The following is a 56,686-nucleotide window of genomic DNA, read 5'->3' on the forward strand; positions in this document are numbered from 1 at the left end:
GTGCGGTCTCCGCACCCGGCGCTCACCCGCGCGGAACCGGGGCCGTCCCTTGCAAACAGCCGCCCCGGCACCGTGAGGGGCGCCGGGGCGGCTGTAAGGGTATGGTCGCTTGCGCGTCAGCCGACGACCTTCTTGAGGGCGTCGCCCAGTGCGTCGGCCTCGTCCGGGGTCAGCTCGACGACGAGCCGACCGCCGCCTTCGAGCGGAACGCGCATGACGATGCCCCGCCCCTCCTTGGTCACCTCGAGCGGGCCATCACCCGTCCGCGGCTTCATGGCCGCCATGCTCGTTCCCCTTCCTGAAACCCAGCTCAACCGTCTCAGCCGACGGCCCACGAAGGGCACCCGCGGTCCCTTTTTCAGGCAGGACACACCGCACCGGCATCGAACACATTGCTTCCAGGCCATTATCCCGCATCCCGCGACCCGATGACCAACATCGGTCGGCATCGCTTGGGCAACGCGCGCGAGCAAAACCACTCAATTCGGCGATGTGGCTGCGATACTGCGCCGCCGCACCACGCCGGCCGGAACGAAAACGACTGTGAATTGTTAGACGCAGGTCACATGGCGGCCGCCGTCCAGGGCCGGTGATCTCCGTCATGCTGTGTGCAGACAAGGTGCGTACCGGCCGGTACGCGCCGAGCCGCCGACACGGAGGGGATACGCCATGGCCGACACCGTGCTCTACGAGGTGAGCGACGGACTCGCGACGATCACGCTGAACCGCCCCGAGGCGATGAACGCGCTGAACGTCGCGACGAAGGTCGCCCTCCGGGACGCGGTCAGGTCCGCCGCCGACGACGACGCCGTACGGGCCGTGCTGCTGACCGCCGCCGGTGACCGGGCGTTCTGCGTCGGGCAGGACCTCAAGGAGCACATCGGGCTGCTCGCCGCCGACCGGGAGAGCGGTTCGGGCCAGACCATGAGCACCGTGCGCGAGCACTACAACCCGATCGTCGAGGCGCTGGCCTCCGCGCCGAAGCCGGTGGTCGCCGCGGTGAACGGCGTCGCGGCGGGGGCGGGCTTCGGCTTCGCGCTCGCGGCCGACTACCGGATCGTGGCGGACACCGCGTCCTTCAACACCTCCTTCGCCGGGGTCGCGCTGACCGCGGACTCCGGGATCTCCTGGACGCTGCCGCGGGTGATCGGCCCGAGCCGGGCGATGGACCTGCTGCTCTTCCCGCGCAGCATCTCCGCGCAGGAGGCGCACGAGCTGGGCATCGTCAACCGGCTGGTCCCGGCCGCCGAGCTGCGCGCGGAGGCCGAGAAGGTGGCGCGCGGCCTGGCCGAGGGGCCGACGGTGGCGTACGCGGCGCTGAAGGAGTCGGTGGCCTACGGCCTGTCCCACTCCCTGCCAGAGACGCTGCGCAAGGAGGACGAGCTGCAGAGCCGGGCGGGCTCCTCCGAGGACCACGCGATCGCCGTCCAGGCCTTCGTCAACAAGGAGAAGCCGAAGTACCTGGGCCGGTGAGCACCCGGGGCTCCCGGTGACGCGGCAGCGACGCCGGCTGCGTTGCCGGGGCGCCCCGGCGGGCGTCCCCGGCGATGCCTCAGCGGGCGTCCCGGGCCGCGCAGTCGGCCAGGTGGTCGTTGACCAGGCCGCAGGCCTGCATCAGGGCGTAGGCCGTGGTCGGGCCGACGAAGCGCAGGCCGCGCTTCTTCAGGGCCTTGGACAGGGCTGTCGACTCCGGGGTGACCGCGGGGACGTCGGCCAGGGTCCGCGGGGCCGGCCGGCCCGCCGGGTCGGGGGCGTGGGACCAGATCAGCTCGTCCAGCTCGCCGGGGGCCCAGTCGGCCAGGACGCGGGCGTTGGCCAGGGTCGCGTCGATCTTGGCGCGGTTGCGGATGATGCCCGGGTCGGCGAGCAGCCGGGCGCGGTCCTCCTCGGTGAACTCCGCGACCGTGGCGATCTTGAAGTCGGCGAAGGCGGCGCGGAAGCCGGGGCGGCGCCGCAGGATGGTGATCCAGGACAGGCCGGACTGGAAGGCCTCCAGGCTGAGCCGCTCGAACAGGGCGTCGTCGCCGTGGACCGGGCGGCCCCACTCCTCGTCGTGGTACGTGAGGTAGTCCGGGGCGGACAGGGCCCAGGGGCAGCGCGGGGCGCCGTCCGGGCCGACGGGCGGGGCGGTGTCGCTCATGGCCGCTCGTTCTCCTCGTCGCGCGGGGTCCGCTTCTCCAGGGAGGCTCGGGCCGCGGCGGCGCGGGCACCGGCCAGCGCGGACTCCAGGTCGGCGATCCGTGCGTCCCGCTCGGCGAGTTCGGCGCCGAGGCGGCCGAGGGCGTCGTCCACGTCGGCCATGCGGTAGCCGCGGGCGGCGAGCGGGAAGCGGAGACGCTCCACGTCGGCGCGGCTGACCGGCCGGTCCGGGGGCAGGGAGTCCTGGAGGCGCTCCGGCGGCGCGTCGGGCAGCGGGGCCTTCTCGCCGCCGCCGACCACGGCGAGGGTCACCGCGGCGACCACGACGGCGAGCGCGACGACCAGGAACAAGAACATCACCATCGCGGGATCCCCCAGGGCGAATGGTCGGACGGAAACGGACGGACAGGTCTGACGGATCCCGCGGGTCCGGCAGGTCCGGCGGGCCGCCGGACGGGCCGGTGCCGGATGCAGGATCCGGTTGTGTGCGTCCGATCGTGCCATGCGAGTCTGACAGTCCGCGGCGCAGGCCGGAACGGACGAGGAGAGGCGCAGGGGATGCTCAGGCTGGGCAAGCGGGAATTCGGGCCGCACGAACCGGTGATCATGGCGATCGTGAACCGCACCCCGGACTCCTTCTACGACCAGGGGGCGACGTTCCTCGACGAGCCGGCGCTGGCGCGGGTGGAGCAGGCCGTGGCGGAGGGCGCCGCGATCATCGACATCGGCGGGGTGAAGGCCGGGCCCGGTGAGGAGGTCACCGCCGAGGAGGAGGCACGGCGGACGGTGGGCTTCGTCCGGGAGGTGCGGCGGCGGTTCCCGGACGTGGTGATCAGTGTGGACACCTGGCGGCACGAGGTCGGCGAGGCGGTGTGCGAGGCCGGGGCGGATCTGCTGAACGACGCCTGGGGCGGGGTCGATCCGCGGCTCGCGGAGGTGGCCGCGCGGTACGGCGTGGGGCTGGTGTGCACCCATGCCGGTGGGGCGGAGCCTCGGACGCGCCCGCACCGGGTGGTCTACGACGACGTCATGGCGGACATCCTCGAGGTGACCGTGGGGCTGGCGGAGCGGGCGGTGTCGCTGGGGGTGCCGCGGGAGTCCGTGCTGATCGATCCGGGGCACGACTTCGGCAAGAACACGCGGCACAGCCTGGAGGCGACGCGGCGGCTCGGGGAGATGGTGGCCACGGGGTGGCCGGTGCTGGTGTCTCTGTCCAACAAGGACTTCGTGGGTGAGACCCTGGACAAGCCGGTGAAGGAGCGGGTGCTGGGGACACTGGCGACGACGGCCGTGTCGGCGTGGCTGGGGGCGCAGGTCTACCGGGTTCACGAGGTCGCCGAAACGCGCCAGGTCCTCGACATGGTCGCCTCCATCGCGGGCCACCGCCCCCCTGCGGTCGCCCGCCGCGGCCTGGGGTGAGGAGGTCCCCTTCGCCCCGCCCGGGCGCAGGGACTTCGCCCCCGGACCCCACCAGGGGCTTCGCCCTCGCATCCCACCAGGAACTTCGCCCCCGGATCCCGCCCGGTGCCCGGCCCGACACCCGGTCCCAGTGCCGTGAGGCAGGCTCGCCTCCCGACCGGCAGGAGGGGTGACGGGTGGGCGGGAGAGCGGGAAAAGGGGAGGTCAGCGGCCTGCTTCCTTGGAGACCAGGGCCACTGCTTCCTCCACGTCGTCGGTGACGTGGAAGAGGAGGAGGTCGTGGTCGGCCGCCTTGCCCTGGGCGATGACCGTGTCGCGGAGCCAGTCGACGAGGCCGCCCCAGTAGCTCGTGCCGAAGAGGACGATGGGGAAGCGGGTGACCTTCTGGGTCTGGACGAGCGTGAGCGCCTCGAACAGTTCGTCGAGCGTGCCCAGGCCTCCGGGGAGGACCACAAAGCCCTGGGCGTACTTCACGAACATCATCTTGCGGACGAAGAAGTAGCGGAAGTTCAGCCCGATGTCGACGTACGGGTTCAGTCCCTGCTCGAAGGGCAGCTCGATACCGAGGCCGACCGAGATGCCCCGGGCCTCGCACGCCCCCCTGTTCGCGGCCTCCATGACGCCGGGGCCGCCGCCGGTGATCACCGCGAACCCGGCCTCCACCAGCCCGCGGCCCAGCCGCACCCCCGCCTCGTACTCCGGCGAGTCCACCGGCGTGCGCGCCGACCCGAAGACGCTGATCGCGGGCGGAAGTTCGGCCAGTGTGCCGAAGCCCTCGATGAACTCCGACTGGATGCGCAGCACGCGCCAGGGATCGGTGTGCACCCAGTCGGTGGGCGCACGCTCGTCCAGCAGCCGCTGGTCGGTGGTGCTGGCCTGCACCTGGTCGCGCCGGCGCAGCACCGGGCCCAGGCGCCGTTCCTTCGGCAGCTGCTTCTTCCCGCGGGAGTTACCCGTCGCCATGTGCGCTCCCTCCGTCGTGCCTTCGTACCGTCCTCAGCGTAGATCTACGCGGGTTACGTACGAGGGACGTCAGCATGTCCGCACGGCGCCGGGATAAACATCCCCGGTCCGCGGGCGTCTCAGGAGGTCAGCCAGGCCCTCAGCCGCTCCTCCCCCGCGAGGATCTTCGCCGTGTCGACCCGCTCGTCCCGCTTGTGCGCCAAGTGCGGGTTGCCGGGGCCGTAGTTGACCGCCGGGATGCCCAGCGCGGAGAAGCGGGAGACGTCGGTCCAGCCGTACTTGGGCTGGGGGGTGCCGCCCACCGCCTCGATGAAGGCCGCGGCGGCCGGGTGGGACAGCCCGGGCAGCGCGCCGCCGCTGTGGTCGTCGACGACGAACTCGGTCACTCCGCAGCCGGCGAAGACCTCCCGCACATGCTCCACGGCCTCCTCGGGAGTACGGTCCGGCGCGTAGCGGAAGTTGACCGTCACCACGCACTCGTCGGGGATGACGTTGCCGGCCACGCCGCCGGAGATGGCGACCGCGTTGAGGCCCTCCCGGTACTGCAGCCCGTCGATCACCGGGTTGCGGGGCTCGTAGGCGGCGAGACGGGCCAGGATCGGGGCGGCGGCGTGGATGGCGTTGGAGCCCATCCAGGAGCGTGCGGAGTGGGCGCGTTCACCGCTGGTCCTGAGCAGGACCCGGAGCGTGCCCTGGCAGCCGCCCTCCACCTGCCCGTCGGAGGGTTCCAGGAGCACCGCGAAGTCGCCCTCCAGCCACTCGGGGTGGGCCTCGGAGACGTGCTTGAGGCCGTTGAGGTGCGCGGCGACCTCCTCGTTGTCGTAGAAGACGAACGTCAGGTCGCGGTTGGGGGCCGGGACGGTGGCCGCGATCCGCAGCTGGAGGGCGACGCCCGCCTTCATGTCGCAGGTGCCGCAGCCCCACAGCACCCCGTCCTCGTCCAGCCGGGAGGGCACGTTGTCCGCGATGGGGACGGTGTCGATGTGGCCGGCGAGGATCACCCGCTCCTCGCGCCCGAGGCCGGTGCGGGCCACGACGTTGTTGCCGTACCGGTCGACGGTGAGGTGCGGCAGCGCGCGCAACGCGTTCTCGATGGCGTCGGCGAGCGGCTTCTCGGTGCCGCTGACGGAGGGGAAGTCGACCAGCTGCGCGGTCAGGCGGGCGGCGTCCAGCGTGAGGTCAAGCGGGGTGTCGGCCATGCCGTCGACCCTAACCCGCCGGGTGCCGGCCCACTGTCCACACCCGGCTCGGCGGCCCCCGTACTCTCCAGTACCTTGTACGCGTGCCGAAGTCGTCCCTTCCCTCCAAGCGTCGCGGCCGCCTGTTCCGCTTCGGGGCGGCCTTCGTGGTGCTGCTCGCGGTCGCCGGCTATCTGGTGGTGCAGTACATCACCGGGGGCACGGGGGCGCCGGGCTGCAAGGTGGTCTCCGCCGAGGGCGACGGAGCGACCTACGAGTTCACGCCCGAGCAGGCGGTGAACGCGGCGACGATCACGGCCGTGGGGACCTCGCGGGAGCTGCCCGAGCGGGCCGTGACGATCGCGCTGGCGACCGCCCTGCAGGAGTCGGCGCTGCGCAACATCGACTACGGCGACCGGGACTCTCTCGGCCTGTTCCAGCAGCGTCCCTCGCAGGGCTGGGGCACGCCGGAGGAGATCATGGATCCGGCGTACGCGGCCGGGAAGTTCTACGACCACCTGGTGAAGGTGCCGGGCTACACACGGCTGCCGCTGACCGTCGCCGCGCAGAAGGTGCAGCGCAGCGGGTATCCGCAGGCCTACGCCAAGCACGAGCCGGACGCCGCGCTGCTGGCCGCCGCCCTCACCGGCCGCTCGGGAGCCACCCTGACCTGCGAGGGCCGTCCCGCGGCGACCCGGGCGGCGGGCGCGGACGCGGTGCGGGCAGCGCTGGTGCGGGACTTCGGCCGGGACGTGCTGGACACGGCCGGCGCCGAGGTGGACGGCGACGGGAAGCCGTCGCCCGCGACGAGCGCCCCGGCGGGCTCCGGGCCGGGCACGGTGACGCTTCCGGTCACCGCCGAGAAGGGCACCGGCGGACAAAGCCCGCGCGCCCGGGGCTGGCAGCTGGCCCACTGGGCCGTGGCCAACGCCTCGGAGCTGCACATCAAGCGGGTGACCTACGCGGGCCGTGAATGGGTCGCAGGGAACACCGACAGCCGGTGGCGGCCGATCGACGGGAAGCACGACGGGAAGAACTCGGCGGACGCCTCCGGCGGCGCCGGGGCGGTCCGGATAACGACCGCGCAGTAGTACGGCGGCTCACTCCCAGGGGTTGTCGGGCGCGCTCCCGGCTGACGGGGTGCGCAGGTTTTCGTGTCCTTGTGCGCCACTGCCGCGGACCCCTTGCAAACAGGCGGCCGAAGCGATTCCGCAGCCGCTTCGGGAAGGCGCCCTTTGCCCGCCTTTATCCACAACCGATAATGCGACGCATTGCCAACTCTTTACGTCGCTGCGCCGCAACCTTCCCGGTCTTCGAGCGGTATTCACTGCGTCCGCGCCCCGAGATCAACAGCCAGTCGATCAACTCATGGGCGGCTTCGGACACTTCACCGTTCTCTCCCGTCGAAGGAGCACCATGTCCCTCCCCCTGACCCGTCGGATCGCCCGTGCCGCGCTGCTCGTCGCTGCGGGAGCGGCTGCCGGGGTCGGTGCGGCCGGTTCCGCCAGCGCGGCGCCTCAGCTGCCGGCCAACCCGAACCTCGGCGGGCTGACCGCCCTGGACGGGGCGAACGTCGGCAGCACCGTGGACGGCGCGGCGCAGAGCGTCACGGAGACCGCGGGTGACACCGGTGGCAAGGCGGTCAAGAAGGCGGTGCCGGCCGCGGGCAAGGCCGGTGGCAAGGCCGTGAAGAAGACGGCGCCGGTGGCGCAGAAGGCCGCCGGGGACACCGCCGGTTCCGCCGGGGAGATCCTCGGCGACACCGCCGGTTCGGCCGCGAAGGGCGGTGCGCTGGGGACCGGCTCGCTGGCGAAGGGCAACGACCTGACCAAGGGCAGCGGTGTGTCCACGAAGAACCTGCCGGTCAAGGGCCTGCCGGTCGGCTGAGTCACGGGGACTCCGGTCCCGCGAGAGCCGCAGATCCACGCGATCCAGCAGGGTCCGCGAGGTCCGTGACGACCGCGAGGTTCCCCACGGAAGGGGCCCGGGGTGTTCTCCCCGGGCCCCTTCCTTCTGCCCGTTCGTCCGGCTGATCGCCGGAGCGACAGCGTGACCGTGAACCGGGCTCGTACGTCGTCGCGATGGCGTCAGCGCAGGCGCGCGACCGCCGCCTCGACCCGTTCGTCCGCGGCCGTGATCGCGACCCGGACGAACCGCTCGCCCGCAGGACCGTAGAAGTCTCCCGGAGCGACCAGGATGCCCAGGCCGGCCAGGTGGGCGACCGTGTCCCAGCAGGACTCCTCGCGGGTGGCCCACAGGTAGAGGCCGGCCTCGCTGTGCTCGATGCGGAAGCCGTGGCCGACCAGGGCCTCGCGCAGGGCCGCACGCCGTGCCGCGTAGCGCTCGCGCTGGGTGTGGACGTGGGTGTCGTCGCCGAGGGCGGCGATCATCGCCGCCTGGGTCGGCGCCGGGGTCATCATGCCGCCGTGCTTGCGGATCTGGAGCAGCGGACCGAGCACCGCCGGGTCGCCCACCAGGAACGCCGCGCGGTAACCGGCGAGGTTGGACCGCTTGGACAGGGAGTGCACGGAGACGATGCCGTCGAAGGAGCCGCCGTTGACGTCCGGGTGCAGCACCGAGACCGGGTCGGTCTCCCAGCCCAGCTCCAGGTAGCACTCGTCGGAGAAGACCAGGACGCCGTGCTCGCGCGCCCAGGCGACGATCCTGGTCAGCTCCTCCTTGGTCAGCACCCGGCCCGTGGGGTTGGACGGCGAGTTGAGCCAGAGCAGCTTCAGGTTCGCCGGGTCCAGCTCCGTGGGGTCGTCGTACGCCTCGTGGCCGGCGCGGGCGAGGCGGGCGCCGACCTCGTACGTCGGGTAGGCCAGGCGCGGGTATGCCACCTTGTCGCCGGGGCCGAGGCCCAGCTGGGTGGGGAGCCAGGCGACGAGTTCCTTGGAGCCGACGACCGGCAGAACGTGCCGGTGGGTGACCTCGCGGGCGCCGAGCCGGCTCTCCGCCCAGCGGGTGATGGCGTCCCGCAGCTCGGGGGTGCCCCACACCGTGGGGTAGCCGGGAGAGTCCGCAGCGGCGATCAGGGCCTTCTGCACGGGCTCGGGCACCGGGTCGACCGGGGTGCCGACGGACAGGTCGACGATGCCGTCGGGGTGCGCGGCGGCCGTCTTCTTGTAGGGCTCCAGCTTGTCCCAGGGGAAGGTGGGCAGCCGGTCGGAGACTGCGGACACGGGTGCTGACTCTCTTTCTGCTTCGGCGCCCGGCTCGGCGACACCTGCGTGGGGCAGACGCCTGTCCCCCGGCAGGTGCCCGCCCCGGCGGGCGTCCGGCTTCCCGAACGCCTCGGTCCCGCGCGGCGGTCTGGGGCCGTACGGGACCGAGGCGGCAGGTCTGCGGCCGGGCCGCTGGTGGCCGGCTCGGGCTCAGGCCTGCGGCGGAAGCGCGGCGATCAGCGGGTGGTCCCGCTCGATCAGACCCAGCTTGCTGGCGCCACCCGGCGAGCCGAGCTCGTCGAAGAACTCGACGTTCGCCTTGTAGTAGTCCTTCCACTCCTCCGGAGTGTCGTCCTCGTAGAAGATCGCCTCGACCGGGCAGACCGGCTCACAGGCCCCGCAGTCGACGCATTCGTCCGGGTGGATGTACAAGGACCGCTGGCCCTCGTAGATGCAGTCGACCGGGCACTCCTCGATGCACGCCTTGTCCTTGACGTCTACACAAGGCTGCGCGATGACGTAGGTCACGCTGTCGTTCCTCCTCGATAGGGCGCTGGCGGGCCACCTCTAGGCTCCGCCGCCTGGCGCGCGGGAGCGCGGCGTCGTCGATGCCCGCCCCTAGTATCTCCGTTCCTGGGCATGATCCGAACAGGAGGGGTGCACCGACCTGTGGAAATCTCGGCCGGCGGGCGTCTCGAGGTCCGTATCACCGCTGCTGACGTGGGGAAACGGGTCTCCGTACGGAGCTTGACCGAACATGGTCACTCGGGTGAGAAGTTCACCGACACGGTCGGCGTTCTCACATCATGGGACCACGGTGTGCTGCGTATCACACGAAAGAACGGAGAGAGCGTCCGCATCGCGGAGACCTCGCTGGTCGCGGGCAAGGTGGTGCCGTCCGCACCGGCGCGGCGCAGAGGGCCCGCGGCGTCCTGGGAGGAGCTGACGCGGGTCGCGGCGCGGGCCTGGCCGCCGGTGGAGAGCGAGCGGCTCGGCGAGTGGGAGCTGCGCGCCGCCCAGGGCTTCACCCGCCGGGCGAACTCGGTGCTGCCGCTCGGCGACCCCGGCAGGCCGCTGGACGCGGCGCTGGAAAAGGTACGGCACTGGTACGCCGAGCGCGGGCTGCCCGCGTATGTGCAGACCGCGACCGGCGCCGAGGGCGCGCAGGAGCTGCTGTGTGCGGAGCTGGAGCGGCGGGGCTGGGTGCGCGAGGTGACCGCCGAGGTGTGGGTGGCCGCGCCGGCGCCCGTCGCCGACGCGACCGCGGAGCCCTCCGGGGTGGTCCTCTCCCGCGAGGCGGACGAGGCGTGGCTGGCACGGTACCGGCGCAAGGGGGTGAGCGAGGTGGCGCTGCGGGTGCTGACGGGCGGGCCGTCGGTGTGGTTCGCGACCGTGCCGGGGGACGCCGGGGCGCCGCCGGCCGCCATCGGGCGGTGCGTGGTCGACGGGCGGTGGGCCGGATTCGCGGCGGTCGAGGTGGACCCGGACCGCAGGCGGCAGGGGCTCGCGACCGCGGTCATGGCCGCGCTGGCCCGGCAGGCCATGGCCGAGGGCGCGTCGGCGGCCTGGCTGCAGGTCGAGCAGGACAACGTGGCGGCGCGGGCGATGTACGCGCGGATGGGCTTCGCGCCGCATCACGCGTACCACCATTACCGCCAGCCCCGGAATGGCTCGGATTCGCCCATGGAATCAGCGGCTCCGGCCGGTAGCGGATCATCGTGACCGGGCACCAACGGGGCATGCGGACCCCTCACCCTCCACCGCCCGAACGCTCCGCCGAACTGCGGCGGCGGTTCGCCGAGGAAGCCCGCTGCGAGCGGCCCGGCCTGTCCGCACTGTGCCTGCTGATCGGGGCGGAGGCGGACGGCAAGCTGGACGAGTCCGGCATGGACGCCGCCGAGATCGAGCTGGACGAGCTGGCCGGACAACTCCCCTACCGGCCGGGCACGCCCCGGGCGTGGGCCGAGGCGCTGCGCGATCTGCTGGGCGAGCGGTACGGCTTTCACGGCACCCCGGGCGACTACCGGCGGCTCGAGTCCTCGCTGCTGCACGAGGTGCTGCGGCGCAGACGGGGGCTGCCGATCCTGCTGTCCGTGGTGTGGATGGAGGTCGCCCGCAGGGCCGGGGCGCCGGTGTACGGGGTCGCGCTGCCCGGACACTTCGTCGTCGGCTTCGGGGAGGCGGAGCAGCAGGTGCTGGCCGATCCCTTCGACGGCGGCCGGGTGCTGACCGGGGCGGACGCGGAGCTGCTGGTGGTGGGCGCGACCGGCTCCCCGCTGGACCCGTCGATGCTGCGCCCCGCGGATCCGCTGGAGGTCGTCCTGCGGATCCTCAACAACGTGCGGGCCTGGGCCGCGGCCCGCCCGGAGCGCTCGGACGTGGCGCTCTGGGCGGTGGACCTCTCCCTGCTTCTCCCCTCGCACCCGGCACGGCTGCGCTACGAGCGGGCGCAGGTGCTGGTACGCCGCGGCCAGTTCCTGGAAGGAGCCGACGAGTTGGAGGCCTACGCCGACGTGGTCGCCACGGTGGACGAGGCAGCCGCCGTCCGCATCCAGGCCCAGGCCCAGGCGGCCCGGGCGATGCTGAACTGACCGCCCTCCGGGCGGTGCCGGCCTCTGTGACCTCACGGTCCGCGGAGCCCTCCGGGCCCGCGGACCCGCCGGCCCGGACCGCCATGGCCCGGTGGCCCCTCGGCCCGGGCGCCCGTGGCCCGGTGACACCGCCGGGCAGGCCCCCGTGGCCCGGTGGCCCCGCCGGGCCGGGAACCTGCGGCCCGTGGAGCGCTGCGACCGCGGCTGCGACTGCGACCCGGCCTTCCGCCTCGCAGCTCCCTCCGTCGCGGCGAGCCCCGGCCGTGCCCCGCCGGGCAGGATGCGGCGCCCCGCGCACCCACCGCGGGGCAGCCCCGCGGCTCACGGAGCCCGCCGGTCCGCCGCCCCCTCCGTCCCCGCGACGAGACCGTCCGGCGCGAACCGTCCGACGCGAGGCATTCCCCCGGCCCGCGCACCCCCGCTTCGCGAAGATCATTCCGGCCCGGGGGTCTGCCGCCCTGGGCTACAGCCAGCCCTTGTCGCGGGCGATGCGGGCGGCCTCTGTGCGGTTTCTTGCGGCGAGCTTCTGGATGGCTGTGGAGAGGTAGTTGCGCACCGTGCCCTGGGAGAGGTGGAGGGCGGTGGCGAGTTCGGCGTTGGTGGCGCCGTGCTCGGCGGCGCGGAGCACCTCGCGTTCGCGGTCGGTGAGCGGGTTGGCGCCCTCCGCCAGTGCCGCCGCCGCGAGGGCCGGGTCGATCACCCGCTCGCCCGCCAGCACCGTGCGCACCGCCTCGGCGAGCTGGGCGGCCGGGGCGTCCTTGACCAGGAAGGCGTCGGCGCCCGCCTCCATGGCGCTGCGCAGGTAGCCGGGACGGCCGAAGGTGGTGAGCACGACGAGCTTCACGCCGGGCAGCTCGCGGTGGAGTTCGGCCGCCGCCTCGATGCCGGTGGCGCCGGGCATCTCGATGTCCAGCAGAGCCACGTCCACGCCGTGCTCGCGGGCCGCGGCCAGCACCTCGTCGCCACGGGCGGCCTGGGCGACGACCTCGATGTCCGGCTCGAGATCGAGCAGCGCGGCCAGGGCCTCACGGACCATCGACTGGTCCTCCGCGAGCAGGACCTTGATCGTTCGGCTCATGCCGGGGATCCTACGTCCGCCCGCGCGCCCGCCGGCACACGGGCGACCAGCCGGAAGCCGCTGCCGCAGGGGCCCGCCTCCAGGGTGCCGCCGGCCGTGTGCAGGCGCTCGGCCAGGCCGGTCAGGCCGTTGCCGTGGCCCTCGCCGCTGCCGCCCGTGCCGTCGTCCTCGACGGAGAGTTCGAGCACCTGGCCGCCGGGGGTGCGGCGGCGCAGCAGTTCGACCGTGCAGCGGCGGGCGCCGCTGTGGCGGACCACGTTGGTGACCGCCTCGCGCAGCGCCCAGGCCAGTGCGGTCTCGATGTCCTCGGGGATGCCGGTCAGGTCGGGTTCGCCGGGCAGTTCGGCGGCCACCTCGGCGGCGGCCAGGGCCAGCCGGGCACCGGCCAGTTCGTCGGCCAGGCGGGGGCGCCGGTAGCCGGCCACGGCCTCGCGCACGTCGACCAGGGCCTGGCGGCTGACCTGCTCGATGTCGGCGACCTGCCGCGCTGCCTGCTCGGGCTGGTCGGGCAGCATCCGCCCGGCCAGCTCGCTCTTGAGGGTGATCAGCGACAGGGAGTGCCCGAGCAGGTCGTGCAGGTCGCGGGCGAGGCGCAGCCGCTCCTCGTTGGCGGCGAGCCGGGCGACGGTGGCCCGTGCCTCGCGCAGTGCGATGGTGGTGCGCACCAGCTCACGTACGCCGGTCATGGCGAAGCCGCCGAGCAGCGCGGGGACGAGCAGGGCGCCCAGGAATGCGCGCCCGTCCGGCACCACGAGGGCGAGCCCCGCCATGAGCGCCGAGGCGGCCGGGATCGTCCAGCGGGCCAGCCGCACCGGCAGGGCGGCCCCGGAGGCGATGGCCACGTACACGAACAGCACCAGCCACTCCCGGCCCAGGCCCAGGGCCAGGGCGGCGGACTCGGCGGCGAGGCATGCCAGCGAGCCGAGCGCCAGGCCGTTGCGCTCGCTGCGGCCGGTGCGGAAGACCAGCAGCAGGTACCAGACGACGAACACCGCGAGCCCGATCGAACCCAGCACCCGGGCGAGCACGCCGTGGCCCCCGTCCAGGAGGTCGGTGACGGGGGCGCTCAGATAGACGAGCCAGATCCCGGTCCAGAGGATTTTGACGATCCACTGTCTGCGGTTCTCGGGGCGCCGGCCCATGGCGGCGCCGCCGAGGCCGTCCGGACTTGTCGTTGCGGTGGTCATGCCGGACATGGTCACCCGGGCGGGGGTCCGAGGGGCAGTGCACCCGGTCCGCCGAGACGGGTGACGGATGTCATGCCCGGCCGCACATCGCCGCCGGCCGGGCATGAGCCGCCCGGCCGGCGTGCCCCGGACCGGTCAGTTGGGGTCGGTGTCGATGACCGCCACCCGGTCCGTCCTGCTCGTGAGGGCCTCGCGCAGGGCGCCGTAGACGTCCTGGGGCGTGACCGGCGTCTTCTCCCCGTTGGCGCGCGTGATCAGCACGCCGTCGAAGGCACCGCCGTACAGCTTCTTCAGGGCGTTGAGGTCCGGCTTGTCGACCAGCTTGCCGTCGACCGCGGTCACCCTGAGGAACTTCCACAGGGACTTCTCCGGGCTCATCGGCACCGAGTGCGCCGGGTCCGTCTGCACGGTCACGTTGGCCGACATGGCCGGCTCGGCGAACTCCTTCATCATCCGGTCGACCTCGGCCTTGGACACCGTCGGCTGCCGGACGGTGGTGGGGACGGCCACCGGGGCGGAGGAGCCGGTCTCCACCTGGGTGCGGAAGGCCTTCTCCACCGCGGCGGTCGACCGGCCGACGTCGATGCCCTGGCCTGCCTTGCCGTAGACCGGGATCGCCTTGCCGGAGACGAACTTGATGGTGCCCTCGGTCATCGACCCGGCGCCGCCCGCCACGTCCTCGAGCGCGGCCTGCAGCTTCTCCTCGTCGACCGGGATGACCGGGTCCACCTCCCGCTTCTGGCCGAAGAGGGAGCCGATCACGGAGACCGGGTTGTAGTCGCTGCCCGCGGCGTCCTCGACGGTGGCGTCGGTGTCGAGCTGGAGACCGGCCTTGTCCGGCTGCAGTTCGACGGTCTTGCCGGCGACCTGCAGCTCGAGCGGCTTGTCGAGCCGTTCGGCGAGGGCGTCGTTGAGCTTCTTGACGGCCTCGTCGCGGGTGCCGCCGCCGATGTCCACGCCGAGGACGGTGGTGCCCTTGGGGACGTCGGAGTGGTTCATCAGCAGTCCTGCGCCGTAGGCGACGCCGACCAGCGCGACGAGACCGCCTCCGGCCAGGACGAGCTTGTTGCGCCCCTTCTTCTTGGGCGCCTGCGCGGAGTTCGCGGAGGGCGGGGAGACCGGCTCGGGCAGCCTGGGCTGCGTGTTCGGTCCCGGTCCCGGGGCCGGGGCGCCGCCACCGGGGCCGGGGGCGCGGCCGAAGTCCGCCTCGGGCGAGACGACCGGGATGCCGCTGGTGACGGTGTGCCCGGAGACGTTGTCGTGGCGGGGGTAGCCGGGAGTGCCCTCCGGAGCGGGAGGCTGCGGGGTGAGGATCGCGGTGTCGTCGCCGAGTCCGGCCGCGGGGCCGCCCGAGGTCTCGGAGGCGCCGGAGCTCGGCTCGGCGTAGCCGGCCGCGGGGACGGCCGGGCCCTTGCCGGTGACCGGGCCGGTCGTCGGTCCGGCGGGCGCGGTGGGTCCGGCGGGGCCCCGACCGCTCTGGCCGGGCCGGTCGCCTCCGGGCCGGTCGGTGAAGTACGGCAGGTCGTCGCGCCGGGGCTCGCGGCCACCGCGCGGGCCGGAGCCGAGCGCCTCGGTGACGTCGAAGGAACCGGTGCCGCCGCCGTGCCCGGGGGCCACCGGGCCGCCGGTCGCGCCGGGAAGCCCGGATCCGGGTGCGGAACCGTTCGTGCCGCCGGGGCGTGCGGTGCCGGGCACGCTCATCGCGCCGACGACCCCACCGGGACGTCCGCCGCCCCCCGCGGGCCCGGCACCGGAGGAACCGGCAGAAGGCGCACCGGAACCGGACGGACCACGCGATCCGCCCGGACCGCCCGGAGCGCTCGAACCGGATGAACCGCCCGGCATGCTCGTGCCGTTGGCCGGGGTGGCGCCCGAACCGCCCTTGGACTGCGGGGGCTTGCGGGGCGCGAACCAGTCGCTGGTGGTCTTTTCCTCGGCGGGCTGCTGCGCGGCGGGCGCGGAGGCGGAGGCGGACGGCTCCGTGGGCCGCGCGGCCTGCCCCGCGGCCTGACCGCCCGTACCGGGCCCGCCGGACCGCGCGGCACGGTCGCCGCCCGCGGTCTTCCGGCCGCTGCCGTCGGAGGTGCCGGTGCCGGGCGCGGAGCCCTGGGCGGCGCCGGCCTTGCTCTTGGCGTCCGAGACGGGCTTGCGCACGACGACGGGCGGGATGGGCCGCGATCCGGGGATGTTGATGCGGACCCGCGTCGTCAGCGTGGTCTCGGTCTTGCGGTCCTCCGAGCGCGCGGCCTCGTCGCCGCCCGCGCCGGTGCCCGCCTCCGGAACCGTCGGCGTCCCGTAGGGCGGGGTGCCCGACGGGTATGCGGCTCCGCCGCGCCCGCTGGGCCCGGAGGACGGAGTGTCAGTTTCACGACTCAAGGCAGGTTCTCCCGGTTGGCTCCGCCGCCCGTCACGACCTCACGGTGGGGGGTCCCCCCGGCTCGGGCGAGGCCGAGGGCTTGGGGGAGGCTCGGCGGCGCGCACCACCATACTGTCCGCGTCCCGCGCGTTTCCCAGGACCGCTGGGGAAACCCACACCGGACCCGCACCCTCGTCACCCGGCGAACCGGTACGTCACTTGCCAAGTCGGGCAGAACCGCCACCAGGTCGCTCACCCGGCGAAAGGGTGGCGCAGATCACAGCCAGAGCGATGCCGCCGAGCAGGAAGAGATACGAGCCGCTGCTCGCGGCGAACAGGAAGTCACCCTCCGGGCGGCTGGTGGTGAGCAGGATGACGGCGAGCGTCCAGCCGCCCCCCGCGGCAGCGGCGGCGGCGCGGCTGCGCAGAGCGCGGGCCGCCCCCAGGCACAGGCCGGCCTCGGCGGCGAGAGCGAGCAGCAGGCCGCCCGGGAACCAGCCCGGCTGCACCAGCGCCCCGGCCGCCCCGACGACGGCGCCGAGCACGAACAGCCCCAGATACGCGGCGATCCGCCCGGCGGACGGGGGGCGCAGCGGCTGGGCGAGCAGGGGTCCGTTGCCGTCGCTCATGGCGTCGCTCCGATCCCGGCGAACAGGTCGCTCTCCCTGATGTCGGACGGACGCCCCCGTACCAACTCGTAGTACTCGGTGGTGAACAGGGGCTGGGCGAGCTCGTTGGAGAGGGCGAAGTACGGCTCGTGCACGGTGATCTGGGTGGCGTGGGCGCGCATCGCGGCGGCCTTGGCCGCGGCGGCGGGCCCGGTGCCCTCGACGGCGGCGGTGATGCGCTGGTCGTCGACGACGCCGGGCACGTCGTCGACGGTGGCCGCCTTCTCGAAGGGCAGGCGGGGCAGGTCCTCCCTGAGCCGGTCGAAGGCCTGCTCGGCGACGGAGCGGGGGACCCGGTTCCAGTAGACCTTGGCGACGGGGCAGCCGGCCTCCTCGGCCAGTCCGACGGCCCGCATGGCGACGCGGTGGGTCTGGATGTGGTCGGGATGCCCGTATCCGCCGTTGTCGTCGTAGGTGACCAGCACCTGGGGCCGCACCTCGCGGATCACCTCGAGGAGCAGCCCGGCCGCCTGGTCCACGTCGGCCTGCCAGAAGCAGCCGGGGTCGTCGTTGTCGGGCAGCCCCATCATCCCGGAGTCGCTGAACCGGCCGGCGCCGCCGAGCAGCCGGAAGTCGTGCACGCCCAGCGCACGCATGGCCTCGCGCAGCTCCCGGTGGCGGTGCTGCCCGAGGGCGGCACCGCCGAGGTGGGCCAGCTCGGGCGGGATGACCTCGCCCCGCTCGCCGAGCGTGCAGGTGACCAGCGTCACGTGCACGCCCTCGGCGGCATACCGGGCCATGGTCACGCCGTTGTTGATCGACTCGTCGTCGGGGTGCGCGTGCACCAGCAGCAGACGTCGAGCGGGCAGTTCCGTCATGCCCCCAGCCTACGAGGCCACGGCGGCGCGCCGGCCGTTCCGGGCCCGTCATGCCTTGTCGTCGAGTACATGAGCGAGGCGAGCGCGATGCGCTCGATCCAGTCGATGACGTCTGTCACCTCGGCCTCGTCGATCGGACGCCGTTGTTTGAGATCCCCGTCGATCAGGTCGGCGTCATGTGCGATCTTGTTGCGGCGCTGGGTGATCTCCAGAAGCGGCTGCGCAGCGTCTTCTCGTTGAACGTCGTGCGCCCCTGGAAGAACTCCTTGTTGATGCAGCCCGCCGCCTCGTACCAGACCTTTTTCTCGGTCACGAGTTCGAGCACTCCGGCGATCTTGCCAGGGTGCTGGGAGGGCCTGGACGGAGAGCTTGTCACGCAGGTGTTCCAGGACCGCCTCGGAGAGCGTGACCTCACCCCGCCGCACTGCCTCGACCTGGTGCAGCGGCAGCTCGTATTTGCGCAACTGGGGCGGCATCGCGGGACTGTCCTTCAACGTCAGTTCAGCGACCCGGCGCAGCACCTCCTCGTGCAGCCAGTGGTCGAGGGCGGCGACGGCCTGGAAACAGCCATCCGCTCCCCACGATCACTCTTCGCCACGCTCTGCAGAAGCACGATCGCGGAGCCGCCGGGGGGCGGGTCAAGCCAGAATGTGCACCTTGGGCGAAGGTGACTGAAACAGTCCCCTCGGTTTCCGGAACACGTACCCTTCACGCCGTGCCTGCTCCGTGCCGTCGTCCTGGTAGCGCGGAGGCCGCTCGTGGAGAAGACCGCATGGACGGAGATGCCGTCAGGCTAGGCAGCCTCCTGGAGATCGGTTCGGCAGTCGCGGCAGAGGGCGCCGGGGTGGGGTGAACGGAAGCCTCGATCGCAGCCGTCGCAGTTCCGCATGGGGTACCGGACGGGTGCCGGCGGGGCGGTGGCAGGTGCTCGGTGCGGGGCGGGTGGCGGGAGCTGAGCGGCCAGACGGTGAGCCAGGAGGGCGGCGGGCCGCCGTAGCCCCTCGGGCGGCAGGTCGGCGGTCAGGGCCCTGCGTACGGCGGCGGGAGTGACATCCCGTTCCAGCCAGGCGGCGACACCGGGCGCCAGATGGGCCGTGTCGTCGGCCGAGAGGAGCAGTCGTGAGTCATGGCGGCGGAGGTCCGCCAGGAGGTCGGTGGCGGCCTGGAACAACGCGGGGACATGGCACTCGGGGCGGGGCACGGCGGGGAGCAGCCTGCCCCGGGGTTCTCGCGACGCACGGCTCCCACTGCTCCCCCTCGGGGTGTGCTCCGCCCGGGGCTCCCGGGGTGCCCGTGCCGCCGGGGAGGCGCCCTCGGTGGGGCGGCGGGCCGCCGCCGGCTGGTTGCAGGAGATCGTGCGGGTGACGATCCGGCCGGAGGGGGTGCGGACGCGTTCGCGTCGCAGATAGCCGTGGGCCTCCAGCTCGCGCAGGGCGGCGGCGATCCGGGTGGCTCCCTCGGGGAACCGGGCGGCGAGGGTCTTGATGTCGGCCGGCGCGCCGTTCGGCAGCGACTGGAGGTGCGTACCGAGCCCGATCGCGAGGAGCGAGAGCTCCGGGTGCTGGGCCAGGTGGTTGCCGATCACCGTGAAGCGGGTGGTGTGGCGGGTGTTGTCGTGCTGGAGCCCGCCGGTGCGGTGGGCCGCGCCGGACCGCCGGTTCGGGTGCTTGTCGCCCGCAACGCGGGCGTGCGCGCGGGGAGGCACGCTAGGGTTCTGGGTACCCATCGGGAAGGCCTCTTCTTCCTCGGTGGTCAGGCCCTCGCACTGGGATTGCCCGTCCCGGCGGGGGCCGTCTCATGTCTGCGGTTGTGGTGGTGCGTTGCGCCGAGCGTCGGGCCTTGAGGGCTGGCAGATCCAGCCGGTTCGGGGATGTTCACCCGCCCGAGTGAGCGCGGCCGTGGGCGGGAGGGGTGGGGCTTGGAAGGGTTCTTCCACCCCGAGTTCTTTGCCTTTCAGTCGTCGACGGCACCGGAACGCGGGGAGCCGGGTTCCGGTGACGTGAGATCGATCTCCGCCCAGACGGTCTTGCGCGGGAAGCGCCCCTCGCTGACCCCCCAGCGGTCGGCGAGCGCGTCCACGAGGAGCAGCCCACGCCCCGACTCAACGTCGGCACCGGGCTCCCGGAGCACGGGGCGCCGCTCACCGCGCGTGTCGCTCACCTCGATGCGGAGCGTGGCGCCGACCGCGTAGAGCGTCAGGCGGAAGCTGCGGCCCGGGACACGGCCGTGCGTGGCCGCATTGGCCGCGAGCTCGGCGATGACATGGCTCGCGGTCGCGTCCGGGAGTTCCCAGCTCCGCAACGCGTTCACCGCGAGCAGACGGGCGAGGCGGGCACCGCGCGGGGTGCAGGACAGCAGCACGCTGAAGCTGCGGACCCTGGCGTCGAGCTGGGTTCCGGTCTCGATGATTTCCTGATTCACGTCACTCAGCGTGTCCAACCGGACGTACCGTGTGAGGTGATTGCTCCGCTGCGTAGAGCGACCGTCCAGGACTTGTCCAGCGCTGTCCGGGCTGTCGGCACGGCTCCTGCGGGCGGGCGCGACAGCACGGCACAGCACTACGAAGGGACGCGCATGTCGGTGAACGGCGAGGCGGTGCGGGTCAGGGCCGAGACGGATCAGACGGACGAGCCGGGCTGGGACGTGGACCCGGACGACGCCTGGGCCCTCGCCGTAGTGGCTACCGTGGGACGGCAGTTGAGGCTCCGCCGGGAGGCCGCAGGGATGCGGGTCGGCGAGTTCGCGGCAGCGGTCGGGTACGGGGAGGACCTCGTCTACAAGATCGAGACCGGCAAGCGGATCCCCCGCCCCGAGTATCTGGACACGGCGGACGAGGTACTCGGCGCCGGGGGGCTCGTCGCGGCGATGAAGGAGGACGTGAAGAAGGTCCGGTACCCGAAGAAGGTGCGGGATCTGGCGCAGATGGAGGCGCGGGCGGTGGAGCTTCAGCTCTATGACCCGCTGCACATTCACGGGCTGTTGCAGACCCCGGAATACTCGCGCGCGCTCCTGTCGATGCGACGCCCCGCCTACTCAACGGAGGAAGTGGAGCGGTTCATCGCAGCACGCGTAGCTCGCAAGGCGATCTTCGAGCGAGACCCGGCACCCGACCTCAGCTTCGTCCTGGAGGAGTGGACGCTTCGGCGACCACTCGGTGGAAGGGAGATCCTGCGCAGTCAGCTTGAACACCTGCTTGCAGCAGGAAAGTTGCGCAACGTCGAGCTCCAAGTGATGCCGATGGAACGCTATGAGCATGCCGGGGTGGACGGTGGCATTGAGGTGCTCAAGTTTGAGGACGGTTCAGCGGTCGGCCGTTCACCAGCAGTGGCCAACGGACGACCGGTTTCTGACCTGCGCCAGCTCCGTATCCTGGAACTACGGTATGGCATCATCCGGGCGCAGGCCCTCACGCCGCGTGAGTCCGCCTCGTTCATCGAGCAACTGCTGGGGGAGACATGACCCGCAATATTTCGTCGGAGGACGCCTCCGGCCTGGCGTGGTTCAAGAGCAGTTACAGCAGCGGCAGTGAGGGCGACTCCTGCGTCGAAGTCGCCACCGAGCCCAGCACCGTCCACGTCCGTGACTCCAAGAACGTCGAAGGCCCCCGCCTGGCCTTCACCCCCGCCGCGTGGGCCGGCTTCGTGCCGTACGCGGTCGGGGGCTGAGTCGGCGACTCCTGCTCGACCTCGGCCTCCGGTACGTCCACGTCGCCGCCAAGGGAGCGGGCGATGGCGGTGAACTCAACTTCTTGAACGGCCCGTTCTCGTCCTGGGACTCGACGCGCGAGGAGCGGGGTCGCCCGGCCGGTAGGCCGCCACGAAGTCGTCCAGGTGGGCGCGGGTGAGCGGGCGCTGCTTCAGCGTGAAGTGCTGGCCCGTGCGGGAGTCGTAGACCCATGTCTCAGTGGTGTGCGGCTTGCCGCCGACGCGCGGGGGGGATTCTTCTCGAAGAAGAGAACGTTCGCTTGACGCCGTTCGGCCTCGGCGCGGGCCCGGCGTTCGGCTTCCAGGCGGTCGCCCGCCTCCGACAGCTTCACGCGGGACTCGGCCGGCGTGCGCCGGTGATGGTCCGGCGCCTCGCACAGCTCCGCGATCTCCTGCGGATCGGTCTGGGCGTCTCGGCGGGGAGCGTGGGCGGGACGAACGCGGTGACCGCTCGGGTGCCGCCCATGGCCCGGTCGAAGAGATCGCCCAGCTGCCAGCACAGCTTCAGGGCTTCCGGAGCCTTGGTGGTGTCGAAGAGGTGGTGGTGCGCGGCGTCGTTGCGGCCCCGGCGCAAGGTGCCGAAGGCAGCACGGCTCCAGCCGACCAGGACCCCGGCCCGGGTGAGCGCGTTGAGACGGTCGATCGGGCGGGTCCCCTCGACGCGCGTGCCCGTTCGGGTGACGAACTCCTCGGCCAGCACCTCACCGAACTGGCCAGCGCTGACGTAGGCGGCGTTCGGGTTGGTCAGGACGGTGAGTTCTCCTCGTCCACGCGCGCCGCCCCCTCGTCCGCTCGCCCAGCACCTCGCTCGTGCCGCGCCCGACAAGCTTACGAAGCCTCGGCCAGGGGGAGCAGGAAAACCGGACTCACGCAGCCCGGACCGCGGCGCGGGCCGAGCACGCCTTGGTGCAGGCACCAGCCGAGTGTCGCTCAGAACTTGATACTGCCGATCATGCCCGCGATGTTCGTCGTCAGCTCGTTGATCGTCGGAGCGACGGTGGAGGACGCGAGGTAGAAGCCGAGGAGCATGCACACGATCGCGTGGCCCGCCTTCAGGCCCGACTTCTTGATCAGCAGGAAGACGATGATCGCCAGCAGCACCACCGCCGAAATCGAGAGTGCCACGGCGGCTCACCTCCAAGGGTCCAAGGCATGGGGGCGGACAAGTCGACACGGCCATCCAGTTGTTGATGCAGTTGTCGACACAGATAAATCCACTTGGATGCTGAGCAGGTTCATACCCACTCTGCGCCAGCGATCATAACTATTCGTACCTGCGCATCGATCGGCGCACGGCCGCACAAGGGGGCGCATGGCCAATATGGTCAGGGCATGACGACCGAGACCGACTCCTTCCCCCGACGGCACGCCCGCACCCAGCGCTTCACGCTCGGCGCGCCGCGTTCGTTCACCGTGGCGCCCGACGGCTCCCGTGTCGTGTTCCTGCGCTCCGGTTCCGGCACGGACCGGGCGAACTCGCTGTGGGTGCTCGACACGGAGGAGGGCACGGAGCGCGTGGCGGCCGACCCGCGCGCCCTCCTCGGGGGCCTGGAGGAGCATCTCTCCCCCGAGGAGCGGGCCCGGCGCGAGCGCAGCCGCGAGGGCGGGGCCGGCATCGTCTCCTACGCCACCGACGCCGCCGTGGAGCTGGCGTCTTTTGCCTTGTCAGGGCGGCTCTTCACGGCCGAGCTGCGGGCCGGGACGGCCCGTGAGCTGCCCGCCGCCCACCCGGTGATCGACCCCCGCCCCTCCCCCGACGGCCGCCATGTCGCCTATGTCGCGGGCGGCGCCCTGCGGGTCGTCTCCGCGGAGGGAGCGGACGACCGCGCACTCGCCGCCCCGGACGACGGCACCGTCTCCTACGGAATGGCCGAGTTCATCGCCGCCGAGGAGATGGGGCGCTCGCGGGGCTTCTGGTGGTCACCGGAGTCGGACCGGTTGCTGGTGGCGCGCGTGGACGACGCGCCGGTGCGACGGTGGTTCATCTCCGATCCGGCGCACCCGGAGCGGGAGCCGAGCCGGGTGGCCTACCCGGCCGCGGGCACCCCCAACGCCGATGTACGGCTGTTCGTGATCGGGCTCGACGGGGTGCGCACGGAGGTGTCCTGGGACCGGGCCCGCTACCCGTATCTCGCGCGAGTGCACTGGTCAGGGGCGGGTGCGCCGCTGCTGCTCGTGCAGGCGCGCGATCACCGCAGCCAGCTGTTCCTGGCGGTGGACCCCGACACCGGGGCGACCCGGATGGTGCACGCCGACGAAGATCCGACTTGGCTGGAACTTTTCCCCGGGGTTCCCTGCTGGAGCCCCTCAGGGCGGCTGGTGCGGATCACCGACGAGGGGGGTGCCCGACGCCTGGTGGTGGGCGAACGGCCGCTCACCGGGCCGCAGTTGCACCTGCGGGCGGTGCTCGACGTCTCCGACGACGATGTGCTGGTCGCGGCCTCGGCGGGCGAGGAGGCGGCCGAGCCGGAGATCGGCGAGGTGCATGTGTACCGGGTGAACGAGCTGGGGGTGGAGCGGCTCTCCCAGGAGCCCGGGGTGCACTCGGCGGTGCGGGCCGGGAACGTCACCGTGCTGGTCTCGGCGACCCTGGACCGGCCAGGTGCGCGGGTGCGGATCCTGCGTGACGGGAAACCGACGGGGGCTGTCCCGTCATATGCCGACGATCCCGGTATGTCGCCCCGGGTGACCTTGACCCATGGGGGCGCACGCCGCATCCCGTGCGCCGTGCTTATGCCCCGGGACTACTCCGGGAACGCCCCACTCCCCGTCCTCATGGACCCCTACGGCGGACCCCACGGCGCCCGGGTGCTGGCCGCGCACAACCCGCACCTGACCTCGCAGTGGTTCGCCGACCAGGGCTTCGCGGTGGTCGTCGCCGACGGCCGGGGCACCCCGGGCCGCTCCCCCGCCTGGGAGAAGGCCGTCCACCACGACTTCACCCTCTCCCTGGACGACCAGATCGAGGCCCTGCGCGACCTGGCGGCGTCCCACCCCCTCGATCTCTCGCGGGTCGCCGTCCGCGGCTGGTCCTACGGCGGCTACCTCGCCGCGCTGGCCGTGCTGCGCCGCCCCGACGTCTTCCACGCCGGGATCGCCGGCGCCCCGGTGACGGACTGGCGGCTGTACGACACCCACTACACCGAGCGGTACCTGGGCGACCCGGCCACCCGTCCGGAGACCTACGCCAAGAGCTCCCTCGTCACCGACGACGGGCTGTCCGGCGCCGGTGAGCCGCACCGCCCGCTGATGATCGTGCACGGACTCGCCGACGACAACGTGGTCGTCGCCCACGCCCTGCGCCTGTCCTCCGCCCTCCTTGCCGCGGGCCGCCCGCACGAGGTGCTGCCGCTGTCGGGGGTGACCCACATGACCCCGCAGGAACAGGTCGCGGAGAACCTGCTGCTCCTCCAGGTGGACTTCCTCAAGCGCTCCCTGGGACTGCCCAGGGACTGAGCCCGGCCCGCCGCTCAGAGCAGGCTTCCGATCTCCTGCGGCAGTTCGGGAGAGCCGGCGGTGAGGACGTCGCCCGGGACGGCGCCCTCCACCTCCGCGATCTTGTCCTGCATCAGGCGCATCTGCACGTCGTCCAGGTGGCCGACCGGGGTGCTCGTCGGCACCCCGGCGGCCTCCGCCACCGCCTGGGCGTACTTCACCGGGTTGTTGCCGTCCGAGGCGGGCGCGTAGCACTCGAAGGCGTCGAGGATGCTCAGGTCCCGGTACGGGCCGCGCTTGGGGCAGCTCGCCGTGCGCAGGAACGTGGCGATCGCCCGGTACCCGGTCTCCCGGGTCGGGAAGATCAGGAAGTTGTGCCAGTTGAACTTCCCGGGGTACTGCCCGTAGTCCGGTCCGCCGGGGCGGCCGGTGATGTTGCCGGGATTGTTGTTCAGCCAGGCGTAGGTGCCGGGGAAGCCCCGCATGTGCGGCCGGCCGCGGAAGATCGTTCCGTCGGAGTGCACCACGAACTGGAAGATCTCCTTGCCGTGCCCCTGGTAGTCGGTCGGGCCCTTGGAGCCCGGGAACCAGGTGCTGCGCGGGATCTCCTGCGCCATCGAGATCCGCCCGTCGAAGTACCAGACGTGGTCGCCCGGGGTCAGCCGTCCGCCGACGGGAGTGACGGGGGTGGCCGCTCCGGCCGGCGTCCAGACCGCGTCCACCGAGTCCGCGAACCCGGCCTCCGCCAGGCCCGGCCAGTTGCCGGCGACGGGCAGCGGGTAGCCGTCGTCCACCCGGTCGGCGGCGACGTCGTAACGGACGTACCGCCCCCGGCGGAAGAAGTACGCCTTGCCGCCGCCGGTGACGAAGCCTCCCTCGATGCCGTCCGTGAACCCCGTCTCGGCGAAGCCGGGCCAGTTGCCGCTCACCGGCAGCGGGTATCCGTCGTCGACCCGGTCGGCGGCGATGTCGTAGCGGAGGTAGGAGTCCCCGCGGAAGACGTACACCTTCCCGTTCCCCCAGTTCACCGCCGAGTCCAGGAAGGCGCCGAATCCGGCCTCAGCGAATCCGCCCCACGCTCCGCCGATGTCCGCCGCCCCGGCGTCCACGGCGAGCCGCCGCTCGTCGATGCGCAGGTAGGAACCGCCCTTGAAGAAGTAGAGCTTTCCGTTGCCGAGCGAGACGGCCGTGTCGATGCCCGACTCGAAGCCGGTGCCGTCGATCCCCGACCAGCCCGCGGTGACGGGTTTGGGATATCCGTCGTCCACGCGATCGCGCTGCAGGTCGTACCTGGCGTACATCGCACCGCGCAGGAAGAAGGCCCTGGTCATCACTGCTCGCCCTCTCGCGCGCCGGCCCGGTGGGCGGGCTCGGCAGCACGCGGTTCAGTTGCTGCGGGATGCCCGGGCCTGGCCGCGCTCGCCATGTCCCCCGCCGGCTGCCCGGGACGTGCTGGGCGCTCACTTCAAACATACGGCGGTCCCGTGCGGACCGCCTGTTCAGAGGCCGTTTTCCGCGGGCGGGCGCAGGGCCACGGGCCGGGATCCCCACAGGGTCCCGGCCCGCTTACGGCACCCGCACGGCCGTACGCTGTTCAGCGTCGCCTGTCCGTATATCGGAATCGAGTCCGCCAAGTTGCGTACGTGTTAACACCGTTGGCGGACATATGTACGGATGTGGGCGACAGGGCGGGGAGTTGCTAGGCGAGCCGCTCCTCCGGCGGCACCACCAGCTTCTCCTCGGCGAAGTGGCAGGCCGAGGCATGGGCCGCCGGGCCGCCCAGGGCGCGGTACTCGGCGGGCACCGCCAGCGCCGGGACCTCCACCGCGCACCGCTCCCGCGCCTTGAAGCAGCGGGTGCGGAAGCGGCACCCGGAGGGGATGTCGGCCGGGGACGGGACGTCACCGGTGAGGATGATCCGCTCCCGGCGCTGGCGGGCCTCCGGGTCGGGGACCGGGACGGCCGAGAGCAGGGCCTGGGTGTAGGGGTGGGTCGGGTGCTCGTAGATCTCGGTGTCGGTGCCGGTCTCGACGATGCGTCCGAGGTACATCACGCCGACCCGGTCGGAGATGTGACGGACGATCGACAGGTCGTGCGCGATGAAGATGTAGGAGAGGTCGAACTCGTCCTGCAGGCGCTCCATCAGGTTGATGACCTGCGCCTGGACGGAGACGTCCAGCGCGGAGACCGGCTCGTCGCAGATGATGATCTCCGGATTGAGGGCCAGGCCGCGGGCGATGCCGATGCGCTGGCGCTGACCGCCGGAGAACTGGTGCGGATACCGGTTGATGTACTCCGGGTTGAGACCCACCACGTCCAGCAGTTCCTGGACGCGCTTGCGGCGGTCGCCCTTCGGAGCCACCTCGGGGTGGATGTCGAACGGCTCCCCGATGATGTCGCCGACCGTCATCCGCGGGTTCAGCGAGGTGTACGGGTCCTGGAACACCATCTGGATGTTGCGGCGCACCGCCTTCAGCGCGGGCCCCGACAACCGGGTGATGTCCTCGCCCCGGTAGCGGATGGAACCGGCCGTCGGCCGCTCCAGGTTCACCAGCAGCTTGGCCACCGTGGACTTGCCGCAGCCGGACTCCCCGACGATGCCGAGGGTCTCGCCGCGGGCCAGGGTGAAGTCCACGCCGTCCACGGCGCGCACCTCGCCGACGCGCTTCTTGAAGACCACGCCCCGGGTCAGCGGGTAGTGCTTGACCAGACCGCTGACCTCCAGGATCGGCTCAGCCATCCAGGCACTCCCTCCAGAAGTGGCAGGCGCTGCCGCGGGTGGCGGACACCTCGAACAGCGAGGGCTCGTCGACCCGGCACAGGCCGCGGGCCAGCGGGCAGCGGGGGTGGAAGGCGCAGCCGGGCGGGATACGGGTGAGGTTCGGCGGCAGGCCCTTGATGGCGTAGAGCTCCTGGCCCTTCTGGTCCAGGCGCGGGACGGAGTCCAGCAGGCCGCGGGTGTAGGGGTGGGCCGGCGCCTTGTAGATGTCGTACACGGGGGCGGACTCGACGATGCGGCCCGCGTACATCACCGCGATCCTGTCGGCGACGTCCGCGACCACACCGAGGTCATGGGTGATCAGGACGAGGCCCATCCGGTACTCGCGCTGCAGCTCCGCCAGCAGGTCCATCACCTGCGCCTGGACGGTCACGTCCAGGGCGGTGGTCGGCTCGTCGGCGATGATCAGGGCGGGTTCGAGGGCGATCGCCATCGCGATCATGATGCGCTGGCGCATACCGCCGGAGAACTGGTGCGGGTACTGCCTGACCCGCTCCCGGGCGGCGGGGATGCGGACCCGGTCCATCAGCTCGACCGCCCTGGCCCGCGCGTCCCGCCAGGACATGCCCCGGTGGACCACGAACATCTCGCCGAGCTGGTCGCCGACGGGGATCACCGGGTTGAGGGAGGACAGCGCGTCCTGGAAGATCATCGCCATTCCGGCGCCCCGGACCTTGCGGCGCTCCGCCTCCTTCAGCTTCAGCAGGTCCCGGCCCTGGAAGATCACCTCACCGCCGGTGATCCGGCCGGGCGGCATGTCGAGGATGCCCATGACCGCCTGGGCGGTGACGGACTTGCCGGAGCCGGACTCGCCGAGGATCGCGAGGGTCTCGCCGGCGTCCACCTGGTAGCTGACGCCGTTGACGGCCCTGGCGACACCGTCCCTGGTGCGGAACTCCACGTGCAGGTCGCGGACTTCGAGCAGCACGTCGGCTCACCTCAGCTTCGGGTCGAGGGCGTCGCGCACCGCGTCGCCGAGCATGATGAAGGCCAGCACCGTGACCGCGAGGGCGCCGGAGGGCCACAGCAGCGCGTGCGGGGCGTTGCGGACGTACGGCGAGGCGGCGGAGATGTCGATGCCCCAGGAGACGCTGGGCGGCTTCAGCCCGACGCCGAGGTAGGACAGCGTGGCCTCGAGCGCGATGTACGTGCCGAGGGCGATGGTGGCGACCACGATGACCGGGGCGATCGCGTTGGGCGCGATGTGCCGCAGCAGCAGCCGGGTGTTGGAGGCGCCGAGGGCGCGGGCGGCCTGGACGTAGTCGTTCTGCTTGACGGTGATGACCGCGCCGCGGGCGATGCGGGAGATGGGCGGCCAGCCGAGCAGCACGATGAAGCCGATGACGGGCCAGACGGTGTTGCTGGTGATGACGGACAGCAGCACCAGGCCGCCGAGGACGACGGGGATGGCGAAGAAGACGTCGGTGACGCGGGAGAGGACCGAGTCCCAGACGCCGCCGAAGAAGCCGGCCAGCGCCCCGAGGACGCTGCCGAGCACGGCCACCCCGAGGGTGGCGAGGACGCCGACGGCGACGGAGGTGCGGGCGCCGTAGACGGTTCGCGTGTAGACGTCGCAGCCCTGCCCGTTGAAGCCGAACGGGTGGCCGGGCTGGGAGCCCTCCTGCGCCTTGGACAGGTCGCACTTGAGCGGACTGCCGGAGGCGATCAGCGAGGGCCACAGAGAGATGACGATCAGGAAGCAGATGATCAGGGCGGAGACGATGAAGACCGGGTTGCGGCGCAGGTCCCGCCAGGCGTCGGACCACAGGGAGCGGGGCGGGCCCTGCTCCCCGGTGCCGTCGGGACCGGCGGGCGGCCGCTGGAGGACCTCGGCCTCGTCCACGCCCAGCTCCGTGGTGCCGCCCAGACCGGCGCCCGCGAGGGCGCGTTCCGGCTCGTAGTGCTGGTCAGGCATAGCGGATCCTCGGGTCGAGTACGGCGTACAGCAGGTCGACGACGAGATTGCAGAGCAGGAAGACCAGGACGAGGACGGTGACGAAGCCGACCACGGTCTGTGTGTTCTGCCGCAGGATGCCCTGGAAGAGCTGGTAGCCGACGCCGTGGATGTTGAAGATGCGCTCGGTGACGATGGCGCCGCCCATGAGGAAGCCGATGTCGGCGCCGATGAAGGTGACCACGGGGATGAGCGAGTTGCGCAGCAGGTGCCGGACCACGACCCGCCGGCGCGGCAGCCCCTTGGCGACGGCGGTGCGCACATAGTCGGAGCGCCGGTTCTCGGCGATGGAGGTGCGGGTCAGCCTTGTGACGTAGGCGAGGGAGACCGACGCCAGCACCAGGCCGGGCACGAGCAGCTCGCCGAAGGGTGCCGCGGACGAGACGGAGGGGCGGATCAGGCCCCATTTCACGCCGAGCAGCAGCTGCAGCAGCAGGCCGGTGACGAAGGTGGGCACCGAGATCACGACGAGGGTCACCAGCAGCACCGAGGTGTCGACCGGGCGGCCCCGGCGCAGCCCGGTGAGCACGCCGAGGGTGATGCCGATGACGATCTCGAAGCAGATGGCGACCAGGGTGAGCCGGATGGTGACGGGGAACGCCGTCGACATCAGCTCGGTGACCTCCTGGCCGTTGAACGCCGTGCCGAAGTCGCCGGTGACGATGTTCCCCATGTAGGTGAGGTACTGCTGCCACACCGGCTGGTCGAGGCCGAACTCCTGGCGCAGCCGGGCGGCGGTCGCCGGGTCGCAGCGACGCTCGCCGCACAGCCCGGCGACGGGGTCGCCCATCACATGGACCATGAGGAAGATCAGCAGCGTGGCCCCGATGAACACCGGGATCATCTGGAGCAGACGCCGGACGACGTAGCGCCCCATGACGGCTCAGCTGACCTTGATCTCGTGGTAGACGGGGACGCTGAACGGGTTGAGCTTGACGCCGGAGAGCCGCTCGGACCAGCCGGCGCTGCCGTTCTGGTACCACAGCGGGATGGCCGCCATGTTGTCCCGGACGACCTCCTCGGCCTGCTGGAACAGCTCGACGGCCTTGGCGGGGTCGGACTCCCGGTTCGCACGGTCGACCAGGTCGTCGAACTTCTCGTTGGACCACTTGCCGTCGTTGGAGGAGGCGTTGGTGTAGTAGAGCGGCTGGAGGAAGTTCTGGATGAGCGGGTAGTCCATCTGCCAGCCGGCGCGGAACGGGCCGCTCATCTTGCGCTGGGTGATCCGGCTGCGGAAGTCGGCGAAGGTGCCGACGGGGCCTGCGGTGCAGGCGCGCTCGTTGTCCAGGGCGTTGTTGATGGAGTTGCAGACCGCCTCGACCCAGTCCTTGTGGGAGCCGGTGTCCGCGTTGAAGGTGATGGTGACCCGGCCGCCGGGCAGGCCGCCGCCCTCCTTGATGAGCTTCTTGGCCGCCTCCGGGTCGTACTCGCAGGCGTCGCCGCACAGCCCGTCCCGGAAGCCGCCGTCCTTGCCGAGGACCGGGGAGGTCCAGTCGGTGGCGGGGGTGCGGGTCTTGTGGAAGATGGTCTCGGTGATCTGCTTGCGGTCGATCGCCCGCGAGAGCCCGGTGCGCACCTTCTCCATGCCGGGCTTGTTCCAGGCCTTGTCGTAGTAGGGGAAGGCGAGGGTCTGCAGGATGCCGGCGGGGGTGTTGAGGTAGCGGTCGCCGAGATCCTTCTTGACGTTCTTCAGCTGGGCGGCGGGGACGTCGTCGACCAGGTCGAGGTTGCCGGCCAGCAGGTCGGTGTAGGCGGTGTTGTTGTCGGTGTAGACCTTCAGGTCGACGCCGCCGTTCTGGGCCTTGTCGTCGCCGGGGTACTCCTCCCAGCGGCGCAGGGAGATCTGGGAGCCCTTGGTGTAGGAGTCGACCAGGTAGGGGCCGTTGCCGACGGGCTTGGCGACCCAGGCGTCGTGGTCCTCGAAGAAGGCCCGGGGCAGGGGGGCGTAGGCGTTGTAGCCGAGGGTGTCGGGGAAGGTCGAGAACTTCTGGGTGAGCTTGACGGTGAAGGTCAGCTCGTCGACGACCTTCAGCCCGGAGAGCTTGTCGGCGGTCTGCTCACCGCTGTCCGGGTGGACCTTGTCGTAGCCCTCGATGTAGCCGAAGAAGTAGGCGTTGCGCTGGTTGTTCTTCAGGCTGGCACCGTAGTTCCAGGCGTCGACGAAGGAGCGGGCGGTGACCTTCTCTCCGTTGCTGAAGGTCCAGCCGTCCTTGATCTTGATGGTGAAGTTCTGCGAGTCCGAGGTCTCGATGCTCTCGGCGAGCATGTTCTCGGCGGCCCCGGTCTCCGGGTCGTAGCGCTTGAGCCCCCGGAAGATCATGTCGAGGACCTTGCCGCCCTGCACCTCGTTGGTGTTGGCCGGCTCCAGCGGGTTCTGCGGGTCGCCCCAGGAGGCACTGAGCACCGCCCCCGCGTCCGCGCTCCCGCCGCTGCTCTCGCTCCCGCAGGCGGTGGCCGCGAGAGCCACGGCGACCGCACCGACGACCCACCTGGCGTGCGTGCCTCCACGCATGGAGTGCCTCCTCGTACGTGCACCTGTCGATCCCTGAAGGCCCAATATCCGACAAATGGTGCACATTGCCTGGGTGCGACGCCTGTCCGGGGCGAAATCGGGGGCGGACTCCAGCCGTATGTACGTATCGCGGGGCTGCGGAGTACGAGGTGCCGGGGGCCGGGGCGCGGAGACGGCGGAACCCGGCGCCACCTGACGGGGCGCCGGGTTCCGGTTGGGGGGACGGGGCGTATGGGGGTTACGCCGCGTGGACCACGTCCTTCTCCTCGGCGAAGTGGCAGGCCGACTCGTGGGCAGCCGGGGAGTCGGAGCCCTTGAACCGCTCGGGGACCGCGAGCAGCGGCACCTCGGTGGCGCACTTGTCCTGGGCCTTCCAGCAGCGGGTGCGGAAGCGGCAGCCCGACGGCGGGTTGGCCGGGGACGGGACGTCACCGGTGAGGATGATCCGCTCCCGGCCCTCACGGGACTCGGGGTCCGGGACCGGGACGGCCGAGAGCAGGGCCTGGGTGTAGGGGTGGGTCGGGTGGTCGTAGATCTGCACGTCGGTGCCGATCTCGGCGACCTTGCCCAGGTACATCACGCCGACCCGGTCGGAGATGTGACGGACGATCGACAGGTCGTGCGCGATGAAGATGTAGGAGAGGTTGAACTCGTCCTGCAGGCGCTCCATCAGGTTGATGACCTGTGCCTGGACGGAGACGTCCAGCGCGGAGACCGGCTCGTCGCAGATGATGATCTCCGGGTTGAGCGCCAGGCCGCGGGCGATGCCGATGCGCTGGCGCTGACCGCCGGAGAACTGGTGCGGATACCGGTTGATGTACTCCGGGTTGAGACCCACCACGTCCAGCAGTTCCTGGACGCGCTTGCGGCGGTCGCCCTTCGGAGCCACCTCGGGGTGGATGTCGAACGGCTCCCCGATGATGTCGCCGACCGTCATCCGCGGGTTCAGCGAGGTGTACGGGTCCTGGAACACCATCTGGATGTTGCGGCGCACCGCCTTCAGCGCCCGCCCCGACAGCCGGGTGATGTCCTGGCCCTTGTAGAAGATCTCGCCGGCGGTGGCCCGCTCCAGGTTCATCAGCAGCTTGGCCACCGTGGACTTGCCGCAGCCGGACTCGCCCACGATGCCCAGGGTCTCGCCCTGGTACAGGTCGAAGGAGACCCCGTCGACGGCCTTCACGGCGCCGACCTGCTTCTTGAACAGGATGCCCTGGGTGAGCGGGAAGTGCTTCACCAGGTTGCGGACCTGCAGGATCGGCTCACCGCGCTCGACCGGCGCCTCGATGGCGGCGACGGCCTCCTCCTCGGAGTGGGCGTCGATCTCGGCCACCTCGGAGACGTTCGGCGTGGCGTCGACCGGCTCGTCCTTCTTGCTGAGCTCAGCCATTGATCGTCTCCTTCCAGAAGTGGCACGCCGAGGCACGGCCGACCAGTTCGGTCCCGTCCGCCGCGGTCACCGGGTGCAGCGGCGGGACATCCGTACGGCAGATGTCCTGCGCCTTGGGGCAGCGCGGGTTGAACGCGCAGCCGCTCGGGATCCGCGTCAGGTTCGGCGGCAGTCCCTTGATCGCGTACAGCTCCTGGCCCTTCTGGTCCAGGCGCGGGATGGAGTCCAGCAGACCCTTGGTGTAGGGGTGCGCCGGGCTCTTGTACAGCTCGTGCACCGGGGCGCGCTCCACGATCCGGCCCGCGTACATCACCGCGATCTTGTCGGCGACGTCCGCGACCACACCGAGGTCGTGGGTGATCAGGATGAGGCCCATCCGGTACTCGCGCTGCAGCTCCGCCAGCAGGTCCATCACCTGCGCCTGGACGGTCACGTCCAGGGCGGTGGTGGGCTCGTCGGCGATGATCAGGTCCGGCTCCAGGGCCAGCGCCATGGCGATCATGATGCGCTGGCGCATACCGCCGGAGAACTGGTGCGGGTAGTCGTTGACCCGCGCCGCGGCGGCCGGGATCTTCACCCGGTCCATCATCTCGATCGCCTTGGCCTTGGCGTCCTTCTTGGACAGGCCCTGGTGCACCCGGAACATCTCGCCGAGCTGGTAGCCCACCGAGAGCACGGGGTTGAGGGAGGACAGCGCGTCCTGGAAGATCATCGCGATCCTCCGGCCGCGGATCCTCCGGCGCTCCTCCTCGGTCAGCTTCAGCAGGTCCTGCCCGCGGAACATGATCTCGCCCTTGGAGATGCGTCCCGGAGGCATGTCGAGGATGCCCATGATCGCCTGCGCGGTCACGGACTTGCCGGAACCGGACTCGCCGAGCACGGCGAGGGTCTCGCCGGCGTCCACGGTGTAGTTGACGCCGTTGACGGCCTTGGCCACACCGTCCCGCGTGTGGAACTCCACATGCAGGTCCCGGACTTCGAGCAGCGGGCCGTCGAAGTCCTCGGCGCGCGGCTCGAGGACGGCGTCGGTCTTGTCGATGATGCTCACGTAACGCCTCCCTCAGCGCGACTTGGGGTCAAGGGCGTTGCGTACCGCATCGCCGAACATGAGGAACGCCAGCACCGTGAGGCTCAGCATCGCGGCCGGGAAGAACAGGACGTACTGCGCGGTGCGCAGGTAGTCCTTGCCCGCCGAGATGTCCTGGCCCCAGGAGATCGAGTCGGTCAGACCGATGCCCAGGAAGGACAGGGTCGCCTCGGCCGTGATGTAGCCGCCGAGCGCGATGGTGGCGACGACGATCACCGGGGCGACGGCGTTCGGAAGGATGTGCTTGAACAGGATCCGGCCGGTTCCGGCGCCGAGCGCCTTGGCCGCGGTGACGTAGTCGGCCTGCTTGACCGTGATCACCGAGCCGCGCATGACGCGCGCGATGGAGGTCCAGCCGAGGACCGCGAGGGACAGCGAGACCACGGGCACCGAGCGCTCGGAGAAGGTGTTCAGGACGACCATGGCGCCGAGCAGGAACGGGATGCCGAAGAAGACGTCGGTGATGCGGGACATCACCGAGTCGACCCAGCCGCCGAAGTAGCCCGAGATCAGGCCGACCAGACCGCCGAGCAGGGTCACCGCCACGGTGACCATGACGCCGACGAGGATCGAGGCGCGGGTGCCGTGCAGCAGCCGGGCGTAGATGGAGCGGCCCTGGTGGTCGTAGCCGAGCCACTCGGCGGAGAAGACGTGGCCGAGTTCGGGCTTCTGCAGGTAGTGCTTGGTCAGGTCGCCGTCCCGCGGGCTGACGTCGCCCGAGATGAACAGGTCCGGCACGGCGGCGACCACCAGCAGCAGCAGGATCAGACCCGTCGAGAGCAGGAACATCCAGTTGTGCCGCAGGTCGTACCAGGCGTCCGACCAGAGGCTGCGGGGCTTGCCGGGTGCGGGACCGGCGTCCGTGGCGAGGACGTTGTCCGTGGTGGTCGCGGCCTGGGCCGCCACGGCGGTGTCCGTTTTCGAGGCCAGCTCAGGCATAGCGAATCCTCGGGTCCAGGACCGCGTACAGCAGGTCGACGATCAGGTTGACGAAGAGGTAGATGAGCACCATCACCGTGACGATGCCCACCACCGTCGCTCCCTCGCGGCGGCTGAGGGCCTGGTAGACCAGGTTTCCGATGCCCTGCACGTTGAAGATGCCCTCGGTGACGATGGCGCCGGTCATCAGGTTGCCGATGTCGATGCCGAGGAAGGTGACCACGGGGATCATCGAGTTGCGCATCAGGTGCATGGAGATGATGCGCCGGCGCGGCAGACCCTTGGCGACCGCCGTGCGCATGTAGTCCGCGCGCAGGTTCTCCGCGATGGACGTACGCGTCAGACGCGCGACATACGCCAGGGACAACGAGGCGAGGACGACGGCCGGCAGGAACAGCTGACTGAAGTTCATCGAGTCCTGGACGGTCGGCGTGGTCCAGCCGAGCTGCATCGCGAACAGCCACTGGAACAGGAAGCCGAGCACGAACGACGGCACCGAGATCAGCGCCAGCGTCAGCACGAGCACACCAGTGTCGGTCTTCTTGCCCGCGCGCATGCCGGAGAGGATGCCCAGCGACACGCCCACCAGGACGGTGAAGACGAAGGCGATGATGGTCAGACGGACGGTGACGGGGAAGGCCTCGGAAATGACCTCGGCGACCGGGCGCCGGCTGGCGATCTGGGTACCGAAGTCACCCTGCGGCAGGCCGGCGAGGTAGTTGACGTACTGCTGCCAGAGCGGCTTGTCCAGCCCGTACTCCGCCTTGATCGCCGCAATCTGCGACGGGTCCACCGACTGTTCTCCGTACAGCGCACGCACGGGGTCGCCGGGCAGCGCGTACATCATGAGAAAGATCAGCAGGGTCGTCCCGATGAACACCGGGATCATCTGGAGCAGTCGCCGCGCGACGTAGCGCCCCATGGTTCCTCCATGTCGGTCACAGCGGGAGAGGCCGACGGGCTGTCCGCTCCGTGTTCCGGAGACTCACGCCCGTCGGCCCCCCGCCGGCACCGGTGACGGCCCGGAAAGGGCCGTCACCCGCGTGCGAACTGTTCGATTACTTCTTGAGGACCTCGACGTCCTGCAGGACCGGGTCACCGTTGTTGTCGAACTTCACGTTCTTGACGTTCGTGGAGTAGCCGTAGTTGGCCTTGTAGTACCAGAGCGGGATGGCCGGCATCTTCTCGAACATGGCCTTCTCCGCCTCCTGGTAGGCCTTGATGGCGCTGTCCAGGTCCTTGGCGTTGTCGCCCTTCTTGAAGAGGCCGTCGATCTCCTTGTCGGCGAAGCCGGAGGTGTTGCCGGCCGCCTTGGAGCCGTACAGGTCCCGCATGAAGTTGACGTTCAGCGGGTAGTCCTGCACCCAGCCGCCGCGGTACATGGACTTGACCTTGTGGGCGTCACGCGTGTCCAGGTCGGTCTGGAAGTCCGGCTTGGAGTCGCCGGCGCACTCGACACCGGTGGCCTTGCGGATGCTGTTGCAGACCGCCTCGACCCACTCCTTGTGACCGCCATCCGCGTTGAACTGGATGAAGATCTTGTTGCCCGGAACGCCGCCGCCCTCCTTGATGAGCTGCTTGGCCTTGTCCGGGTTGTAGGTGAGGATGTCGCCCGCGATGCCCGGCTGGTAGCCGGCCACGCCCTTGGCCACGAAGCTGGTGGCGGGCTCACGGGTGCCGTTGAGGACGGTCTTGGTGATCGTCTCGCGGTCGATCGCCATGGACAGACCCTGCAGGACCTTGGGGTCGATGTCCTTCCACTGCTTGGTGTAGAAGGCCGGGACGATCGACTGGACGGCGTTGTACGGCTCGTCCACCGCGCGGTCACCGAGGTCGGTCTTGCGCTTGGGCAGGTCCTTCGGACCGATCTGGCGGATGATGTCCAGGTTGTTGGAGAGCAGGTCCTGGTAGCCGGCCTCGACGGTGGTGTAGTTCTTGAAGATCACACCGCCGTTCTTGGGCTTGTCCGCGCCCTTGTAGTCGGCGTAGGTCTTGACCTCGATCTGCTTCTTGTGCTCCCACTTGACGAACTCGTAGGGGCCGTTGCCGACCGGCTTCTCGCCGTAGGCCTCCGGGTCCTTGAAGAATCCGCTGGGCAGCGGGGACCAGACGTCGTAGCCGAGCTTGTACTCGAAGTACGGGATCGGCGAGGAGAGCTCGATGGTGAAGGTCTTGTCGTCGATGACCTTCAGACCGGACATCTTGTCGGACTTCGGCTCACCCTTCTCCGGGTGGACGTCCTCGAAGCCCTTGATGTCGGAGAACCAGTAGCTGTTCGTCTGGTTGTTCTTGATGTTGGCGCCCCAGTTCCAGGCGTCAACGTAGGACTTGGCCGTCACGGGCTCGCCGTTGTGGAACTTCCAGCCGTCCCTGAGGGTGACCGTCCAGACCTTGTTGTCCTCGGTCTTGATGGACTCGGCGTTCTCGTAAATGATCTTGCCCTTGTCGTCGAAGTCGACAAGCTGGGAGAAGATCGCACGGATGACCTTGGAGCCGTTCGACTCCTTGGCGTTCGCGGGCTGGAGCGGGTTCTGGGGCTCGCCGACGTCGACCGAGAAAATGCCCTTCGGGTCGACCTCGCCCTTGCCGTTGTCGCTGCCGCTGTCGCCGCTTCCCCCACCACAGGCGGTCGCGCCCAGCGCCACAACCGCGGCTATCGCGACCCACTTGGCGCTCTTGGCACCGCGCATGGGTTCCTCCTCATGAGTCCATTGGTTCACCGCAAAGAAGAGCACACGACATGTCGCCGTCCACCGCCCGTCGCCGGTGCCGGAGATCGTCAGGTGCCCCCGCGCTCGTGAGTCGGCGCCGACAGCGCGTGACCCGTTGTTCCGAGCTCTACGCGCCTAACTATCTGCCATGCGCCTGGACCGAACCACACCCTCGAGGTCTCGGTTCGATCACAGCTCGGGCCTACATCTTCCAAAATCCGGACAAAGGGTTTGGTGAAAGATCCCTGCGAAACGGACTTGTTACACATCTATCGGGGGTGAGTGTCCGAATACCGGACGCCCAGGTGAGAAAAACCGATTGCGCGTAACGTGGCCGCATTGCAGGGTGACCGCCGGGGCTGCCGCGTGCTCAGCACACTTGGCCGGCAGGGCCGTCGGCCATGGGGACCTCGGACCCGGTTGCTGCCGGCCGTATGGGCGCTTTGCTCGTCGCAGGGTAGTGCGGAATGACCCCCTCCAACGCTCCTCACAGCGAGATCGAGGGTTTTCCCTACGACCCTCCGCCCCTGGTCGAGGGGCTCCCCCCGGCCCCCTCCACGAGCCTGACCGCGATGCATATGCGAACGGCACCGGACGCCCCGCTCCAAGGGCTCCCGGTGCCGTCCGCGGCGTCCTGCGGGCCGGTCAGGCGTGCTTGGCGCGGCTCGCGGCACGGGCGCGCTCACGCTGGTCCAGGACCACCTTGCGGATCCGGACCGCCTCCGGGGTCACCTCGACGCACTCGTCGTCACGGCAGAACTCCAGCGACTGCTCCAGGGAGAGCTTGCGCGGCGGGACGATGGACTCGGTCACATCGGCGGTCGAGGACCGCATGTTCGTGAGCTTCTTCTCCTTGGTGATGTTGACGTCCATGTCGTCGGAGCGGGAGTTCTCGCCGACGATCATGCCCTCGTACACCTCGGTGCCGGGCTCCACGAACAGCACACCGCGCTCCTGCAGGTTGGTCATGGCGAACGCCGTGACCGCGCCGGCACGGTCGGCCACCAGGGAGCCGTTGTTGCGGGTCTGCAGCGGGCCGAACCAGGGCTCGTGCCCCTCGTGGATGGAGTGCGCGATGCCGGTGCCCCGGGTCTGCGTCAGGAACTCCGTCCGGAAGCCGATCAGCCCCCGCGAGGGCACCACGAACTCCATGCGCACCCAGCCGGAGCCGTGGTTGGACATGTTGTCCATGCGGCCCTTGCGGACGCCCATGAGCTGGGTGACGGCGCCCATGTGCTCCTCGGGCACGTCGATCGTCATGCGCTCGACCGGCTCGTAGACCTTGCCGTCGACCTCCTTGGTGACGACCTGCGGCTTGCCGACGGTCAGCTCGTAGCCCTCCCGGCGCATGGTCTCCACCAGGATCGCCAGCGCCAGCTCACCGCGGCCCTGCACCTCCCAGGCGTCCGGCCGGTCGGTGTCCAGCACGCGCAGCGAGACATTGCCGATGAGCTCGCGGTCCAGGCGGTCCTTCACCTGGCGGGCGGTGACCTTGCGGTCCTTCACGGCCGCCTTCGCATCGGCGCCCTTGCCGGTGCCGCCGCGGCCGACCAGCGGGGAGGTGTTGGTACCGATGGTCATGGAGATCGCCGGCTCGTCCACCGTGATCAGCGGCAGCGGCTTGGGGTTCTCCGAGTCGGCCAGGGTCTCGCCGATCATGATGTCCGGGATGCCCGCCACGGCGCAGATGTCACCCGGGCCCGCCTTCTCGGCCGGCTTGCGGGTCAGCGCCTCGGTCATCATCAGCTCGGAGATCCGCACATTGCTGACCGAGCCGTCGCGCTTCATCCAGGCGACGGTCTGCCCCTTCTTCAGCTCACCCTGGTGCACCCGGAGCAGGGCGATACGGCCGAGGAAGTTGTCGGCGTCCAGGTTGGTGACATGCGCCTGGAGCGGGGCGCCCTCCTCGTAGGTGGGCGCGGGGATGTGCTCCAGGATCGTGGAGAAGAACGGCTCCAGCGAGTCCGAGTCGCCCGGCACGGTGCCGTCCTCGGGCTTGGTCAGCGAGGCGATCCCGTCCCGGCCGCACGCGTAGACGATCGGGAACTCGATCTGCTCCTCGTCCGCGTCCAGATCCAGGAAGAGGTCGTACGTCTCATTGACGACCTCGTCGATCCGGGCGTCGGGACGGTCGGTCTTGTTGATGCACAGGATGATCGGCAGCCGCGCCTGGAGCGCCTTGCGCAGCACGAACCGGGTCTGCGGCAGCGGGCCCTCGGAGGCGTCCACCAGCAGCACCACACCGTCGACCATCGACAGACCCCGCTCGACCTCGCCGCCGAAGTCGGCGTGGCCGGGGGTGTCGATGATGTTGATCGTGATCGGGTCCCCGCCGTCCTTGGGGTGGTACTTCACCGCCGTGTTCTTGGCGAGGATCGTGATGCCCTTCTCACGCTCCAGGTCGTTGGAGTCCATCATGCGGTCGTCGACCTGGTCGAGCTGGTGCGCGGCGAAGGCGCCCGCCTGCTTGAGCATGCCGTCGACGATGGTGGTCTTGCCGTGGTCGACGTGAGCGACGATGGCGACGTTGCGGATGTCGTGGCGCGTGGCCATAAGCTGCCGTACTCCCGGAGTGGTGAGGAATGCCTCGCGCGAACGTCTGCGGTGCGCGGGCCCTGCCGGGCTGAACACGCCACGGCCACACCCCATGGTACGGGGCCCGGCCCCGAACCCCTCGCTCGGCTTGGTTCCCGCAGGTCAGAGCCGGCCCCACCGGGTGGCAGGTGCGGTCAGCCGGACTTGGACGGGGACGAGGAGGACCTGCCGGGGCCCTGGGCGCCCTTCTTCAGGAAGCCCATGTCCTCGTAGACGGGGGTGCGGAAGCCGAAGGCGCCGGCGTTGACGAGGTTCTTGCGGGCGGCCACCAGCTGGGGGCGCTGGTAGAGAGGGATGGAACCGGCCGCGGCCCAGATGCGGGAGTCGGCCTTGCGCAGCAGCGCGCTGCGCTCGGAGTCGTCCAGGGTCGTGATCGCCTGGTCGAAGAGCTGGTCCACCTGGTCGGTGCCGACCCGCGTGTAGTTCTGCGCCACGTTCAGCGAGCCGTCGGCGGCGGGGACGGGCTTGGCGTACACCGGCCGGGCGTCCGTCGCCGGGTACGCCGTGGCCGGCCACGAGTACAGGGCCAGATCGAACTCACCGGACGCGATGTGGTCCTTGAAGTAGCTCTCGTCGTCGACCTTCGAGATGTCCGTACGGATACCGATCTTCTTCAGCATCCGGGAGATCCGCTGAGCCACGGTGCGCAGCGCGTCCGAACCCGGCCCGCTCGGAACCACGAAGCGCAGGGTCAGGGCCTTGCCGTTCTTGGCGACCGGCGCGTTCTCCGCGTTGGCGGGCGCCGCCGTGCCCTTGGGCGCGTAGGCCCCGGGCGCGCTGCCCTGCTTGTGCCGCGCCGGCCCGTCGTGCGCCAGCTGCCCCTCGCCGTCCAGGGTGGCGGCATCCTGCGGCGCCTTCCCGTCGTCCTCCCCGGCCTCCTCACTGTCCTCGCCGACGATGTACGTACCGTCGTCGTCACCGCCCCCGGACTTGTCCGACCCCTTCTTGGAGGAGTTCTCCGAGCCTGCCGCCTCCTTCTCCTCCCCCTCGTCCTCCCTCTCGCTCTTCTCGCCCTTCTCGCTCTTCTCCCCCTTCACCGGACCACCCGGCACCCACCCCGCATCCGCCAGCAGCGCCCGCGCCTCCGCCGCGTCCTGGTCCCCGAGCGCCCCGCTGTTGTCCGCGTAGGCCGCCTGCCCGGACAGGGCGAGATGGCTGCCGACCGGCTCGGCCGGCAGACCCAGCGGCTTGAGTACCGCCTCCGCCAGCGCCTCTCGGTCCAGCGCCCGGGCCACGGCCCGCCGCACCCGTTCGTCCGCCAGCGGCCCGTCCGCCCCGTTCAGCGCGAGCTGCGTGTACGCCGGCTCCAGCGACTTGCGCACCTCGAAGCCGGCCAGCGCCTTCTGCTCCCGGGCGTACCGCGCCGCGGCCTCCGCCCGCTCCTCCCGCTCGGCGGCCTCCTCCTCGGCCGCCTCCTCGTCGGACCCCTTGGCCACCGCCCAGGAGCGCAGCGCCGCCGCCGCGGACCTGCCGGACTTGCCGTCCCCGGGCCCCATCAGCGGCTGCTCACCGCCCCCGCCGCTGCCCTTGCCCTTGCGCCGCGCGGCCACCGTGATCCGCTCGGCCGCACCCGGGTCGACCTCGGCCAGATCGATCTCGCCCTCGGCCAGCGCCTCGATCCGCTCGTCCCGCGGCACCTCCCGCAGCACGATCTTCTTCAGCCGCGCCGGCGCACCCCACCACCGGGGGTTGCGGACGAGGGTGACCTCGTCGTCCTCCCGGTCGACCTTCTTCACCTTGAACGGCCCGGCACTGATCTTCAGCTTCTTGCGCGCCCCGTCGTTGAAGGTGTCCGGCGTGCCGGTGACCTCCTTGGGGTACAGCGGCGAGAACAGCGACCGCCAGTCCGCGTAGGTGCGGCTGAAGGTGACCTTGACCTCGAGGTTCCCCTTGCCGCGTTCGATCTTCTCGATGCGGTCGTAGCCGGCGTTGCGGGCCGTCCAGTAGGCGCTGTCCTTGCCGGACAGGGCGCGCCACTGCGCGGCGAAATCGGCGGCGCCGATCTCCCGGCCGTCGCTCCAGACGGCCTGCTGGTTGAGCTTGTACAGCACGACCTGTTTGGGCTCGGTCTCGACGACCTCGGCGGACTCCAGATAGTCGGGGTTGCGCACCGGCCGGCCGCGGCTGTCCATCCGGAACATGGAGGGCAGCACGGCCTGGGCGATCCGGGTGGTGGTGGCGTCCGCGTCCGCCTGGAAGGTGTTCAGGGTGGCGGGGACGGCGTCCACGCCCCAGCGCAGCGTGCCGCCGTCGGCCACCTCCGCGCGGTCGACCGGCCTGATGTCCGCTGCGGCGAGCGGTTTGCCCGCCGGGTCCTCGGAGCCGCATCCGGCCAGCGCGGTCACCGCGAGTGCTCCCGCGGTCAGGAAGGCGACCGAGCGCATGACCGCGCGCGGGCCGACGCTGTCGTGGGACATCTCTGGTTACCTCCGGAAAGCCGCGGGCGTTACGATCACTTTTGGTGGTATTTGGCGCTCATCTGATGTATGCGGCCACTGAAGAGGAAAGGGTTCGGCAACCGAGAGCGACACGGCGACCACGGGCCGCAAGCCCACCCGTGCGGCGCAACGCATCGTGTGATGCGCCGATGCGCCTCGGCCAATCGATGCACATCCCTTCACAGCGCAAGGTGTGACGCGCAACACTCGCAGGCGCACGAGCGTTGCCGCCTTGGGCCGTGAAGGACCCGCGGAAGTGAGGGCAAGTCATGTCCGTGCACGACGAACTGACAACCGTCCAGCGGTGTCTCGACGACCTGATGCGGTCGGTGGGGCGCCTGGAGAAGCAGCTCGGCGCAGGCGGCCTGGAGATGCGCCGCGTGCGCACCGACGCGGGTCACCTGCGGGACAGCGTCGCGCTGCTGCGGGAGACGGCCGACAAGCAGGCCGTCCCGCAGAGGCGGCCCGACCTCGTCACCATCTCCGACACCCCGTACGACCCGTCGCTGTGGGTCGACACCGACGACGAGGGTCTCGGCGCACGCGACCGGCACGCGCCCTGAGCCGGCGGCGGCGTCACGCAGGCAGCACCCGCCGACCCTTCGGCAGCATTCGCCGCCCGCGTCCGGCAGCGGTCCCGCGACTGCTGCCGGACGCGCCTTCTGACCCCTAGCGGAGTGGACACGTGGCCACTGGTACGGAACCTCCCGACACCGAATCCCAACCCGGAAGCGGCGGCGTGCGCAGCGCCACGCGCGCCGCGATCGACGCGCCCCACCTGCGGACCGACCGCTGGTGGCTGGCCCCGGCCGCCACCGCGGCCGGTCTGCTCGCCTTCGTCGTGTACTCGACCTGGCGGGCCCTCGCCAACGCCGACTACTACGCGGCCCCGTACGTCTCGCCCTTCTACTCGCCCTGCCTCGCGGAGAACTGCGAGCCGATGAAGGCCGGTCCGAACTGGGCGCTCTTCGGAGACTGGTGGGGCCTGTCACCGGCGATCATCATTCTGATCTTCCCGCTGGGCTTCCGGCTGACCTGCTACTACTACCGCAAGGCCTACTACCGGGGTTTCTGGGCGTCCCCGCCGGCCTGCGCGGTCGCCGAGCCGCACAAGAAGTACACCGGCGAGACCCGCTTCCCGCTGATCCTGCAGAACATCCACCGCTACTTCTTCTACGCGGCGGTGCCGGTCGCCGGCATCCTCACCTACGACACCGTGCTCGCCTTCCGCGACGAGGACTACGAGTGGGGGCACATGGGGCTCGGCACCCTGGTGTTCCTGGTCAACATCGTCCTGATCTGGGCGTACACCCTGTCCTGCCACTCCTGCCGGCACATCGTGGGCGGCAAGCTCAAGCACTTCTCCCGGCACCCCGTGCGCTACCGGATGTGGCAGCTCGTGGGGCGGATGAACGCCCGGCACATGCAGCTCGCCTGGGCGTCCCTGGTGAGCGTGGCGCTCGCCGATCTGTACGTCTTTCTGATCGCGTCCGGTGTCTTCGAGGATCCGAGGTTCTTCTGATGTCCGTGGTCGACCGGCAGGAGTGGGACGTCGTCGTGGTCGGGGCGGGCGGCGCCGGACTGCGCGCCGCCATCGAGGCCCGCGAGCGGGGCGCCCGTACCGCCGTGATCTGCAAGTCGCTGTTCGGCAAGGCGCACACCGTGATGGCCGAGGGCGGCATCGCGGCGGCGATGGGCAATGTCAACGCCGGAGACAACTGGCAGGTCCACTTCCGCGACACCATGCGCGGCGGCAAGTTCCTCAACCAGTGGCGGATGGCGGAGCTGCACGCCCGGGAGGCACCCGCACGGGTGTGGGAGCTGGAGACCTGGGGCGCGCTGTTCGACCGGACCAGGGACGGCCGGATCTCGCAGCGCAACTTCGGCGGGCACGAGTACCCGCGCCTGGCGCACGTCGGCGACCGCACCGGCCTGGAACTGATCCGCACCCTGCAGCAGAAGGTGGTCGCGCTGCAGCAGGAGGACTTCAAGGAGACGGGCGACTACGAGTCCCGGCTGAAGGTGTTCCAGGAGTGCACGGTCACCCGGGTGCTCAAGGACGGCGAGCGGGTCAGCGGGGTCTTCGGCTACGAGCGCGAGTCGGGCCGGTTCTTCGTGCTCGAGGCGCCCGCCGTGGTGATCGCCACCGGCGGCATCGGCAAGTCCTTCAAGGTCACGTCGAACTCGTGGGAGTACACCGGCGACGGGCACGCGCTGGCGCTGCTGGCGGGCGCGCCGCTGCTGAACATGGAGTTCGTGCAGTTCCATCCGACCGGCATGGTCTGGCCGCCGTCGGTGAAGGGGATCCTGGTCACCGAGTCGGTCCGCGGCGACGGCGGGGTGCTCAGGAACTCCGAGGGCAAGCGGTTCATGTTCGACTACGTCCCGGACGTCTTCAAGGAGAAGTACGCCGAGTCCGAGGAGGAGGCGGACCGCTGGTACGACGACCCGGACCACAACCGCCGCCCGCCCGAGCTGCTGCCCCGCGACGAGGTGGCCCGCGCCATCAACGCCGAGGTGAAGGCGGGCCGGGGCTCTCCGCACGGCGGGGTGTTCCTGGACGTGTCCACCCGGATGCCGGCGGACGTGATCAAGCGCCGGCTGCCGTCGATGTACCACCAGTTCAAGGAGCTGGCCGACGTCGACATCACAGCCGAGCCGATGGAGGTCGGGCCGACCTGCCACTACGTGATGGGCGGCATCGCGGTCGACTCCGACTCGGCGGCGGCACGCGGGGTGCCGGGCCTGTTCGCGGCCGGTGAGGTGGCGGGCGGCATGCACGGCTCCAACCGGCTGGGCGGCAACTCGCTGTCCGACCTGCTGGTGTTCGGCCGCCGGGCCGGCTGGCACGCGGCGGAGTACGCGGGCGAGCGGGCCTCCGCGCGGCCCCGGGTGGACGACACCCAGATCGACGCGGCGGCGGCCGAGGCGCTGCGCCCGTTCTCCGCGGAGGGCGAGGAGCCTGCCGACGGCCCGCCGGAGAACCCGTACACGCTGCACCAGGAGCTGCAGCAGACAATGAACGACCTGGTGGGCATCATCCGCCGGGAGCACGAGATGCGGCAGGCCCTGGAGAAGCTCGCCGAGCTGCGGGTGCGGGCCCGCCGGGCCGGGGTCGAGGGGCACCGGCAGTTCAACCCCGGCTGGCATCTGGCGCTGGACCTGCGGAACATGCTGCTGGTCAGCGAGTGCGTGGCACGGGCCGCGCTGGAGCGCACCGAGTCGCGCGGCGGCCACACCCGGGAGGACTACCCGGCGATGGACCGCACCTGGCGCAACGTCAACCTGCTGTGCCGGCTGGCCGATCCCTCCGGCGGTTTCGCGGCCGGCGACCCGGTCCGCGGGCAGATCTCCCTCACCCGCGAGACCACCGAACCCATCCGCCCCGACCTGCTCGCTCTCTTCGAGAAGGAGGAGCTGGTCAAGTACCTCGCCGAAGAGGAGCTGTACGAGTGAGCAGCTACGAGGCCCGCTTCAAGGTGTGGCGGGGGGACGTGCAGGGCGGCGGCCTGGAGGACTTCGAGGTCGAGGTGAACGACGGCGAAGTGGTCCTCGACATCATCCACCGCCTGCAGGCCACCCAGGCCCCCGACCTCGCCGTGCGCTGGAACTGCAAGGCAGGCAAGTGCGGTTCCTGCTCGGCGGAGATCAACGGGCGCCCCCGGCTGATGTGCATGACCCGGATGTCGGTGTTCGGCCGGGACGAGACCGTCACCGTGACCCCGCTCAGGACGTTCCCGGTGATCCGCGACCTGGTGACGGACGTCGGCTTCAACTACACCAAGGCCCGCCAGGTCCCGGCGTTCGTGCCGCCGGAGGGCCTGGGGCCGGGCGAGTACCGGATGATGCAGGAGGACGTGGACCGCTCGCAGGAGTTCCGCAAGTGCATCGAGTGCTTCCTGTGCCAGGACACCTGCCATGTGGTGCGCGACCACGAGGAGAACAAGCAGGCGTTCGCCGGCCCCCGCTTTCTGATGCGGGTGGCGGAGCTCGACATGCACCCGCTGGACGCGGCCGAGGAGTCCGGCCTGGACCGCAAACGCACGGCCCAGGACGAGCACGGCCTCGGCTACTGCAACATCACCAAGTGCTGTACGGAGGTCTGCCCCGAGGGCATCAGGATCACGGACAACGCTCTGATCCCGCTGAAGGAACGGGCGGTGGACCGCAAGTACGACCCGCTGGTCTGGCTCGGCAACAAGATCCGCCGCCGGCCCGCGTCGTCGGGCTGAGCCGGCCACCGGGTGCGTCGAGCCGTCATTCCGGCCGGTCCGCCCAGCCCTCCTGGTACGCCGTCCAGTCGGCCTCGGTGGCCGTGAAGTCGACGTAGAGGGCGACGCCGAAGGCCGCGCGGTCCGGGTCGGTGCGGGACAGGCCGAGGCGGACGCCGCGGACGGCGGCCGGGACGGTCTCGGCGTGCCCCCAGTGGCTGAAGTCGCTCTCGTAGAAGGCGGGCAGGCCCATCAGCAGGTCGGTGCCGGGCGGGGTGGCCTCCAGCGCCAGCGAGGTCTGCTGGGCGACATAGCCGCCGTAGGTGCTCTGCAGCGGCTGCCTGGTGTCGTACGACATCACGGCGATCTGGTCGACGCGGCGGGCGACCTGCCCGAAGAACTGCTGGGACCACCACTTGGGGTGCCCGGTGAGGGTGCCCCACACCGCGTGGAAGCCGGGCAGCGGGTCGATCTGGTGGGCGGCGACCGAGAGCGGCACATCGCGGGCGGCGGTCAGGCGGTGCAGGTCGTCGAGCAGAGCGAGGAAGTCGCGGTCGCCGGAGTGCACCGGCTCCAGGTCGAAGTGCACGCCGTCGTAACCGGCGTCCAGGATCTGCCGGGTGGAGGCCACCACGGCCGACCGCGTCCGGGCGCGCCCCAGATGCATGCCCTCCGGGTGCTCGGGCGCGACGATGTCCCCCAGCCACGCCTGCACCCGGACCCCGGGCAGCTCCCTGTGCACCGTGCCGATGAACCAACGGGCGCGCGGGTAGGCGGACTCGGGCAGGGTGCCGTCGTGCTCCAGCGGGCCCGAGTGCACATACAGGTCGCGGATGCCGGTCTCGCGCAGCCGGCGGACCAGCGCCTCGGCGTCGCCGTCCTTCTTCCGCCCGTCCACCCAGGCGTGCCCGAGCCAGAGGGCGTCCCGGTCGCGGGTGCGGGTGCCGTCGGCGAAGTCCCCGGTGTGGTTCACCCACAGCGCGGCCTCGGCGGCGAGCAGCGGGACGAGCAGCAGCAGGACGAGGGCGAGCGCCCCGCGTCTCAGCCGGCGCACCCAGGGTCTGCGGGGCCCTTCCGGGGTCTCCTTCCCGCCCGGAGGCGCAGGCGCGCCCAGGGCCGCCCGCTCCTGCGCAGCCGGGTCCGCACCCGCGGCCGTCTGCTCCTCCGCGGCTGCCCGCTCGTCCGACGCCGCCTGCGCGTCCGTGGCTGCGGGCCCGCCCTCCTCGCCCGGGACGTCCTCTGCCGGTCTCCGGTCCGTACGCGTCATGCCGGGCCCCCTCGCCGCTGTCGGTGCAGGGGAGGACGACGATCACCGTGGCGCCGGTTGCGATCATCGAGCGCGGGCTGCCCGGCGCGGCTCAGAACAGGCTCAGCAGGGCCTCCGCCGGGTCCGTGAGGCCGGTTTCGCCGCCCGGCAGGGGCAGTTCGAACCAGACGGTCTTGCCGCGCGGAGTGCGGCGGGAGCCCCAGGCGGCGCTGAGCAGGCCGACGAGCTGCAGGCCGCGGCCACCCTCGTCGGTGTCCCGGGCGCGGCGGCGGCGGGGCTGCACCAGCCCGGAGTCCCAGACCTCGCAGACCAGGGTGCGGTCCAGCAGCAGCCGCAGCCTGATCTCGCCCTCGCCGTAGCGCAGGGCGTTGGTGACCAGCTCGCTGACCAGCAGCTCGGTGGTGTCGACCAGGGCCTCCATGTCCCAGTGCAGCAGCTGGTCGCGGGCGAACTCGCGGGCCCGGCCGACACTGCGCGGCTCGCGCGGCAGGGTCCAGTCGCCCACGCAGTCCGCGGGCAGTCCCTGCACGCGGGCCATCAGCAGGGCGATGTCGTCCTCGCCGTGGTGGGTGTCGAGCGTGTTGAGGACGTGGTCGCAGACGTCCTCGAGGTTGGAGTAGCCGTCGGCGCGCGCCGTGGGCGAGGTGTGCGGGCCCGGCGACGGGCGGGCGGGGTCGGTGAGCGCACCGACGAAGGCCTGCAGTCCCTCGTCGATGGACTGGTCGCGGCTTTCGACCAGTCCATCCGTGTAGAGCGCGAGCAGCGCGCCCTCGGGCAGCTCGACCTCGACCTCCTCGAAGGGCTCCCCGCCGACGCCGAGCGGCATGCCGGGGGGCACGTCCAACATCAGCGCGGACTCGCCCGGTTCGACCAGCACGGGCGGCAGATGGCCCGCGTTGGCGAAGGTGCAGCGCCGGGTCACCGAGTCGTAGACGGCGTAGACGCAGGTCGCCAGGTACACCTCGGAGAGGTCGGCCTCACGGGGGCGGCGGGCGGCGCGGGTGGCCTGCTGGACGCCGCCGGGCGCGCCGAGGCCCCGGGCGATCTCGTCCAGCTGGGAGAGCACCTCGGCCGGTTCGAGGTCCAGCTGGGCCAGGGTCCGTACGGCGGTGCGCAGTTCGCCCATGGCGACCGCGGCGCGCAGTCCGCGGCCCATCACGTCGCCGACGACCAGGGCGGTGCGGTGGCCGGGCAGTTCGATGACGTCGAACCAGTCGCCGCCGACCTCGCTGGGGCGTCCGGTCGCCGCGTTGCCGGGCAGGTAGCGGCAGGCGATGTCGAGTCCGGAGGCCTCGGGGTCGCCGGGCGGCAGCAGGGACCGCTGCAGTATCAGGGCACGCTCGTGCTCGCGCCGGTAGAGGCGGGCGTTGTCGATGCAGACGGCGGCGCGGGCCGCCAGCTCGACCGCCAGGGCACGGTCGCGGTCGCCGAACGGTTCGCTGCCCTTGGCGCGGGCGAACTGCGCCAGGCCCACCACGGTGTCGTGGGCGACCATCGGCACGGCGAGCGTGGACTGCACCAGGCCGCCCTCCTCGCCGGGCACGGTCTGCGGCCGGGCGGTGCGCAGGGCGTCCGCGCAGGGCGAGTTGAACGGGTAGTGGTGGACCGCCCCCAGCTTGACGGGTTCCCCGGTGCCGCTGAACGGCCCGTCGGAGACGGCGCTGGCGAAGGCGACCCGGCGCACCTCGGCGCTGCCGTCGGCCAGCCCGGGCGGGGTCTCGTCGCCGGCCAGCAGCCCCTGGTAGAGGTCGACGGTGGCCAGGTCGCAGAAGCCGGGGACGACCACGTCGAGGAGTTCCCTGGCGGTGGTCTCCAGGTCGAGGGAGTTGCCGATGCGGGCGCCGGCCTCGTTGAGCAGGGCGAGGTTGCGGCGGGCGGCGGCGGCCTCGCGGGCGGCGGCGCGGCGGGCGGTGATGTCGGTGCCCAGCCAGGCGATCCCGATGGGGCGGCCGGTACCGCTGTGCACGCGGTAGAGGTTGACGGACCAGTGGCGGCGCTCGTCGGAGCCGGGCACGAACCCGGTGACGTGCATGTCGGTGATGGACTCGCCGGTCTCCAGGACCCGGCGCAGCGTCGCGGCGACCCGCTCGGCCTCGGCGCGCGGCAGGTAGTCGTGCACGCCCTTGCCGCGGTGGTCCTCGGGGGTGCCGCCGAAGATGGAGGCGAACCGCTCGTTGGCGCGGCGGACCTTCAGATCGGTGTCGATCAGTACGAAGCCGAACGGCGATTGGCCGAATATGGCCTGGGAGGCGGCCAGGTCGGTCTCGATGCGGCGCAGGGTGCGCACATCGACGACGATGCAGACGGCGGCCCGCTCCCCGTCCTCGGTGCGGGTCGGCATCACGTAGACCTCGGCGAGGCCCGTCTCGCCGCGTTCGAGCTCCCCCGTGCCGCCGGACTCCGGCACCCGGAAGGGCACAACACCGGTCCATTCGCGGCCGTCGAGGATCTCGGCCATCTTGCGGTGGCCCTCCTCGCGCCGGTCCTGGTCGATGAAGGCGTCGATCGGGTCCATGCCGACGGCTCGCTCGGCGGGGATGCCGAAGAGCTGCTCGGCGCGCAGACTCCACTGGTCGACCAGTCCGTCCGGGCCGATGGAGAAGGAGGCCACCTTGATGTAGTCGTACATGGAGCCGGGCGGGCTGGACTGCCAGATCGGGTCGGCGGAAGCGGCATCGCCGCCCCGCCCCGGCACCGGGCCGTCGACGGCGTCGCTCCTCGCACCGTCCGACGGGTCCTCGGACTCCGTGGCCTTCGCTGGTATCTCGCTCACGCGAACCGTCCCCTCCAGCTCACCGCGTCCGGCACCGGTCACCGGGGGCGGCTGCCCGCAGTATCCAGCACTACGGCGCCGCACAACACGGTGTTCACGATCACAGCACGGTCCCGATGCTTTTCGGTCCGTGCCGTGAGAACACTCCCCGTCTTCTAACCAGCGGACACGTCGCTGAATCCCCCTGTTCGGCAACGGTCACAGGCGTGATCCAGCCGTTCGACAGCGCGGCCGGACACGTACACCCCGGGGACCGCCGAACGGGGCGGACGAGATCCCTCCGCCGCCGGGCCGGAGGGGGCCTGGAGTCCGCCGGGGAACCCGGCCGGACGGGCGCTCGCGTGCCCCCGGAAACCGGCGGGCAGGACTGGCCGTCGCGCCCTCCGGAACGCCGGTCGGAGAGGGCCTTTCGCGGGTCAGGCCGGCACGCCCAGCTCGAACCACACGGTCTTCCCTGTGTTTCCGGGCCGGGTGCCCCAGCGGCGGGAGGCGGAGGCGACGAGCCGCAGTCCGCGCCCGCTCTCGTCGTCGGGCCGGGCGTCCCGTTCGCGCGGCAGCTCGGGCAGCGGATCGGAGACCTCCACCAGCAGCACGTCCTCGGCGCTGGTGGGGCGGACGAGGCGGACCTCGATGGGTCCGGTGGCGTGCCGCAGGGAGTTGGTGACGAGTTCGCTGACCAGGAGTGCGGCCAGATCGCTCAGGCGCGCCAGGTCCCAGCGGCGCAGCTGGTCGCGGACCGCGGAACGAGCGGCGCGCACGGCGCCGGGCTCCGCGGGGAAGGTCCAGGCGGCACAGTCGCCCTCGGTGTCGATCACGCGGATCACTTCCCAGGCGAACGAGACACCCCTGTCCGTTCAGCGGCGTCAACATTCACATACCCGACATCCGGGGCGTATTACCGTCCGGGGCGCATCACAGCGCGCGGGATGTGCGAGGGCTCACACCGGGGACCCCCTCCTGCACCGACGCGCCCCGGCGCTCGAGCCGGACTCCGGCGCGCGAGGGCACCGGTCGCTCAGGTGCCCTGTCGCGCCGGAGCGGCGTGGGCGAGAGTGGCCTCGACGGCCGGGACGTCCTGGTCGAGCCAGTCGACCTGCCAGATCTCGGCGGGAGTGAGCCAGCGCAGTGCGTCGTGGTCCTGGAGCGGGCGGGGGGCGGCGGAGCCGGGGCACAGCGCGGCGGTCCACACCTGCATCACATACGGCGGTTTCAGCGGCCACTCCCCCGGCACCCGCTCGCCGGCCTCGACGCGGACGCCGAGTTCCTCGCGCAACTCCCTTACGACGGCGGCCCGGGAGCTCTCCCCGGGCTCCACCTTGCCGCCGGGCAGCTCCCAGCGGCCGGCCAGTTCGGCCGGCGCGCTGCGGCGGGCGGCCAGCAGCCGCCCCTCGTGCCACAGGGCCGCGCCGACCACCACGATCCGCTCGCTCATGGGCCGGAGCCTACGGGAGCGCGCTCACCGATGGCGTGTCAGCTCGCGGCGCTGCCGTTCTGGCCGATGCGTTCGACCCAGTAGAGCTGCTGGTGACCTTGGCTGTCGAGGCTGTCCGCGATCTTCTGCGCCTCGGCGCGGGTCGCGTAACGGCCCACGCGGTAGCGATTGCCGTTGTCGTCCTGACGCACGACGAGCCAGGGCAGAGTGACTGTGCCGTCGTTCATCGCGCCCCTCCACTTCCCGCCCGCGGCCTGTGCCGCGCCCCGCCCGGTAAGGAAACCGCAGTCCGCATATGCCCGAGCCTACGCCTTACCTTCACGCAGCGAACACGCCTTTACACAAAGAGGTACGCAACCAGCCAGAACCCAGGGGGCGCACGGTGGTGAATGCGCCGTGCGGCGGGCCCGGCACGCCCGCTCAGAAGCACGTTGTTCCGTCCGCGCCGTTCCGGGCCGACCTGCGAGAACGACCGGATCGCTACGGCCGCGGCGCAGGGCGGGATCCGGCCGGCGCGCCGGTGCGCGGCCGGCTGCGGGGCGCGAGAGGGGCGCGCGGATGGCCGGGAATGGACCGCGAGCGCCCAACCAGACGGGCCCGACGGGCCGGCGGAGCTGCCGGGGCAGCAGGCGGTGCCGGAACCAGCGGGGCCCCTCCGCACGCGCCGGAGCCGCCAGGGCCGACCGGGCCGCCGGCCTGGCCGGGCTACTTCACCGGCAGGTGATACGCCACCCGGTACCGGTCGGCGGGGATGACCACGTCGGCCGTCTCCACCGGGCGGCCCGAGGCGAAGTACGTGCGCTGGACGACCAGGACGACATGGCCGGGGACCCCGCCCAGCAGGGCCAGTTCCTCGGCAAGGCCGGGACGCGCGCCGACCTCCTCGGTGACGTTGTCCACGATCACGTCGATGGCGCGCATCCGCTCGACGACGCCCATGCCGCCGAGCGGGCCCTCCTCGGGCAGCATCACCGGCGTCCGCCCGGTCAGCGCGAGCGGTTCCCAGGAGGTGGAGAGCATCATCGGCTCCCCGCCCTCGCGGAACACGTACTTGGTGCGCATCACCCGGTCCCCGGGCTCGATGCCCAGCCGCTCGGCGACGGCACCGCGCGCCTCGGTCTGCTCGCTGCTGGACTCCCAGGTGCCGTGCACCGAGGCGTCGGCCTGCTCCTGCCGGAAGGGCGTGGCCCCGCGCTCGGGGCGGAAGCCGGAGCGGGCGATGCGCCGCGGCACGGGACGCTCGCGGACGTAGGTCCCGGAGCCGGAGCGGCCCTCGACGAGGCCCTCGGCCATGAGCACCTTGCGGGCCTCCAGCGCCACCGTGTCCGAGACGCCGTACTCCTCGCGGATCTTGGCCTGGGAGGGGAGGCGGGTGTGCGGGGGCAGCAGGCCGTCGACGATCTTCTTACGGAGATCACCTGCGACACGCAGATACGCCGGCTGCTCACCGAATGTCACTGGCCGCTCCCATCAGGTTGTACAGACAGCAACAGCCTGGCAACCCAGGGTTCCCTCAGGCAAGCACGGGCCAGAGAATCACTCGAAGTGATGACGCGCGCCGCTGAAACCCTTCACGCAGGCGTTTTCTCCCCGCTACGGCGCCCGCCACACCCTCGCTCCGCCGCCTTTCGCCCGCCGCGCGGGCCCGTCACCCGGACCTGACGAGAACACGGCAACACCCCAAGCCTCGCGGGCGGTGACCGTCTGCCGCCGGGCACGGCCGCCCCTCCCGCAGCGAACCGATGAGCCCGCCCCCGCCGTCCCGGTGGCCGAGGGCACAGAGGATCCGGCGGTCGCCCGGACGCCGGCCCTTCCGCGACGGCAGGCCGTGGTACGGCGCCACACGCCCGGAAGCCCCCGATCCCGCCGGCGCAGGCGTTGCAGACATGCCTCGTCCTCGCGGCGGGCGGGGCCGGTGCCCCGTGCCGGTCCGCGAGGACGAGGGGTGGTGCGGGTGTGCGTCGGTGACCTGATGTCCGGTCAGCCGGTGCTCAGAGCCTCAGCCGGACCTCAGAACTGCAGGGCCCAGCTGTTGAGCCGGCCGGTGTCCCACCAGGCGTTGTCGCTGACGCGCAGCTTCCAGGTGCCGTTCGCCGTCTCCGAGGAGGCGTCGACGGTGTACGTGGTGTTGATGTTGTCCGAGCTGCCGCCGGTGCCGTAGTCCTTCAGCGTGTACACGGTCCCGTCGGGGGCGACCAGCTGGATGCGCAGGTCACCGATGTAGGTGTGGGTGATGTTCACGTCCACGGCCAGGTCGGACGGGGCGTTGCCGGAGATGCCGGAGACGGTCACCGGGGACTCGACGGTGGACAGGTCGGAGATGGTCACGCCCTCGGTGTTCTCGAAGCGGTCACCGGGGGGAGGCGGGGTGGTGCCGCCGTCGCCGACGTACAGCAGGCGGTTGGGCGAGCCGCTGCCCGGGTTGCCGACGACGCCGCTGGTGGCGGCGGAGGTCAGCGCGGTGGAGACCTGCGCGGGGCTGGCCGAGGGGTTGTCGGCCAGGTACAGGGCGGCCGCTCCGGCGACGTGCGGGCTGGCCATGGAGGTGCCGGAGATGGTGTTGGTGGCCGTGTCACTGGTGCGCCAGGCGGAGGTGATGGAGGAGCCGGGCGCGAACAGGTCGAGCACCGAGCCGTAGTTGGAGTAGCTCGCGCGGGCGTCGCTGGAGGTGGTGGCGCCGACCGTGATGGCCTCGGTGACCCGGGCGGGCGACTTGGTGGAGGCGTTGGTGGACTCGTTGCCGGCCGCGACGACGAAGGTGACGCCGGAGGCGACGGCGTTGCGGACGGCGGCGTCGAGAGCGCTGTCGGCGCTGCCGCCGAGGGACATGTTGGCGACGGCCGGCTTGACCGCGTTGCGGGCCACCCAGTCGATGCCGGCGACCACCTGGGCGGTGGTGCCGGAGCCGGAGTTGTTCAGCACCCGGACGGCGACGATCTTCGCCTTCTTGGCGACGCCGTAGGAGCTGCCCGCGACCGTGCCGGCCACATGGGTGCCGTGGCCGTGGCCGTCCTGGGCGACGTTGTCGTTGTCGATGGCGTCGTAGCCGTTGGCGGCGCGACCGCCGAAGTCGTTGTGCGAGATGCGCACGCCGGTGTCGATGACGTACGCGGTGACGCCCTCACCGGCCTTGTCGGGGTAGGTGTAGGAGCTGTTGAGCGGCAGGTTCCGCTGGTCCACCCGGTCCAGGCCCCAGGAGGGCGGGTTGGGCTGGGTGCCGGTGACGTGGAAGGTGCGGTTCTGGATCACCGAGGCGACGGCCGGGTCGGCGGCGAGACGTTTCGCCTCGCTCTCGGAGGCCTCGATCTCATAGCCGTTGAGGGCCTTGGTGTAGGTCCGTTCGATGTCGGCGCCGTACTTCTTGGCGAGCGCGCGGCCCTCGGCGGAGCCGGCCTTCGTGCCCTTGAGGGTGATGATGTAGCTGCCGGGGACGGCGTTGGCGGCGCCCTGGTACTGGATGGTGCCCTCGGCGGCCGAGGCGGGGAGGGCGGTGACCAGGCTCGCGGTGAGCGCCGCGGTGGCCAGCGCTCCGATCGCGGCCATTCTTCGCCGGGTGCTGCGGACATGACGCATGAGGGGTCCTCCTCAGTCGGTGGTGCCTGTGGGGTGGTGCACGCCGAGCCGGCCGCCTCGTTCGCGCCATGCGACTCATTTCAGTCATGCCCATGACAACGTGGAGGCGGCGTGTGTGCGTCAGCCGAAAGATTGAGGGTTCCACAGGAATTCCACAAGGGCCCTGCACGAAAGAAACAGAACCGCCAAGCAGCCGTCATGTTCCGTCATGTACGAACCATCGGACGTATCGTCAGTTTCTCGCGTCCTGCGCGGTGTTGTCCGTATCGCCTGGGTCGCCCGGGTCGCCGGTACCGCCCGCCAGCCGCAACTGCTCCTCCTCGACGAT

At 71.3% G+C, this 56,686-nt stretch carries 50 protein-coding genes and 1 pseudogene (1 of these 51 cut by a window edge); 13 read left to right on the top strand and 38 right to left on the bottom strand.

Going from position 1 to position 56,686, the window contains the following annotated elements; translation table 11 throughout:
* Window positions 1-116: 116 nt before the first annotated feature.
* Entirely contained in the window at window positions 117-284 is a 168-nt protein-coding gene (locus HCJ93_RS12230) for a DUF3117 domain-containing protein (RefSeq protein ID WP_003966491.1), read from the bottom strand.
* 385 nt (window positions 285-669) lie between these two features.
* On the opposite strand from HCJ93_RS12230, the gene chcB reads away from it, so the two are divergent.
* On the top strand, window positions 670-1,473 hold the full coding sequence (gene chcB / locus HCJ93_RS12235; RefSeq protein ID WP_167994160.1) for a 2-cyclohexenylcarbonyl CoA isomerase: 804 nt from the start codon (window positions 670-672) through the stop codon (window positions 1,471-1,473).
* 79 nt (window positions 1,474-1,552) lie between these two features.
* Here chcB and HCJ93_RS12240 read toward each other — a convergent pair whose 3' ends face one another.
* Both HCJ93_RS12240 and HCJ93_RS12245 read right to left on the bottom strand, forming a co-directional pair.
* Window positions 1,553-2,140 carry a DNA-3-methyladenine glycosylase I gene (locus tag HCJ93_RS12240; RefSeq protein WP_167994162.1) on the bottom strand — a complete coding sequence of 196 codons (588 nt, stop codon included), beginning with the start codon at window positions 2,138-2,140 and terminating at the stop codon, window positions 1,553-1,555.
* Window positions 2,137-2,502: a DivIVA domain-containing protein gene (locus HCJ93_RS12245; RefSeq protein ID WP_167994164.1), complete on the bottom strand. Its 366-nt coding sequence runs from the start codon at window positions 2,500-2,502 to the stop codon at window positions 2,137-2,139. The genes HCJ93_RS12240 and HCJ93_RS12245 overlap by 4 nt, the downstream gene beginning before the upstream one ends.
* Window positions 2,503-2,697: 195 nt before the next feature.
* Between HCJ93_RS12245 and folP the strand changes: the two genes are divergently transcribed.
* Complete coding sequence (gene folP, locus HCJ93_RS12250; protein ID WP_167994166.1) at window positions 2,698-3,558, top strand: dihydropteroate synthase; 861 nt, start codon at window positions 2,698-2,700, stop codon at window positions 3,556-3,558.
* Window positions 3,559-3,762: 204 nt separating this feature from the next.
* Here folP and HCJ93_RS12255 read toward each other — a convergent pair whose 3' ends face one another.
* Complete coding sequence (locus HCJ93_RS12255) at window positions 3,763-4,521, bottom strand: LOG family protein (RefSeq protein WP_167994168.1); 759 nt, start codon at window positions 4,519-4,521, stop codon at window positions 3,763-3,765.
* A gap of 119 nt (window positions 4,522-4,640) precedes the next feature.
* Complete coding sequence (gene dapE, locus HCJ93_RS12260) at window positions 4,641-5,720, bottom strand: succinyl-diaminopimelate desuccinylase (protein WP_167994170.1); 1,080 nt, start codon at window positions 5,718-5,720, stop codon at window positions 4,641-4,643.
* 83 nt (window positions 5,721-5,803) lie between these two features.
* Here dapE and HCJ93_RS12265 point away from each other — a divergent pair, with 83 nt between their 5' ends.
* Window positions 5,804-6,790 (top strand): VldE C-terminal domain-containing protein, encoded by a 987-nt coding sequence (locus tag HCJ93_RS12265; protein ID WP_167994172.1) that lies wholly within the window; start codon window positions 5,804-5,806, stop codon window positions 6,788-6,790.
* Between the two features lie 325 nt (window positions 6,791-7,115).
* The gene (locus HCJ93_RS12270; protein ID WP_167994174.1) at window positions 7,116-7,586 is read left to right on the top strand and encodes an ATP-binding protein; all 471 of its coding nucleotides are present in this window, start codon (window positions 7,116-7,118) and stop codon (window positions 7,584-7,586) included.
* Window positions 7,587-7,786: 200 nt separating this feature from the next.
* Here HCJ93_RS12270 and HCJ93_RS12275 read toward each other — a convergent pair whose 3' ends face one another.
* Both HCJ93_RS12275 and fdxA read right to left on the bottom strand, forming a co-directional pair.
* Window positions 7,787-8,881 (bottom strand): bifunctional succinyldiaminopimelate transaminase/glutamate-prephenate aminotransferase, encoded by a 1,095-nt coding sequence (locus HCJ93_RS12275; RefSeq protein WP_167994176.1) that lies wholly within the window; start codon window positions 8,879-8,881, stop codon window positions 7,787-7,789.
* Between the two features lie 192 nt (window positions 8,882-9,073).
* The gene (gene fdxA, locus HCJ93_RS12280; RefSeq protein ID WP_167994178.1) at window positions 9,074-9,391 is read right to left on the bottom strand and encodes a ferredoxin; all 318 of its coding nucleotides are present in this window, start codon (window positions 9,389-9,391) and stop codon (window positions 9,074-9,076) included.
* Window positions 9,392-9,532: 141 nt separating this feature from the next.
* On the opposite strand from fdxA, the gene HCJ93_RS12285 reads away from it, so the two are divergent.
* Together HCJ93_RS12285 and HCJ93_RS12290 are read left to right on the top strand one after the other, a co-directional pair.
* Window positions 9,533-10,585 carry a GNAT family N-acetyltransferase gene (locus tag HCJ93_RS12285; protein ID WP_167994180.1) on the top strand — a complete coding sequence of 351 codons (1,053 nt, stop codon included), beginning with the start codon at window positions 9,533-9,535 and terminating at the stop codon, window positions 10,583-10,585.
* A 17-nt stretch (window positions 10,586-10,602) separates the two neighbouring features.
* A complete protein-coding gene (locus HCJ93_RS12290; RefSeq protein ID WP_167994182.1) occupies window positions 10,603-11,454 on the top strand; it encodes a transglutaminase family protein in 852 nt (283 codons plus the stop codon).
* 463 nt (window positions 11,455-11,917) lie between these two features.
* Here the strand turns inward: HCJ93_RS12290 and HCJ93_RS12295 are convergent, their stop codons facing one another.
* The 8 genes from HCJ93_RS12295 to HCJ93_RS12330 form a co-directional block, all read right to left on the bottom strand.
* Window positions 11,918-12,532: a response regulator transcription factor gene (locus tag HCJ93_RS12295; protein ID WP_167994184.1), complete on the bottom strand. Its 615-nt coding sequence runs from the start codon at window positions 12,530-12,532 to the stop codon at window positions 11,918-11,920.
* Window positions 12,529-13,719, bottom strand: a complete 1,191-nt coding sequence (locus HCJ93_RS12300; protein ID WP_167994186.1) for a sensor histidine kinase — start codon at window positions 13,717-13,719, stop codon at window positions 12,529-12,531. The genes HCJ93_RS12295 and HCJ93_RS12300 overlap by 4 nt, the downstream gene beginning before the upstream one ends.
* Before the next feature lie 135 nt (window positions 13,720-13,854).
* Entirely contained in the window at window positions 13,855-16,095 is a 2,241-nt protein-coding gene (locus tag HCJ93_RS12305; RefSeq protein ID WP_167994158.1) for a hypothetical protein, read from the bottom strand.
* 195 nt (window positions 16,096-16,290) lie between these two features.
* Entirely contained in the window at window positions 16,291-16,704 is a 414-nt protein-coding gene (locus HCJ93_RS12310) for a DUF6113 family protein (RefSeq protein WP_167994188.1), read from the bottom strand.
* Window positions 16,701-17,561 carry an N-acetyl-1-D-myo-inositol-2-amino-2-deoxy-alpha-D-glucopyranoside deacetylase gene (mshB, locus tag HCJ93_RS12315; RefSeq protein WP_167994190.1) on the bottom strand — a complete coding sequence of 287 codons (861 nt, stop codon included), beginning with the start codon at window positions 17,559-17,561 and terminating at the stop codon, window positions 16,701-16,703. Before mshB ends, HCJ93_RS12310 begins: the two co-directional genes overlap by 4 nt.
* Window positions 17,558-18,082: a hypothetical protein gene (locus tag HCJ93_RS12320; protein WP_167994192.1), complete on the bottom strand. Its 525-nt coding sequence runs from the start codon at window positions 18,080-18,082 to the stop codon at window positions 17,558-17,560. The genes mshB and HCJ93_RS12320 overlap by 4 nt, the downstream gene beginning before the upstream one ends.
* Window positions 18,083-18,354: 272 nt before the next feature.
* A complete protein-coding gene (locus tag HCJ93_RS12325; protein ID WP_206317306.1) occupies window positions 18,355-19,287 on the bottom strand; it encodes a helix-turn-helix domain-containing protein in 933 nt (310 codons plus the stop codon).
* A gap of 227 nt (window positions 19,288-19,514) precedes the next feature.
* Window positions 19,515-19,982 carry an ATP-binding protein gene (locus tag HCJ93_RS12330; protein ID WP_167994194.1) on the bottom strand — a complete coding sequence of 156 codons (468 nt, stop codon included), beginning with the start codon at window positions 19,980-19,982 and terminating at the stop codon, window positions 19,515-19,517.
* Window positions 19,983-20,135: 153 nt separating this feature from the next.
* On the opposite strand from HCJ93_RS12330, the gene HCJ93_RS12335 reads away from it, so the two are divergent.
* Together HCJ93_RS12335 and HCJ93_RS12340 are read left to right on the top strand one after the other, a co-directional pair.
* Window positions 20,136-21,020, top strand: a complete 885-nt coding sequence (locus HCJ93_RS12335) for a helix-turn-helix domain-containing protein (RefSeq protein WP_167994463.1) — start codon at window positions 20,136-20,138, stop codon at window positions 21,018-21,020.
* The gene (locus HCJ93_RS12340) at window positions 21,017-21,226 is read left to right on the top strand and encodes a DUF397 domain-containing protein (protein ID WP_167994196.1); all 210 of its coding nucleotides are present in this window, start codon (window positions 21,017-21,019) and stop codon (window positions 21,224-21,226) included. Before HCJ93_RS12335 ends, HCJ93_RS12340 begins: the two co-directional genes overlap by 4 nt.
* 367 nt (window positions 21,227-21,593) lie before the next feature.
* On the opposite strand, the gene HCJ93_RS12345 is transcribed toward HCJ93_RS12340, so the two are convergent.
* Window positions 21,594-22,091, bottom strand: a complete 498-nt coding sequence (locus HCJ93_RS12345; protein ID WP_167994198.1) for a hypothetical protein — start codon at window positions 22,089-22,091, stop codon at window positions 21,594-21,596.
* Window positions 22,092-22,195: 104 nt separating this feature from the next.
* Window positions 22,196-22,390: a hypothetical protein gene (locus tag HCJ93_RS12350; RefSeq protein ID WP_030842840.1), complete on the bottom strand. Its 195-nt coding sequence runs from the start codon at window positions 22,388-22,390 to the stop codon at window positions 22,196-22,198.
* 207 nt (window positions 22,391-22,597) lie between these two features.
* On the opposite strand from HCJ93_RS12350, the gene HCJ93_RS12355 reads away from it, so the two are divergent.
* Entirely contained in the window at window positions 22,598-24,721 is a 2,124-nt protein-coding gene (locus HCJ93_RS12355; protein WP_167994200.1) for a S9 family peptidase, read from the top strand.
* A 14-nt stretch (window positions 24,722-24,735) separates the two neighbouring features.
* Here the strand turns inward: HCJ93_RS12355 and HCJ93_RS12360 are convergent, their stop codons facing one another.
* The 13 genes from HCJ93_RS12360 to HCJ93_RS12420 form a co-directional block, all read right to left on the bottom strand.
* Complete coding sequence (locus HCJ93_RS12360; protein ID WP_167994202.1) at window positions 24,736-26,031, bottom strand: hemopexin repeat-containing protein; 1,296 nt, start codon at window positions 26,029-26,031, stop codon at window positions 24,736-24,738.
* Window positions 26,032-26,399: 368 nt separating this feature from the next.
* Complete coding sequence (locus HCJ93_RS12365) at window positions 26,400-27,440, bottom strand: ABC transporter ATP-binding protein (RefSeq protein ID WP_167994204.1); 1,041 nt, start codon at window positions 27,438-27,440, stop codon at window positions 26,400-26,402.
* Window positions 27,433-28,407 (bottom strand): ABC transporter ATP-binding protein, encoded by a 975-nt coding sequence (locus tag HCJ93_RS12370; RefSeq protein ID WP_167994206.1) that lies wholly within the window; start codon window positions 28,405-28,407, stop codon window positions 27,433-27,435. The genes HCJ93_RS12365 and HCJ93_RS12370 overlap by 8 nt, the downstream gene beginning before the upstream one ends.
* A gap of 6 nt (window positions 28,408-28,413) precedes the next feature.
* Entirely contained in the window at window positions 28,414-29,394 is a 981-nt protein-coding gene (locus HCJ93_RS12375) for an ABC transporter permease (RefSeq protein WP_167994208.1), read from the bottom strand.
* Window positions 29,387-30,310 carry an ABC transporter permease gene (locus HCJ93_RS12380; protein WP_167994210.1) on the bottom strand — a complete coding sequence of 308 codons (924 nt, stop codon included), beginning with the start codon at window positions 30,308-30,310 and terminating at the stop codon, window positions 29,387-29,389. The genes HCJ93_RS12375 and HCJ93_RS12380 overlap by 8 nt, the downstream gene beginning before the upstream one ends.
* A 6-nt stretch (window positions 30,311-30,316) precedes the next feature.
* On the bottom strand, window positions 30,317-31,945 hold the full coding sequence (locus HCJ93_RS12385; RefSeq protein ID WP_167994212.1) for a peptide ABC transporter substrate-binding protein: 1,629 nt from the start codon (window positions 31,943-31,945) through the stop codon (window positions 30,317-30,319).
* 238 nt (window positions 31,946-32,183) lie between these two features.
* Complete coding sequence (locus tag HCJ93_RS12390; RefSeq protein WP_167994214.1) at window positions 32,184-33,332, bottom strand: ABC transporter ATP-binding protein; 1,149 nt, start codon at window positions 33,330-33,332, stop codon at window positions 32,184-32,186.
* Window positions 33,325-34,380: an ABC transporter ATP-binding protein gene (locus tag HCJ93_RS12395; RefSeq protein ID WP_167994216.1), complete on the bottom strand. Its 1,056-nt coding sequence runs from the start codon at window positions 34,378-34,380 to the stop codon at window positions 33,325-33,327. Before HCJ93_RS12395 ends, HCJ93_RS12390 begins: the two co-directional genes overlap by 8 nt.
* A gap of 12 nt (window positions 34,381-34,392) precedes the next feature.
* Window positions 34,393-35,358, bottom strand: a complete 966-nt coding sequence (locus HCJ93_RS12400; protein ID WP_167994218.1) for an ABC transporter permease — start codon at window positions 35,356-35,358, stop codon at window positions 34,393-34,395.
* Window positions 35,351-36,280 (bottom strand): ABC transporter permease, encoded by a 930-nt coding sequence (locus HCJ93_RS12405; protein WP_167994220.1) that lies wholly within the window; start codon window positions 36,278-36,280, stop codon window positions 35,351-35,353. The genes HCJ93_RS12400 and HCJ93_RS12405 overlap by 8 nt, the downstream gene beginning before the upstream one ends.
* 136 nt (window positions 36,281-36,416) lie before the next feature.
* Window positions 36,417-38,048 (bottom strand): peptide ABC transporter substrate-binding protein, encoded by a 1,632-nt coding sequence (locus HCJ93_RS12410; RefSeq protein WP_167994222.1) that lies wholly within the window; start codon window positions 38,046-38,048, stop codon window positions 36,417-36,419.
* 666 nt (window positions 38,049-38,714) lie between these two features.
* The gene (gene typA, locus HCJ93_RS12415; protein ID WP_167994224.1) at window positions 38,715-40,622 is read right to left on the bottom strand and encodes a translational GTPase TypA; all 1,908 of its coding nucleotides are present in this window, start codon (window positions 40,620-40,622) and stop codon (window positions 38,715-38,717) included.
* 176 nt (window positions 40,623-40,798) lie between these two features.
* Window positions 40,799-43,081 carry an ABC transporter family substrate-binding protein gene (locus tag HCJ93_RS12420; RefSeq protein WP_167994226.1) on the bottom strand — a complete coding sequence of 761 codons (2,283 nt, stop codon included), beginning with the start codon at window positions 43,079-43,081 and terminating at the stop codon, window positions 40,799-40,801.
* A 290-nt stretch (window positions 43,082-43,371) separates the two neighbouring features.
* Here HCJ93_RS12420 and HCJ93_RS12425 point away from each other — a divergent pair, with 290 nt between their 5' ends.
* The 4 genes from HCJ93_RS12425 (at window position 43,372) to HCJ93_RS12440 (ending at window position 47,334) form a co-directional block, all read left to right on the top strand.
* The gene (locus tag HCJ93_RS12425; protein WP_167994228.1) at window positions 43,372-43,665 is read left to right on the top strand and encodes an Rv0250c family protein; all 294 of its coding nucleotides are present in this window, start codon (window positions 43,372-43,374) and stop codon (window positions 43,663-43,665) included.
* Between the two features lie 122 nt (window positions 43,666-43,787).
* Window positions 43,788-44,624 carry a succinate dehydrogenase subunit SdhC gene (gene sdhC, locus HCJ93_RS12430; RefSeq protein WP_167994230.1) on the top strand — a complete coding sequence of 279 codons (837 nt, stop codon included), beginning with the start codon at window positions 43,788-43,790 and terminating at the stop codon, window positions 44,622-44,624.
* Window positions 44,624-46,558, top strand: coding sequence for a fumarate reductase/succinate dehydrogenase flavoprotein subunit (locus HCJ93_RS12435; protein WP_167994232.1), 1,935 nt, complete (start codon window positions 44,624-44,626; stop codon window positions 46,556-46,558). Before sdhC ends, HCJ93_RS12435 begins: the two co-directional genes overlap by 1 nt.
* Window positions 46,555-47,334, top strand: coding sequence for a succinate dehydrogenase/fumarate reductase iron-sulfur subunit (locus HCJ93_RS12440; protein ID WP_167994234.1), 780 nt, complete (start codon window positions 46,555-46,557; stop codon window positions 47,332-47,334). Before HCJ93_RS12435 ends, HCJ93_RS12440 begins: the two co-directional genes overlap by 4 nt.
* Before the next feature lie 25 nt (window positions 47,335-47,359).
* On the opposite strand, the gene HCJ93_RS12445 is transcribed toward HCJ93_RS12440, so the two are convergent.
* The 8 genes and pseudogenes from HCJ93_RS12445 to HCJ93_RS12480 form a co-directional block, all read right to left on the bottom strand.
* Window positions 47,360-48,580 carry a glycoside hydrolase family 18 protein gene (locus HCJ93_RS12445; RefSeq protein WP_167994236.1) on the bottom strand — a complete coding sequence of 407 codons (1,221 nt, stop codon included), beginning with the start codon at window positions 48,578-48,580 and terminating at the stop codon, window positions 47,360-47,362.
* A 91-nt stretch (window positions 48,581-48,671) separates the two neighbouring features.
* On the bottom strand, window positions 48,672-51,353 hold the full coding sequence (locus HCJ93_RS12450; protein WP_167994238.1) for a SpoIIE family protein phosphatase: 2,682 nt from the start codon (window positions 51,351-51,353) through the stop codon (window positions 48,672-48,674).
* Between the two features lie 416 nt (window positions 51,354-51,769).
* Window positions 51,770-52,168 carry an ATP-binding protein gene (locus tag HCJ93_RS12455; RefSeq protein ID WP_309141384.1) on the bottom strand — a complete coding sequence of 133 codons (399 nt, stop codon included), beginning with the start codon at window positions 52,166-52,168 and terminating at the stop codon, window positions 51,770-51,772.
* Window positions 52,169-52,368: 200 nt separating this feature from the next.
* Entirely contained in the window at window positions 52,369-52,785 is a 417-nt protein-coding gene (locus HCJ93_RS12460) for a (deoxy)nucleoside triphosphate pyrophosphohydrolase (RefSeq protein WP_167994242.1), read from the bottom strand.
* Window positions 52,786-52,823: 38 nt separating this feature from the next.
* A pseudogene (locus HCJ93_RS12465) lies at window positions 52,824-53,045 on the bottom strand (SPOR domain-containing protein); the annotation flags it as partial.
* Between the two features lie 445 nt (window positions 53,046-53,490).
* Window positions 53,491-54,243 (bottom strand): GntR family transcriptional regulator, encoded by a 753-nt coding sequence (locus HCJ93_RS12470; RefSeq protein ID WP_167994246.1) that lies wholly within the window; start codon window positions 54,241-54,243, stop codon window positions 53,491-53,493.
* A gap of 552 nt (window positions 54,244-54,795) precedes the next feature.
* Window positions 54,796-56,358, bottom strand: a complete 1,563-nt coding sequence (locus HCJ93_RS12475; protein ID WP_167994248.1) for a S8 family peptidase — start codon at window positions 56,356-56,358, stop codon at window positions 54,796-54,798.
* 232 nt (window positions 56,359-56,590) lie between these two features.
* Window positions 56,591-56,686, bottom strand: the 3' portion of a protein-coding gene (locus tag HCJ93_RS12480; RefSeq protein ID WP_167994465.1) for a DEAD/DEAH box helicase. The gene runs 2,214 nt beyond the window's last position; 96 of the gene's 2,310 nt are visible here — the last part of the coding sequence; its start codon lies beyond the right edge, outside the window — the gene reads right to left on this strand; its stop codon occupies window positions 56,591-56,593.

The organism is Streptomyces composti, assembly GCF_012034205.1.
GTDB lineage: Bacteria > Actinomycetota > Actinomycetes > Streptomycetales > Streptomycetaceae > Streptomyces > Streptomyces composti.

Excerpts from the sequence above, each read along its gene's own strand:
- HCJ93_RS12325 (WP_206317306.1), bottom strand. The coding sequence starts at position 19,287 with ATGGGTACCCAGAACCCTAGCGTGCCTCCCCGCGCGCACGCCCGCGTT.
- mshB (WP_167994190.1), bottom strand. The coding sequence starts at position 17,561 with ATGACGGAACTGCCCGCTCGACGTCTGCTGCTGGTGCACGCGCACCCC.
- HCJ93_RS12445 (WP_167994236.1), bottom strand. The coding sequence starts at position 48,580 with ATGACGCGTACGGACCGGAGACCGGCAGAGGACGTCCCGGGCGAGGAG.
- HCJ93_RS12240 (WP_167994162.1), bottom strand. The coding sequence starts at position 2,140 with ATGAGCGACACCGCCCCGCCCGTCGGCCCGGACGGCGCCCCGCGCTGC.
- HCJ93_RS12425 (WP_167994228.1), top strand. The coding sequence starts at position 43,372 with ATGTCCGTGCACGACGAACTGACAACCGTCCAGCGGTGTCTCGACGAC.
- HCJ93_RS12355 (WP_167994200.1), top strand. The coding sequence starts at position 22,598 with ATGACGACCGAGACCGACTCCTTCCCCCGACGGCACGCCCGCACCCAG.
- HCJ93_RS12365 (WP_167994204.1), bottom strand. The coding sequence starts at position 27,440 with ATGGCTGAGCCGATCCTGGAGGTCAGCGGTCTGGTCAAGCACTACCCG.
- HCJ93_RS12340 (WP_167994196.1), top strand. The coding sequence starts at position 21,017 with ATGACCCGCAATATTTCGTCGGAGGACGCCTCCGGCCTGGCGTGGTTC.
- typA (WP_167994224.1), bottom strand. The coding sequence starts at position 40,622 with ATGGCCACGCGCCACGACATCCGCAACGTCGCCATCGTCGCTCACGTC.
- HCJ93_RS12475 (WP_167994248.1), bottom strand. The coding sequence starts at position 56,358 with ATGCGTCATGTCCGCAGCACCCGGCGAAGAATGGCCGCGATCGGAGCG.
- HCJ93_RS12380 (WP_167994210.1), bottom strand. The coding sequence starts at position 30,310 with ATGGGGCGCTACGTCGTCCGGCGTCTGCTCCAGATGATCCCGGTGTTC.
- HCJ93_RS12230 (WP_003966491.1), bottom strand. The coding sequence starts at position 284 with ATGGCGGCCATGAAGCCGCGGACGGGTGATGGCCCGCTCGAGGTGACC.
- HCJ93_RS12405 (WP_167994220.1), bottom strand. The coding sequence starts at position 36,280 with ATGGGGCGCTACGTCGCGCGGCGACTGCTCCAGATGATCCCGGTGTTC.
- HCJ93_RS12310 (WP_167994188.1), bottom strand. The coding sequence starts at position 16,704 with ATGAGCGACGGCAACGGACCCCTGCTCGCCCAGCCGCTGCGCCCCCCG.
- HCJ93_RS12375 (WP_167994208.1), bottom strand. The coding sequence starts at position 29,394 with ATGCCTGACCAGCACTACGAGCCGGAACGCGCCCTCGCGGGCGCCGGT.
- dapE (WP_167994170.1), bottom strand. The coding sequence starts at position 5,720 with ATGGCCGACACCCCGCTTGACCTCACGCTGGACGCCGCCCGCCTGACC.
- HCJ93_RS12390 (WP_167994214.1), bottom strand. The coding sequence starts at position 33,332 with ATGGCTGAGCTCAGCAAGAAGGACGAGCCGGTCGACGCCACGCCGAAC.
- folP (WP_167994166.1), top strand. The coding sequence starts at position 2,698 with ATGCTCAGGCTGGGCAAGCGGGAATTCGGGCCGCACGAACCGGTGATC.
- HCJ93_RS12460 (WP_167994242.1), bottom strand. The coding sequence starts at position 52,785 with ATGAGCGAGCGGATCGTGGTGGTCGGCGCGGCCCTGTGGCACGAGGGG.
- HCJ93_RS12295 (WP_167994184.1), bottom strand. The coding sequence starts at position 12,532 with ATGAGCCGAACGATCAAGGTCCTGCTCGCGGAGGACCAGTCGATGGTC.
- HCJ93_RS12435 (WP_167994232.1), top strand. The coding sequence starts at position 44,624 with ATGTCCGTGGTCGACCGGCAGGAGTGGGACGTCGTCGTGGTCGGGGCG.
- HCJ93_RS12385 (WP_167994212.1), bottom strand. The coding sequence starts at position 31,945 with ATGCGTGGAGGCACGCACGCCAGGTGGGTCGTCGGTGCGGTCGCCGTG.
- HCJ93_RS12410 (WP_167994222.1), bottom strand. The coding sequence starts at position 38,048 with ATGCGCGGTGCCAAGAGCGCCAAGTGGGTCGCGATAGCCGCGGTTGTG.
- HCJ93_RS12290 (WP_167994182.1), top strand. The coding sequence starts at position 10,603 with ATGCGGACCCCTCACCCTCCACCGCCCGAACGCTCCGCCGAACTGCGG.
- HCJ93_RS12335 (WP_167994463.1), top strand. The coding sequence starts at position 20,136 with ATGTCGGTGAACGGCGAGGCGGTGCGGGTCAGGGCCGAGACGGATCAG.
- HCJ93_RS12300 (WP_167994186.1), bottom strand. The coding sequence starts at position 13,719 with ATGACCACCGCAACGACAAGTCCGGACGGCCTCGGCGGCGCCGCCATG.
- HCJ93_RS12360 (WP_167994202.1), bottom strand. The coding sequence starts at position 26,031 with ATGACCAGGGCCTTCTTCCTGCGCGGTGCGATGTACGCCAGGTACGAC.
- HCJ93_RS12400 (WP_167994218.1), bottom strand. The coding sequence starts at position 35,358 with ATGCCTGAGCTGGCCTCGAAAACGGACACCGCCGTGGCGGCCCAGGCC.
- HCJ93_RS12245 (WP_167994164.1), bottom strand. The coding sequence starts at position 2,502 with ATGGTGATGTTCTTGTTCCTGGTCGTCGCGCTCGCCGTCGTGGTCGCC.
- HCJ93_RS12255 (WP_167994168.1), bottom strand. The coding sequence starts at position 4,521 with ATGGCGACGGGTAACTCCCGCGGGAAGAAGCAGCTGCCGAAGGAACGG.
- HCJ93_RS12420 (WP_167994226.1), bottom strand. The coding sequence starts at position 43,081 with ATGTCCCACGACAGCGTCGGCCCGCGCGCGGTCATGCGCTCGGTCGCC.
- chcB (WP_167994160.1), top strand. The coding sequence starts at position 670 with ATGGCCGACACCGTGCTCTACGAGGTGAGCGACGGACTCGCGACGATC.
- HCJ93_RS12270 (WP_167994174.1), top strand. The coding sequence starts at position 7,116 with ATGTCCCTCCCCCTGACCCGTCGGATCGCCCGTGCCGCGCTGCTCGTC.